The sequence below is a fragment of the Streptomyces monomycini genome, assembly GCF_022271435.1.
In the GTDB taxonomy this organism is placed as follows: Bacteria; Actinomycetota; Actinomycetes; order Streptomycetales; family Streptomycetaceae; genus Streptomyces; species Streptomyces monomycini.
In genome coordinates this window covers 57672-113783 of sequence record NZ_JAFIQY010000018.1, presented here as the reverse complement: position 1 = coordinate 113783, position 56112 = coordinate 57672, and the positions used below count along the sequence as shown (strand labels likewise).

The window sequence follows — 56112 nt, the reverse complement described above, 5'->3', positions numbered from 1 at the left end:
GGCTCCGACCTTGAGCAGTGGGAGTACGAGGTCACCAGTGGCGGCCGAGTGCGCTACTTGGTCAGCGCGGAGACTTCCACGGTGATCCTCGTGTATGCCTCGCCGCGGCATCCGAAGGACACCGAGTGAACCTGAGCCGCTTCTTGGACGGGGCCCGCGAGCAGGCCCCGTCCCTGTACCTCGGCGGACCGCCTTCCACGCGCTTCGTCAGACCGCCAGCCGCTTGAGGCGGGTAACCGCTTCTTCCAGCACACCCTTCCGCTTGCAGAAGGCGAAACGGACGTACGGGGCGCCCTGGTCCTGGTGGTCGTAGAAGACGGCGTTGGGGATGGCGACGACGCCGGCGCGTTCCGGGAGGGCGCGGCAGAAGGCGAAGCCGTCCTTCTCGCCGAGGGGGCGGATGTCGGTGGTGACGAAGTACGTGCCGGACGGGCGGAAGACGCGGAAACCGGCGGCGGCTAGGCCGTCGGCCAGCAGGTCGCGCTTGGCCCGCAGGTCGTCGCGCAGGCCGGTGTAGTAGCTGTCGGGCAGGGCGAGTGCCTCGGCGACCGCGTACTGGAACGGGCCGGCGGAGACGTACGTGAGGAACTGCTTGGCGGAGCGGACGGCGCCGATCAGCTCCGGGCTCGCGGTGACCCAGCCGACCTTCCAGCCGGTGAAGGAGAAGGTCTTGCCGGCCGAGCCGATGGTGACGGTGCGCTCGCGCATGCCGGGGAAGGACGCCAGCGGGAGGTGCTCGCCCTCGAAGACGAGGTGCTCGTACACCTCGTCGGTGATCACGAGGAGGTCGCGTTCGCAGGCGAGGCGGGCGATCTCGGTCAGTTCGGCGCGGTCGAGGACGGTTCCGGTGGGGTTGTGGGGGGTGTTGAGGAGGATGAGGCGGGTGCGGTCGGTGACGGCGTCCCGCAGTTCGTCCAGGTCGAGGCCGTACGTGCCGTCCTCGGCGGACGGGCGCAGCGTCACCGGGACGCGGGTGCCGCCCGCCATCGCGATGCACGCGGCGTAGGAGTCGTAGTACGGCTCCAGCGCGATCACCTCGTCACCGGGCTCCAGGAGGGCGAGCAGCGAGGCGGCGATGGCCTCGGTGGCCCCGGCGGTGACCAGGACCTCGGTGTCGGGGTTGTACGCGACGCCGAGGTGGCCGTAGAAGCGGTGCTGGTGCGCGGCGACGGCGGTCCGCAGTTCGGGGACGCCGGGGCCGGGCGGGTACTGGTTGCCGCGACCGTCGCGCAGTGCGCGGACCGCCGCCTCCCTGACCTCCTCCGGGCCGTCGGTGTCGGGGAATCCCTGCCCCAGGTTGATCGATCCGGTGCGTAGGGCGAGCGCGGACATCTCGGCGAAGATCGTCGTACCGAACTCGGCGAGGCGGCGGTTGAGCAGCGGTCGTGACATGTCCGCCATCCTCCGCCGAACCTCTGGACTTCCTCAACTGTGCTTTGCGGTCCGGGCGGCCCGGGCATGAGCCCCGCACCGACAGCACGGTGCGGGACCGGACGGCCCGAAAGAGGACGCCGGAACCGGAGTGGATCAGCGCGGACCGGAGAGGGATCGAAGGACACGGACGACACGTACGACGGCGCTTCGGCCGGGCCGGGGAACACGGCGGCGGACGGAGCGGGTGCCTCGCTTCGGGGGACGGAAAGGAGTGTGGGGCAACGATGGGTTTTGTGGTCTTCCTCGTGATCTGTGTGGTGGTCGCGGCCCTGGTGGTCACGGCGGCGCAGAGCCGCGACGGCGGCGGCCGCCGCAGCCTCGGCAAGCGCGGCCGGGACGGCACCGGCTGGTGGGTGGCCGGCGACCCGGGCGTGGGCGGCGGGCATCACCACGGGCAGTCCTGCGGCGGGCCGATGTCGTGCGGCAGTGGTGGGCACCACTCGTCGTCGTCCTGCGGGGGTGGCGGCGGCTGCGGCGGGGGCAGTTCCTGAGGGGCGGCGGCCACCGTCGAGGCGCGCCGGCGGCAGCTTTCGCAGTGCGGTCGCAGACGGGTCCCGGGGCAGTCGCCGAGGTGTTGCTGCCCCGTACACATGCAGGGGGCCCATGCCGGTCCGCATATGCGCCCAGCAGGGTCAACGGCCGCTGGGGAGTGGGTTGTTGAACAACTGAACTGAGTGGCCCTCTGAGGGATGGAAACCCGGCGAAGATGGGTAAAAACGCTGTGGGCCCCGCTCGTTTCATGATTCCCTCTCCCTAGAGAATCCCACTTCTCGGACCCCACGTGGGCACGAGCCGGCAGACAGTCGTAACCCTGATCCCGTCTCCGGGGCAGGCCGGCCCACCATCCACTGCGTGCTTGCGGAGCCGACCCATGCTCACGACCCTGAAAACGCCCTACACCGATACCCGCGCATCCGACCTGGCCTGGGCACTGGGCAGGGAGCCGCTGCCGGCCCTCGCCGTGCTGGACCTGCAACTCGCCGATGCGCGCGTGCAGTTGAGGCTGCTCGGCGCCTCGCACCAAGTCCTCCTGGAGGAGGAACGCGGCACCTGCTCCGAGACCGTCGCCTGCATACCCGGCAGCAGCACCCCGCTCCCGCTGGGCGTGGCGAAACGCATCGGCGACTGGGAGTACGAATTCGCTGCCCACGTCGAGACGCTCTCCCAGGGCTCGTTCGCCGGGCGCGCCCAGGAGTTGCTCGCCCTGGTCGCCGAGCACCCCCTCGGCCTTGCCGGAACGTTCCCGGGCTCGCCGCACGCGTTCACCGCGATGCTGGCCCAGCGCGAGGAGGGCCAGGTGCGCTGGCGCACCTGGCACGCCTACCCGCAGGAGGGGCGGCTGGTCGCGACGCGCACCCGGGTCGGGGTCCGGGTGGCGGCGGCCATCTGAGCGGCGTTACCCGCGGGTGCTTTTACCGGCTCGCGGGGCGGACCGGGCGTCCGCCGCGCTCCAAGTCGCCCGTGTGGGACGCTCACTACGCTCGTGTGGGTGACATAGGGACATCATCGCGTCACGTAGCGTTGCCCGACATGATCGACCCGCCTGATCCAGTCCACCGCGGTTCCCCCGAGCCGCCCGAGGCGGGGAGTCCGGCATGGCTGCCCGTCCCCGCCGGCCTCGGCCGGCTGCTCGTCCTGGCCACCGTCTTCGTCTGCGCCGCCTGCGGCCTGGTCTACGAACTCGAACTGGTCGCCCTCGCCTCCTACCTGACCGGCGACTCGGTCACCCAGGCATCCGTCGTGCTGTCCGTCATGGTCTTCGCGATGGGCATCGGATCGCTGCTCGCCAAACGGCTGCGCTGCCGGGCGGCCGTCGGCTTCGGCGCGCTGGAGGCGGTCCTCGCACTCGTCGGCGGTTTCTCGGCGATGGCGCTCTACGCCTGCTACGCCTGGTTCGGCCAGTCCCGCTCCGTCCTGGTCGCCTTCTCGCTGGCCATGGGCATGCTCATCGGCGCCGAGGTGCCGCTGCTGATGACGCTCATCCAGCGGGTCCGCCGCCAGGACGCGGGGGGCGCCGTGGCGGACCTGTTCGCCGCCGACTACGTGGGCGCCCTGGTCGGCGGCCTCGCCTTCCCCTTCCTGCTGCTGCCGGGGCTGGGCCAGGTCTCCGGCGCCCTGATCACCGGTTCGGTCAACGCGGTGGCCGGCGGCGGGCTGGTGCTCTGGCTCTTCCGCAGCGATCTGTCCGTACGGGCCCGCTGGGCCCTGATCGCCGCGAACGTGCTGGTGCTGGCCCTGCTCGCCGCCGGGGCGGCGCTGGTCGCCCCCTTCGAACGGGCCGCGCGGGACGCGGTGTACGGGTCGGCGGCGCGGGTCGCGGTCCGCACCGGCATCCAGGAGATCGTGATCACGGGCGGTACGGGACCGGCCGCCACGGGCCGGACCGGGGCCGCGGACGGACACCTGGACCGGGCCGGCCGCGGCGGGGCGCCCGGGCCCGTACCGGGTCCGGGCGGGAACGGTGCCGGACCCGGCGGGCCGCTCGGGCTCTACCTGGACGGCCGCCTACGGGCCGGCGCGGACGACGCTCGCCCGTACCACGAAGGGCTGGTGCACCCGGCCATGGCGGGCGGGCCGCACCGCCGGGTCCTGGTGCTCGGCGGCGGCGACGGCCTCGCCGCCCGCGAGGTCCTGCGCCACCCCGGCGTCACGGCCGTGACCGTCGTCGAACTCGATCCGGGCCTGGCGCGGCTGGCCCGTACGGACCCGGGCCTGTCCGCGCTCAACGGGCACGCGCTGGACGACCCGCGGGTACGTGTGGTCGCGGGCGACGTGTTCGAGTGGCTGCGGCGGGGCGGCGCGGCGGCCGGGAACGGCGGCCCGTACGACGTCGTGATCGCCGATCTGCCCGACCCGGGGAGCACGGCCAGCACCAAGCTCTACTCGCAGGAGTTCTACGGTCTCGCCTCCCGCACGCTGGCCAGGGGCGGCCGGCTGGCGGTGCACGCCGGCGAGCCCGCGTCCCGGCCCCGGACGTTCTGGACGGTCGACGCGACCGTACGGGCCGCGGGCCTGAGCACCGTCCCGTACCGGCTCCCCGGCCGGACCGTGCCCCGGACCCCGTCCCGCGCCGACGCGGCGGAACGCTCCTGCGGAACGGGCCGGTCCACGGACCGGCTCACCGGCCACCCTGCCGACCATCCCGTCGGCCGGCTCACCGGCCACCGCTCCGCCTGCGGCTGGGGTTTCCTCCTCGCGGCCCACCGCGCCCCCCGCCTGACCCTCTCCCCGGCCACCCCCGCCCTGCGCTCCCTGACGCCCGCCGCCCTCCAGGCCGCCGCCCGCTCCCTCGCCCCCACCCGCGTCCCCGGCCTCCCGCCGTCAACGCTGATGCATCCACGGCACCTGGACTGACCCGGCCCGGCCGCCCCCGGCCCACCGGCGATCCACCGGCCCGACGCCCGCGGCGATCCGCTCCCCTCGCTCCCCCATTCGGCCGGGGGAGAAAAAGGTGCCGGACCGGGCACGAGTGCCGGGAGGGCTGGGTAGGCTCCCATGCCATGGAGCACGAGGTGTACGTTCCGTTTCCCGTCGAGACCGTGCGGCAGGCGCTGGCCGAGCCGGAGCGCGTGGCGCGCTGCATCCCCGGATGCCAACTCGACGCCGACGCGGACCCCGGCACCCCCGGCGGGCGGCTGCGGCTGCGCATCGGGAGTTCCACCATCACCTACCGCGGCACCCTCACCGTCACCCTGCGCGGCGCCGACACGGTCCTGGTCGAGGCGAGCGGCATGGAGTCGCGCGGAGACGGCTCCGCCGAGCTGTCCCTCACCGTGCGGCTCGCCGCCGGGCCCGACGACTCCGCCACCACGGTCCTGAGCTGCGCCGGTACGGTCACCAGCACCGGCCGCCTCGCGGAAGCCACCGGCCAGGCGGCCGAGTCCGCCGGACGCCGGGTCCTGGACCGCTTCGCCGCCAACCTCGCGGCCGACCTCACCGACAACCCGCCGGACACCCAGGACAGCGGTGCCCCGGCCACGCCCCCCGCCACCGCGGCCCTCTTCGACACCGAGGTCCCGCCGCCGTCGCTCGACCCGCTCACGGAAGCCGACGACCAGGACGGCACACCGCCCGCCGAGGCCGCGCACGCCCGCCGCACGATGATCGGGCGCAGCGCCGAGGAGGTCGACCACGCACCGCCGCGCGGCCGGTACGCGCCGGTCCCCGCCCCCCAGTCGGCGACCACCTCCGCCACCCTGCGCTGGGCGGCACCGGCCGCGGCCCTCGCCCTCGCGTCGGCCGTCGTGGTGGGGCGGGTACTGCGCCGCCGCCGCTGAGGGGCGGCGCGCGTTCGCCGTACCGCGTCGCCTCCCCGCCTCCCCGTTAGGGTCGGACCGTGAGCGACAACGACACGCGAGACATCGCGCAGGGACAGGTACGGCTGGCGGCCGGCGACACCGAACTGACCGTGGACCCGGCCAACGGCTGCCGGCTCGCGAGCCTGCGCATCGGCGGTACGGAACTGCTGCGGCAGGGCGCCAAGTACGGCTCCTTCCCGATGGTGCCGTGGTGCGGCCGCATCGAGAACGGGCGCTTCCGCAACGGCGGCGAACTGCACCAGATGCCGGTCAACTCCCCGCCGCACGCGATCCACGGCACCGGCCGCAACGTCGCCTGGACGACGGCCCGCACAAACGCCACCAGCGCCGCCTTCACCTACGAGCTGCTCGACCCGGACGCCGCCCCCTGGCCGTACCCGGGCCGCGTCACCCAGCTGGTCGAGCTGGCCGAGGACGGCGGCTCGCTCACCCTGACCATGGGCGTCGAGGCGAGCGCCGACTCCTTCCCCGCCCAGGCCGGCTGGCACCCGTGGTTCCTGCGCAGCCTGGACGGCGCCGGCGAGGACGTACGGATCGACTTCACCGCCGCGTGGCAGGAGGAGCGGGGCGACGACCACCTGCCCACCGGACGGCGCATCGACCCGGAGCCCGGCCCCTGGGACGACTGCTTCGGCATGCCAGACGGCGTGGACGTCACCCTCACCTGGCCGGGCCGGCTGGAGCTGAAGGTCACCAGCGGCGCCGAGTGGGTGGTGGTCTACGACGAGCAGGAAGCGGCGGTCTGTGTGGAGCCGCAGTCCGGCCCGCCCAACGGCCTCAATACGCTGCCGCGCCTGGTCACGCCCATCGACCCGCTGGAGATCTCGACCACCTGGACCTGGCGCGCCCTGTCCTGACCCACCCGCCGACCGGCGTCCGGCCGGGCCCCGGCACACGCTCTAAGCTCGTGCGCATGACTGACGACGTACGCGGCGATCTGCTGCAGCAGATCAAGGACAAGGCCGTGGTGCACGGCAAGGTGACGCTCTCCTCCGGCAAGGAGGCCGATTACTACATCGACCTGCGCCGGATCACCCTCGACGGAGCGGCCGCGCCCCTCGTCGGGCAGCTGATGCTGGACATCACCGCCGACCTGGACTACGACGCGGTCGGCGGGCTCACGCTCGGCGCCGACCCGGTCGCGGCCTCGATGCTGCACGCCGCCGCGGCGCGCGGCCGTCGGCTGGACGCGTTCGTCGTCCGCAAGGCGCAGAAGACCCACGGGATGCAGCGGCGGATCGAGGGCCCGGACATCAAGGGCCGCCGGGTCCTGGTCGTCGAGGACACCTCCACCACCGGCGGCTCGCCGCTGACCGCCGTCGAGGCGGCGCGCGAGGCGGGGGCGGAGGTGGTCGCGGTCGCCACGATCGTGGACCGCGGGGCGGAGTCGGCCATCGCCGGCGCGGGCCTGCCGTACATCACCGGCTACCGCCTCGGCGACCTCGGCCTCGGCTGAGCCTTTGCCGGTTCCTCGGCGCTGACCAGCGCTTATCGCAAACGGGTGGGTGGTTTCACGTGAAACCGGCCACCCCTTTGCGTGCCGGTGGCGTGTACGGGATGTGGAGCAAACCGCCGAGTCTGGGAAGATGAGCTACGGCGATGTCGTCGCCCCCTGGTCAGGGCCAAGAACGCACACCCGCACATCACAAGGAGCGGACAGATGCCCATCGCAACTCCCGAGGTCTACAACGAGATGCTGGACCGGGCGAAGGCAGGCAAGTTCGCCTACCCGGCCATCAACGTGACCTCGACGCAGACTCTGCACGCAGCGCTGCGTGGTTTCGCCGAGGCCGAGAGCGACGGCATCGTCCAGATTTCCACCGGTGGTGCGGAGTTCCTGGGCGGCCAGCACAACAAGGACATGGTGACCGGCGCCGTCGCGCTGGCGGAGTTCGCGCACATCGTCGCCGAGAAGTACGACATCAACGTCGCGCTGCACACCGACCACTGCCCCAAGGACAAGCTGGACGGCTACGTCCGTCCGCTGCTGGCCGTCTCCGAGCAGCGGGTGGCCAAGGGCCAGAACCCCCTGTTCCAGTCCCACATGTGGGACGGCTCGGCCGAGACCCTGGCCGACAACCTGTCCGTGGCCCAGGAGCTGCTGGCCCAGGCCGCCGCCGCGAAGATCATCCTTGAGGTCGAGATCACCCCGACCGGTGGCGAGGAGGACGGCGTCACCCACGAGATCAACGACGAGCTGTACACCACCGTCGACGACGCGCTGCGGACCGCCGAGGCGCTGGGCCTGGGCGAGAAGGGCCGCTACCTGCTCGCCGCCTCGTTCGGCAACGTGCACGGCGTCTACAAGCCGGGCAACGTCGTGCTCCGCCCCGAGCTCCTGAAGGACCTCCAGGAGGGCGTGGGCGCCAAGTACGGCAAGCAGTCGCCCTTCGACTTCGTCTTCCACGGCGGCTCCGGCTCCACGGCCGAGGAGATCGCCACGGCACTGGAGAACGGCGTCGTGAAGATGAACCTGGACACGGACACGCAGTACGCGTTCACGCGTCCGATCGCGGACCACATGTTCCGCAACTACGACGGCGTCCTGAAGGTCGACGGCGACGTCGGCAACAAGAAGACCTACGACCCGCGCAGCTGGGGCAAGCTCGCCGAGGCCGGCATGGCCAAGCGCATCACCGAGGCCTGCGCCAACCTCCGCTCCACCGGCACCAAGATCAAGTAACCCTCCCGGGTTCCCAAGGCCCCGAGCCCGCCTCCCCGGCGGCCCGGGGCCTTCGTGCGCTGCGCACGTTGTGCGCGATGGTCCGGTGATCGGGGCGCGCGTCTTGCGCAATAGGTCCGGTGGGTGGGGGCTCGGGGGCACTCCGGGGTCACTCCTCAGCATCCTTTAGCTGCGGTGAATCCCAGGCGTTGGCCAGCGTGCGGACTGCCTGCGGGGAGACCCCTGCGTACCCCCGAGCCCTGGCCGTCGGGCGACTATCCCGTGCGATCGGGCTGGGGTTTTCACAAGCCAAGCCCGACGCGAGCCCCTGGCGTACGGCCAGGCCAGCACAGCCGCCTTTCCGCCCTCCACCCCGTGCGCCTCTCCACCAGGTGGGCGGGCGCCCGGGTGATCGAAAAACTCCCCCCACCGACCTCGGCTCGCCAATCCGGCCGGAGGGGGCGGGTAGGGGGCCATCCCCGCAGGCAGCCGGGAGCCCTCGTTCACAACCAACCCTGGGCGACGTACACGGTGCTGAGGAGTTGGCCCCCTGCGCGCCCCCGCCACCACAACGCAAGCAATGCGAGCCAAACGTCAACCCAACACCCCCGCGCGAAGCGCGAAAGGCCCCCCAGGCCCCCCACCACGGGGCGAGCCGACAAACCGGCCCAGCCCCCTGAGGTACGTAACCGACCGGCCCCTCCGGGAAGATGGGAGCATGGCCATTCATCAGAATCTCCTCGGGGGCCCGCCCCCCACCGAACTCCCCGACGACCCCGAACCCCGCGAGCTCCTCGCCTCCGGTGCCGCGCCGACGGACGTCGCGGCGAAGTACCCGACCTCCTCGCTGGCCTGGGCGCAGCTCGCAGACGACGCGTTCCAGGCGGGCCGTACGGTCGAGTCGTACGCGTACGCCCGTACGGGTTACCACCGCGGCCTGGACGCGCTGCGCCGGGCCGGCTGGAAGGGGCACGGCCCGGTGCCGTTCGAGCACGAGCCGAACCGCGGGTTCCTGCGGGCCCTGCACGCTCTCGCCCGTGCCGCGCAGGCGATCGGCGAGCAGGAGGAGTACGAGCGGTGCTCGACGTTCCTGCGGGACTCGTCGCCGACCGCGGCCGACACCCTTTCGTAGGGCGCTGAGCTGCGTTTCCGGCTGACCGCCGGGGTGGAATCCGGGCCGGCCGCGCAAGCGCGGCCGGCCCTTCGCACGCCGTGGGCAGCCTCTTGCGCGCCCTTCGTGGAGCACGGATGATGCCAGTGGGCCGGAAGATTCCGCGCCTGAGGGGACCGGGGCTCCGTTTGCCGACGGGAAGGAGCGGACCGCTACCCGGAAGCCAGCAGCATCGAGGAGTTCCTCATGTCGCAGCAGTCCGCCCCGCAGTGTCAGCCGGAGACCGATGAGGTCCGGCGGCCCGACCTGAGCATCGGCAGTGCGGGGACGACGCCGTACGAGGATTACGTCCATGCGGACGTGCTCACCCACCTCCAGCATCCGCTGTCCGACGACCCGGGCGAGATGGCTTTCCTGGTGACGACCCAGGTGATGGAGCTGTGGTTCACGGTCGTCGTCCACGAGTGGCACACCGCGGCACAGGCGTTGCGCCGGGACGACCTGCCGGTGGCGATGGAGGCGCTGGAGCGTTCGACGCACCAGTTGGAGGCGCTGAACGCGGCGTGGAGGCCGTTGGCGCGGCTGACGCCCGCGCAGTTCAACGCGTTCCGGGGCGCGCTGGGGGAGGGCTCGGGGTTCCAGTCCGCGATGTACCGGCGGATGGAGTTCCTGCTGGGTGAGAAGTCGACGTCGATGCTGGTGCCGCACCGGGGCGCGCCGCGTGAGTACGCGGAGCTGGAGAAGGCGCTGCAGGAGCCGAGCCTGTGGGACGAGGTGCTGCGGCTGCTGGCACGCCGGGGGTACGGGATACCCCGTGAGGTGCTGGAGCGTGAGGTCACGGCGCGGTACGAGCCGGACGCGCGGGTCGAGGCGGTGTGGGCCGAGGTGTACGCGGGGCCGCGCGACGGTGAGCTGGTGCGGCTCGGTGAGGCGCTGACGGACGTCGCGGAGCTGGTGTGGCGCTGGCGGAACGATCATTTGGTGGCGACGCGGCGGGCGATGGGAGCCAAGATGGGGACCGGTGGTTCGGCGGGCGTGGCATGGCTGGAGAAGCGGGCGAGCAAGAACGTTTTTCCGGAGCTGTGGACGGCGCGTAGCCATGTCTGACCCGGCGGAGCGCGCCGCGGCGCTGGACGAGCGGGACGCACTGCGCCCGACCAGGGAGAAGTTCGTCCTGGACGACACCGTGTACCTGGACGGGAACTCGCTGGGCGCGCTGCCCGGCCACGTACCCGGCCGCGTCGCCGACGTCATCACCCGGGAGTGGGGCGAGCTGCGCATCCGCTCCTGGGAGGAGTCGGGCTGGTGGACCGCGCCGGAACGCGTCGGCGACCGGATCGCCCCGCTGCTCGGCGCCGCGCCGGGGCAGGTCGTGGCGGGCGACTCGACCAGCGTCAACGTGTTCAAGGCGGTGGTCGGCGCGGTACGGATGGCGGGCGCGGGCCGCGACGAGATCCTCGCCGACGAGGCGTCCTTCCCGACCGACGGCTACATCGCGGAGTCCGCGGCACGGATGACGGGCTGCACCCTGCGGGCCCTGCCGGCCGCGCGGATCCCCGGCGAGGCCGGGCCCCGGACCGCGCTCGCGCTGGTCAACCACGTCGACTACCGCACCGGGCGGCTCAACGACCTGCCCGGCATCACCGCCGCCCTGCACGAGGCCGGGGCCCTGGCGGTCTGGGATTTGTGCCACAGCGCGGGCGCGCTGCCGGTCCGGCTGGACGCCCACGGTGTCGATCTCGCGGTGGGCTGCACGTACAAGTACCTGAACGGCGGACCGGGCGCGCCCGCGTACCTGTATGTGCGCGAAGAGCTCCAGGCCCGCTTCGACTCGCCGCTGCCCGGCTGGAACTCGCACGCCGTGCCCTTCGGCATGGATCCCGCGTACGCCCCGGCCGACGGCATCGTCCGCGGCCGCGTCGGCACGCCCGACATCCTGTCCATGCTCGCCCTGGAGGCGGCCCTGGACGTCTGGGACGGCGTGTCCGTCGAGGCCGTACGGGCCAAGAGCCTCGCGCTCGGCGACTTCTTCCTGGAGTGCGTGGACGCGTACGTCCCCGAGGGCCGGGTGCGCTGCGTCACCCCGCGCGAACACCCGCAGCGGGGCAGCCAGATCGCGCTGGCCTGCGCGGACGCGGGCAAGGTGATGACGGAGCTGATCCGGCGCGGGGTGGTCGGCGACTTCCGCCACCCGGACGTGCTGCGCTTCGGCTTCACGCCGCTCTACACGTCCTTCGCGGACGTGGCGCGGGCCGCGCGGGTGCTGGGCGAGGTCGTGGGGTGAACGTTCCGGGCGCCGCGGACGAGGAGGCGGCCCTGCTCGGCCTCGCGCCCGTGGCGCCCGACGCGACGCTGGCGTACGGACCGCACCCGGACCAGGTGATCGACCTGTACGGGCAGCGGAACGCGGGGCCGGTGGTGCTGCTGTTGCACGGCGGCTTCTGGCGCGCGGCGTACGACCGTACGCATCTGTCGCCGCTCGCCGCGGAGCTGGCCCGGCACGGACTGCCGGTCGCGCTGGCCGAATACCGCCGCGCGGGCGCGGGCGGGGGCTGGCCGGCCACGTACCAGGACGTGGTGGCCGCGACGGCCGCGCCGGAGCGGCCCGTGGTGGCCGTGGGCCATTCCGCGGGCGGGCACCTCGCGCTGCTCCTCGCGGCAGCGCACCCGCACCGGCGCACCACGGACGCGCCGCGGCGGATCATCGCCGTGGCACCCGTCGCCGACCTCGCGCACGCCCACGAGGTGGGGCTCAGCGACGGCGCCGTGGCCGGCTTCCTGGGTGCCGGGCCCGGATGGGCGGACCGGCTCGCCGCGGCGGACCCGGTACGGCGGCTGCCGAACACGGCCCCCGTGACGATCCTGCACGGCACCGCCGACACCGACGTGCCCGTCGGACTCTCCCGCCGCTACGTACGGGCCGCCGAGGCCGCCGGAGGCACCGCGCCGCTGCTGCGGGAGCTGGCCGGAACCGGCCACTACGCGCCCGTCACCCCCGGCACCACCGCCTTCCGCGTCCTCCTCGACACCCTGCGTAGTACTTGAGGAGGACGGCTCCAGATCCGCTCAGGAGGGGACGACCGGGGGCCGCGCGCTGCTTACCGTGGTAAGCGTGAACCAGACGACCCACACGCAGCGCGACGACCTGCGCTCGGAAGCCCGACTCGTCCGCGGCGCGCTGAACCGGCTGCACCAGGACCTGGTCGTGGACGCCTTCGCCTTCCGCCCGATGCTGCCCCTGGACGACGCCCGCCTGTCCGGGTGGTCGTGGGTCCCCCAGCGGCTGCGCCGCCATGTGCGCTGGGCCCCGCACGTCGTGCTCACGGCCGTCGCGGCCATGGTGTTCCTCGGGACCACCAGCGTGATGGCCCGCGACAGCGCGCTGAGCTTCCTCATCACGACGGTCTTCGCCTTCCTGCTCGCCGCGCCGATCGTGCTGACCCTCTTCCGGCCGGCCGGTGCGTTCTGGCTGTCGGGCGGAGCGGTCGGCTTCGCGATGCTGGCCTACGCCGTCACCGGAACGGGGTCCTCCGGGTACGAGATCGGCCTCATGACCCACACCGCGGTGATGGTCCTGGTCGTGCTCCGTACCCGGCCCCGGCTGGCCGCCGAGATGTGGCTGGTCACCATGGCCGCGGCCGGGGTGCTGGTGCTGCTCGTGCCCCGGACGATCTCGCACATGGCACCGTTCGCGGTGCTGGCGGTGCTCGTACTGACCCCCGCCGCCGCCATCCGCGCCTGGCGCGAGGAGCGGCGGAACGTGGTCGAGACGCAGACCGCCACCGCCGAGGAGCGCTCGCGGCGCACCCTGCTGGAGGAGCGCGCCCTGATCGCCCGCGAGCTGCACGACGTGGTCGCGCACCACATGTCGGTCATCGCCATCCAGGCCGAGGCCGCCCCGTACCGCGTCAAGGACACCCCGCCCGAGCTGGCCACCTCCTTCTCGACCATCCGGGAGAACGCGGTGGCGGCGCTGACCGAGCTGCGCCGCATCCTCGGTGTCGTCCGGTCCGAGGACCCGGACGCCTTCGCCGACGCCGACCCCGAGGCGCCGCAGCCGACCCTGGCCAGCCTCGACTCGCTGCTGGCGAGCGTGCGCGGCGCGGGCCTGGAGGTCGAGGCCGTGATCACCGGCTCGCCGCGGCCGCTGCCGCAGGGCGTCGAGCTGTCCGCGTACCGCATCGTCCAGGAGGCGCTGAGCAACGCCCTGCGGCACGCGCCGGGCGCGGAGGCACGGGTGGAGATCTCGTACGTGCTCGGCGGGCTGGGACTGCGTATCGTCAACGGCAAGGCGAGCCGCCTGGCCAAACCGTCACCGGGGGCCGGGCACGGCGTCCTGGGAATGCGGGAACGGGTGCAGATGCTGGGCGGGGAGATGACGGCGGACCACACCGAAGAGGGCGGGTTCGAGGTCGCGGCCTTCATCCCGGTGTCGGCGGCGCAGAGCGCGGCGGAGGGGAAGACGGCGTGATCCGGGTAATGATCGTGGACGACCAGGTGATGGTCCGTGAGGGCTTCTCGGTGCTGCTGGGCGCGATGCCGGACATCGAGGTCGTCGGCGAGGCCGTGGACGGCCGGCAGGCGGTGGCCAAGGTCGCCGAGCTGCGGCCGGACGTGGTGCTGATGGACATCCGGATGCCGGAGATGAACGGGCTGGAGGCGACCCGCGAGATCGTCGCCGCCGACGCGGACGCCAAGGTGCTGGTGCTGACCACCTTCGACCTCGACGAGTACGTCTACCAGGCGCTGCGGGCCGGGGCGAGCGGCTTCCTGCTCAAGGACGCCTCGGCGGGCCAGCTCGCGGAGGGCGTACGGATCGTGGCGAACGGCGAGGCACTGCTCGCGCCGGCCGTCACCAAGCGGCTGATCTCGGAGTTCTCCAAGCTCGACACGCCGCGGGCGCCCACCCAGGAGCGCGTCGGCGACCTCACCGAGCGGGAGACCGAGGTCCTGGTGCTGGTGGCCCAGGGGCTGTCCAACGGTGAGATCGCCGAGCATCTGGTCGTGGCCGAGTCGACGGTCAAGACGCACGTCAGCCGGATCCTGGTGAAGCTGGGACTGCGCGACCGCACCCAGGCGGCGGTCTTCGCGTACGAGGCCCGGCTGGTCACGCCGGGCGGGTGAGGCGCGGCGGGCCGGGCCGGCGGGTCACAGTCGTGCGATGTCGGACTTGGCCCGCAGCAGGGTGTCGCGGGTGATCACCACGATTTTCTCGTAGTCGGCGCGGCTCGCGTCGTCGGGCAGCTTTCCGTCCAGGTCGGCGGTCATGTCGGTCCCGATGACGGCGAAGCGGCCGTCGCTCAGTTCGAAGAGGTCGGGGCAGCTGCCGTTGCCCATGCTGCCGCGCTCCTGAGGGGTGGCGCCCAGCCGTCGGGAGATGTCGAGTGTCGTCATCGGGCCGGAATACCCCGGCGGTACGCGGCAGCGCGAGCCGAATTGCGGGAATGTCCCTTTTCGGCGCAGGTCGATACACCTGTGAGCGCTTTACGGCTCGGTGTGTTGACCTTCGATCAAACGCAGGTTCGGGGAATGCGGTGCCTGTGCGTTCGACTGGGTCAGCGCCTCGTCGACGAGAGCGGCGAAGCGGTGTTCGTGGGAAGCCGGATCCATTTCGGCGCGCATGGAGCGCGCCGATTCCCAGTACCCGCGGAAGGCCGGCGTCCGGACGATGTAGCGCAGATGACCCAGCGCCTCGCGGTCGTCGGTCATCTCCAGCTTGTGCGCGAGCATGGAGTGACAGTAGATCAAATTGGCGTACAGGTACTGCCGGTTCTCCTTGGGCGACAGTTCCGGCGCGAAGGCGGGCCAGACCTCGGCCAGTTCGGGGTCGCCGATGCTCATCTTGAGCAGGTCCATGTGCAGGTGCCGCAGGTCGGCCTCGGCGCTGCGGTGCAGCTCCCTCGCCGACCGGCGCATCTCGTCCCGCTGCAGTTCCAGTTCGGCCCGTTGCAGGCGCATTTCCGCGCGCTGCAGTTCCAGTTCCTCACGTTGCAGCGAGGTCTCGTCCCGCTGCAGACGCAGCGTCCTCGCCATGTAGAACAGCACCAGTACGGCAGTGGAAGAAGCCGCGGCGCCATAGGCCTGGCCCGCATTCCCACTGCCCGGAGTACGCAGTCCGGGCACCATCGTCATGATCAGGCTGAACAGCACACAGGCTGCTCCGGCCGTCAGGACGACCCCCAGATTCCGCATCACCCAAAGCGCCCTGCGTGGTCTCATCCGATTCACGGACACCTCCGCCCGCCCCTGGGCCCTGTCGTCGAATTCCCGCCCTTCGGGCGAACGACGGGAGTGTGACGACAGGACCTAGACGTAGTAATGCGGCGCGCCGGCCCATTTCGCGCCGTCATCGCCGCCCGCGGGAGTTGTGCCCAGCCGGAAACGCGGACAACCGCGCACCGCGGCGTGGCCCGCGGCACACCGGCGCGGAATGTCCCACTCTTGCTCCACTGGTCGTTCCGGGGCGCTCGTGGAGCAGCGGTGGCGGCAGGAGGTCTCTACCAGTTGGAGCGGGTGGGGAGTGCGGGCGCCGGACCGGCGTACGCCCCCGGGCGGACATCGCTCCCGCCGTATGACGCACCGGCGGCGTACGGGAAAGTGCGGCGCCGGAGTCCGCCACGGACCCGGCGCCGCAGGCCGCGGGGCGGTCCCCGCCGACGGGCCCTCAGCCGATGTCGCGGCGGCGCAGCGCGGTCAGGCCCGCCGCCACGAACACCGCTGTCAGGGCGAGCAGCCACAGGAAGGGCGCCGCGGTGGCCTCGCCGCCCGGCAGCTTCGGCAGGTGGCTGAAGGGCGAGAGGTTCATCGCCCACTGGGGGAGCTGGGCCGCCGGGCCCACCCAGCCGATGCCGAGGCAGCCGCCGACCACGGCCCAGGTGGCGGCGGCCGCCTTGGGCAGGGCGCCGACGAGCAGCACCGCGAGGCCGGTGAGGGCCCAGACCGCGGGCGTCTGGGCCAGTGCCGCGCCCACCGCGGGACCGAGTCGGCCACCGATGTCGCCGACGGTCAGGCCGTACGTGAGGCCGAGGCCCAGGCCGCCCAGGAGGAGGATGAGGGCCGTCCCCAGGAAGGCGATGGCCAGGTGTCCGGCCGCCCAGCGCAGGCGTCCCACGGCGCCGGCCAGGACCGGTTCGGCGCGGTCGCCGGTCTCCTCGCCGCGCAGCCGGAGCACCGCGCCCGCCGCGTAGAGGGCCGCGACCATGCCGAGCATCCCGGTCAGCGCGGCGACGAACGCGTCGGTCAGGCCCTGGTGCCCGCCCATCCGCTCGAAGATCTCGCGGGTCTGCTCGTTGTCGCCGACCAGGTCGGACGCGCCGTCGGTGATGCCGCCGAAGACGGCGCCGGCGAGGAGGAAACCGGCCGACCAGCCGAACAAGGTGGTCCGTTGCAGGCGCCAGGCCAGTCCGGTGGGGCCGCTCAGGGAGGCGGGCGCGCGGGCCGGTCCCGGGCGGGCGGGCAGGAAGCTCATGCCGAGGTCGCGGCGGGCGGTGAGGGCGTACGCGGCGGTGACCGTGCCGGCCGTGGCGGCGAGGAAGAGCAGCAGCACCCACCAGCGCTCGCCGGCGAACGCGCGCAGGTTCTCGGCCCAGCCGGCGGGGGAGGCCCAGGTGAGCGGGGAGGAGGCGTCCTCGGTCGCGGTGTCGCCCGCGGCCCGCAGGACGAACGCCGCGCCCAGTACGGCACCGGCCAGGCCCTTGGCGGCCCGCGCGCTCTCGGTGAGCTGCGCGGTGATCGCGGCCACCCCGGCGAAGACCAGCCCGGTGCCGCCGACGGCGAGGCCGAGGGCCAGCGCCCCGGCCGCCGGGTGTCCGGAGGCGGCCAGCCCGGCGGTGATGAGCAGGGCGAGCGCGGCGTCGGCGACGAGCGCGGCGAGCAGGGCCGCGGTGAGCGGGGCGCGCCGGCCGACCATGGCGGCGGAGAGGAGTTCCTGGCGGCCCGTCTCCTCCTCCTCGCGGGTGTGGCGTACGACGATCAGCAGGCTCATCACGCCGGCCAGCAGGGCGGCGATCCCGCCGATGCGCCAGGCGGTCAGGCCGCCCAGGGAGTCGCTGAACACCGGCCCGTAGAGGGCGCGCAGTGAGCCGTTGCCGGTCATCGACGCCGCCACCTCCGCGCGCTTGGCGGCGGTGTCGTAGAGCTTTTCCAGGGTGCTGCCCATGCTGACGACGGTCAGTCCGAGCACCACCACCCAGGCCGGGATCATCAGCCGGTCGCGGCGCAGTGCCAGGCGCAACAGGGTGCCGGTGCCGGCCAGGTCGCGGGAGCCGCCGGTACGGGCGGTGGCGGGGAGCGTCACGGCGGTCATCGCAGCGTCGCCTTCCCGGAAGCGGAAGCAGCGGCGGCGGTGGAGGCCGCGCCCTGGGCGGCGTGGCCGCCGTCCTGGTAGTGGCGCAGGAACAGCTCCTCCAACGTCGGCGGCGTGCTGGTCAGGCTGCGCACCCCGGACGCGCTGAGCGAGCGCAGCACCGCGTCCAGCTTGTCGGTGTCCACCTGAAGCCGGACCCGGTGGCCCTGGACGTCCAGGTCGTGCACGCCGGGGAGGCCGGAGAGTCCGTCCGGGGCGCCGGCCAGTTCGGCGGCCACGCTCGTACGGGTCAGGTGGCGCAGGTCGGCGAGGGAGCCGGACTCGACGGTACGGCCGTTGCGGATGATGCTGACGCGGTCGCACAGCGCCTCGACCTCGGACAGTACGTGGCTGGAGAGCAGCACCGTACGGCCGCGGTCGCGTTCCTCCTCGACGCAGTCCTGGAAGACCTCCTCCATCAGCGGGTCCAGCCCGGAGGTCGGCTCGTCCAGGATGAGCAGGTCCACGTCGGAGGCGAACGCGGCGACCAGGGCGACCTTCTGGCGGTTGCCCTTGGAGTACGTGCGGCCCTTCTTGGTGGGGTCCAGCTCGAAGCGCTCCAGGAGGCTGTCGCGGCGGGCCGTGTCGAGGCCGCCGCGCAGCCGCCCGTAGAGGTCGATGACCTCGCCGCCGGAGAGGTTGCGCCAGAGCGTGACGTCGCCGGGGACGTACGCGATCCGGCGGTGCAGGGAGACGGCGTCGTGCCACGGGTCCCGGCCCATCAGCCGCGCGGCACCCCCGTCGGCGCGCAGCAGTCCGAGCAGGACGCGGAGGGTGGTGGACTTGCCCGCCCCGTTGGGGCCGAGGAAGCCGTGCACCTCACCGGTCTCGACGTCGAGGTCGAGGCCGTCCAACGCGTGGGTCCGGCCGAAGGCCTTGCGGAGGCCGGACACCGAGATTGCCTTCGTCATGGTTTTGAACGTACGCTTCTTTCACAAACTTGTGAAGTTAAGAAACCGTATAAAGTCGACGGTGGTGAAGCGTCCGGCCGGGGGAGCGCGGGAGAGGATCAGAGGGTGAGCGAGCAGGCAGAGCAGGGGCAGGCCGGGGGCGCCGGGCGCGACGAGGAGGCGGTCTCCCGGTTCGTGGAGCGCTTCGCCTCGGAGCTGACCGAGGCGGGCATGCAGCGGATGGCCTCCCGGGTCTTCGCGGCGCTGCTCTCCTCCGACTCCGGCGCCCTCACCTCCGCCGAACTCTCCGAACAGCTGCAGATCAGCCCCGCCGCCGTCTCCGGCGCGATCCGCTACCTGGTGCAGGTCAACATGGTCCGCCGGGAGCGCGAGCCGGGCACCCGCCGGGACCGCTACCGGCTCCTGAACGATCTCTGGTACGAAACGCTGGGCAACCGCGACAACGTGCTGACGCGCTGGGAGGACGTCCTGCGGGAGGGCGCGAAGTCGCTCGGGCCGGACACCCCGGCCGGTGCCAGGGTCGCCGAGACCGTGGCCTTCTTCGAGTTCATGCAGGACGAGCTGACCAGGATGCTGGAGCGCTGGCGCGAGTACCGGGACAAGGAGCTGCGCGGCGGAAGCGGAAGCGGAAGCCGAAACGGAAGCGGAAGCCGAAACGGAAGCTGAGGCCGGCCGCCCGGCGCCGCCGCGTCAGTCGTGCGGCAGCGTCAGCCGCCACGCGTCCGGATGCACCGTCCACGTACGGGTCCGGACCGGGCCGCCGACGACCACGTCCGCCCGGTAGCGGAAGTCCGCGCCCGAGACGGTCACCGCCCGCGCGCGGGCCCGTACCGGCGGCTCGGCCTCCTGCCAGTGCACCACGACCTCGGCCAGCCCGCTGCCGTCGTCGCCGTCACCGGGCGTCACCGAGACCCACCGCACCGGCCGGTCCAGGTCGGCCAGCACCACGCCGTCCGCCTCGACCCGCAGCCGGTGGCCCGCCGTACCGGAACGCCGCCCGCCGGGCGGGGCCGAGGGGCCCGGCAGGCCCGGGAGACCGGGCGAGACCGAGGTGACGGACGGGTCCGAAGGGCCGGGTGGTGCGGCCGGCCGCGACAGCGCCGTACGGGCCCTGCGGGCCGTGCGGACGAGCCGGTCCCACCACGCCGCCGCGCGCGGGCCCGGCAGAGGCAGCGCTTCCGTGCCGTCGCGCCGGCCCGGGAGACACCGCCCCGGACGTCCGCCGAGCCCTTCCCACCGCCGCCGGCTCCGCCTGCCGGGCGGCTCCGGCTCCGTACCGGACGGGATGTCCAGGCCGCCCAGCACGATGCCGTCGCTGTCGTCCGTGAGCAGGTGCAGGCTGTGTTCCGTACCGTCCAGGACCGCCCGGGCGGCGGCGACGGTGTCCGTCGGCACGCCCAGCGCGCGCGCCAGCGCCACCGCCCCCGGCGCGCCCACCGGCACCACCGCCAGCGCCACCCCCGCCAGATCGCGCTCCTTGTGCAGCAGCGCCACGGCGCGCAGCAGCGCGCGGTCGTCGCCGATCACCACGGGGCGGCGATGGCCACGGCGGGCGAGCGCCCGCGCGTACTCCTCGGGGCCGTCGGGGAAACAGATTTTCGCGGCCGCGCCCGCGCACAGGACGTCCTTGGCGATCCGTACGGATTCCCCGTCCGTACTGCGGGCGGCCGGGTCGATGACCACGAGCAGGGGGTGCCCCCGGACCCCGTCCGGGAGAGAGTGCCCAGAAGGCTGCGCCGACACCTCGGTCCTTCCTCAGGTAGCATCTCGGTGCAAGAGCCCCTTGCGCTATTGCGCCAGGGGCTTCGTCTATTCCGGGGCACCGGTTCGACGGCTTCAGTGATGTCGTACGCGTACACCTGCACGCATACGGCCTCACGCACGTTGGACATGCCCCGCCCGGAAGGGGTGTACGCCTGTGCCCGCACTTGTGCTGCTCGGTGCTCAGTGGGGTGATGAGGGCAAGGGAAAGGCCACCGATCTGCTCGGTGGGTCCGTCGACTATGTGGTGCGTTACCAGGGCGGCAACAACGCCGGTCACACGGTTGTCGTAGGCGACCAGAAATACGCGCTGCACCTTCTCCCTTCCGGAATCCTCTCGCCGGGGTGCACCCCGGTCATCGGCAACGGTGTCGTCGTCGACCCGGCGGTCCTGCTCTCCGAGCTGAGCGGACTCAACGAGCGCGGCGTCGACACGTCCAAGCTGCTGATCAGCGGTAACGCGCACCTGATCACGCCGTACAACATCACGGTCGACAAGGTCACGGAACGTTTCCTCGGCAAGCGGAAGATCGGCACGACGGGCCGCGGCATCGGCCCGACCTACGCCGACAAGATCAACCGCACCGGCATCCGCGTGCAGGACCTCTTCGACGAGTCGATCCTGCACCAGAAGGTCGAGGCGGCCCTCGACTTCAAGAACCAGGTGCTGGCCAAGCTCTACAACCACCGCGCGGTGGTCGCCGAGCAGGTCGTCGAGGAGATGCTCAGCTACGCGGACCAGATCAAGGGTTACGTGGCCGACACCACCCTCCTGCTGAACAACGCGATCGACGACGGCAAGGTCGTCCTCTTCGAGGGCGGCCAGGGCACGCTGCTCGACGTGGACCACGGGACCTACCCGTTCGTGACCTCCTCCAACCCGACCGCGGGCGGCGCCTGCACCGGCGCGGGGGTCGGCCCCACGAAGATCAGCCGGGTCATCGGCATCCTCAAGGCCTACACGACCCGGGTCGGCGCGGGCCCGTTCCCGACCGAGCTGTTCGACGCGGACGGCGAGGCGCTGCGCACCATCGGCGGCGAGCGCGGTGTGACCACCGGCCGGGACCGGCGCTGCGGCTGGTTCGACGCGGTCATCGCCCGGTACGCGACCCGCGTCAACGGCCTGACCGACTTCTTCCTCACCAAGCTGGACGTGCTCACCGGCTGGGAGCAGATCCCGGTCTGCGTCGCGTACGAGATCGACGGCAAGCGCGTCGAGGAGCTGCCCTACTCGCAGACCGACTTCCACCACGCGAAGCCGATCTACGAGACGCTGCCGGGCTGGTCCGAGGACATCACCAAGGCCAAGACCTTCGCCGAGCTGCCGAAGAACGCGCAGGCGTACGTCAAGGCGCTGGAGGAGATGTCCGGCGCGCCGATCTCCGCGATCGGCGTGGGCCCGGGCCGGGACGAGACGATCCAGATCAACTCGTTCCTGGACTGACGTCCGTGTCCGGACCGACCGGTCCGGGGCCCGCGCGGCGACAGCTGTGCGGGAGCCGCGGCTCCGCTCCCCGAGGGAGCAAGGCCGCGGCTTTCGCGTTGTCGCGGGCGGCGGGCCGTCGACGGGAGCTACTGCCGGTCCTGGGCGCCGCCGACGATGGAGGCCCGCTGCTGCCTGAGCCGGTAGTTCTCGTCGAGCAGCCGGTGGTTCTCCTCGATCAGTGCCCGGCTCCGGAGCACCAGCTCGCGGGACGAGGCACGGGTGTCCCCCAGTTGCCGGGCCAGGGCTTCGTGCCAGGGGTCCACTGTCACGTCATACACATGCCCGATTCCGGTACCGCCATGTCCCGCGGGGGCCGGCATCAGTCCTTCTTCGTGTACGTGAAGGTCGGCTTGCCGTCGTCGAAGACCCGGCGGAGCTTGCCGTCGGACTGCAGACGCAGGGTGCTGGGGGCGCCCGGGCTGCAGCTGGTCGCCGGGCCCGCCACGACGGTGGTCGGGCCGAGGCGCGGCGGCGGTCCGCCGTTCATGAGGATGGCCTTGAACTCGCAGCGGAACTTGGCGCCGCGCACCTCCATGGCCAGGACGGTGTCGCCGACCGCGCCCTGGGTGACGGTGAAGCGGTAGGTGTCGCTGCCGCCCTTGCCGCGCTTGGTCTCCCAGGTGCCCAGGAACTGCTGCGGGATGACGCCGGGCTCCTTGCCCGCCGCCTTGCCGACCTTGCCGTCCGCCGCGGTCACGGTGCCGCCGTCGGCCTTCGCGGCGCTCCCGTCGTCCCCGTCGGGGCTGAACCAGACGTAGGCGATGCCGATGCCGGCGGTGGCGAGGCCGAGACCGACGGCGGCGGCCAGGCCGAGGGTGCGGGCACGGGGGCGGCCGGTGGAGCGGGGGGTTCCGGCGGGGCGGCCGCGGCCGGTGGTGCCGGAACGGTTGCTGTGACTGCTGTGACTGCTGTGACTGTTGGGGCTCGGGCCGTTGCCGGGGCCGGTGCGGCCTGCGGGGCTCTTGCGGCGGCGGCCGTGGGTGGTGGCCCCGGAGGACGGGGCCATGGTGGCGTCCCGGGCGGCCGGCGCGGGCGTCGGGGCGCCGGCCGCCGCGTAGGGCGGCTGGGGCGCGGAGCCGGGAGCCAGCGGAGGCAGCGGCGCCGAGGCGGGCCCCGGGGCGGGCGTGGGGGGCTGCTCCCAGGACGGTTCCGCGGGCTTGTCCCAGGACGGGGCCCCGGGCTCCTCCCACGCGCCGTTCGGGTTCTCCGCGTCGAGCAGTTCGACGGCGTGCCTCCCCAGCTCGGCGATGAGCGCGCCCGGCAGCCACGGCTCCTGGCCGTCGTCCTCGGCCCCGGTGTAAGCGATGAGCTGGTCCGGCGTCGGGCGCTGCGCCGGGTCCTTGGCGAGACAGGCCGCGACCAGGCTGTGCAGCCCGTACGGCAGCCCGGTCAGGTCCGGGTCCTCCTGGGCGATGCGGTACATCAGCGCGTGCACACCGCTGTCGGACGTACCGAAGGGCAGCCGTCCGGTGGCCGCGAACATCAGCACCGAGCCGAGGCAGAAGACGTCGCTGGCGGGCGTGACGGGTCTGCCGCGCACCTGCTCGGGCGACATGAAGCCGGGCGAGCCGACCGCCTGGTTGGTACGGGTGAGGCCGCCGCCGACGGTCACCGCCTCCAGCGCCCGCGCGATGCCGAAGTCGATGACCTTGGGGCCGTCGATGGTGAGCAGGATGTTGGACGGCTTGAGGTCGCGGTGGACGATGCCGGCGGCGTGGATGCTGCGCAGCGCGCCCGCCAGGCCGCCGGCGAGGATGCGTACGGAGCGTTCGGGCAGCGGCGTACGGCCCTCGGTGATCACCTGCCGGAGCGAAGGGCCCGCGATGTAGCCGGTGGCGACCCAGGGCGTCGCGGCCTCGGTGTCGGCGTCCAGCACGGGCGCGGTCCACTCGCCGCCGACGCGCCGCGCGGCCTGCACCTCCTGCCGGAACCGGGCCCGGAAGTCGTCCTGGCCGGACAGTTCGGTCTTGACCAGCTTGACGGCGACCGTGCGGCCGCGGTCGGAACGGGCGAGGTAGACGCGGCCCATGCCGCCCTCGCCCAGCCGCCCCAGCAGCCGGTACGCCCCGATCCGCGGCGGGTCCTGGGGGCCGAGCTGCCCGAGGCGGCCGCGCTCTGCGCGCTCATTCACGTTCCGCTTGCCCTTTCACCTTGTTCGCCCTGTGCTCCCGGACGTGCCCTGCGGGGACGGTGCCGCAGGCGCGAACGTATCGGACGACGCCGCCGGTCCGGTTTCGGTTCCCCGGTGTCCGTACGGGGCCCCGGTGTCCGTACAGGCCGTGGTCGGGCCATGGTCGGGCCGGGGAGGTGCGGCCGGTGTGCGGTGTGGCCGGGCCGGGCGCGGACTTCGGAACGGTCGTCAGGACGCGGGCGCGAGCCCACACTTCGGTGCACTCAGTAGCCGAGGTTATCGAGCGCGCGCGACAGCGTCTCCACCGCCTCCACGGCCGCGCGGAAGTCCGGTGTGCCGCCGAGGTGTTCGGCCAGTTCGGCGGCGAACACGGCGTGTTCCGGAGTGATACGGCGCAAAGCGGACAGACCGTCATCGGTCGGTGCGAGCAACTTGGCCCGGCGGTGGGCCGGGTTGGGCCGGTACTCGGCCAGCCCCTCCGCCACCACCAGGTCCGCGACCCGCTGCACGCTCTGCCGGGTGAGGCCCAGCACCCGTGCGATTCCGGCCACGGGCAGCGGTCCGCCCGCCACCGCGCCGAGCACCTGCCGGCGGGCGGTGGTCAGCCCGGCCGGACGCGCCAGCCGCTCCGACACGGCGAGCAGCTGGCCGTTGAGCCGGGAGACGCCGAGGGCGGTCCGGGTGAGGAGATCGGGGGCGTGCGGGGGCGCTTGCATAACAGCAGCCTGTCGATGTGACAGGAGGCTGTCAATGAGGGGGCGCGGCGTCGGCCGTCCGGGTGGGCGGCGCGCGTTAACCCGTGGAGTGGGGTGGAGTTAACCCGTCCGTTCCTAGCGTCTGACGCGTACCGATCAGCGACCGGCCGATCAGCGACCGGCCGATCAGCGACCGGCCGATCAGCGACCGACCGATCACGGCTGACCGAATCACGACCGACCGATCAGCGACCGACAGGAGACACGCCATGGAGACGCTGGGGCAGCTCGCCGCCCACCTCGTGCTCGACCTCGCCGCGGTGAGCGTGCTGACGTTCGCCATCTACTACCCGCGCCACCGGCGCCGCGACCTGGTGCCCGCCTACCTCGCGCTGAACGTCGCGCTGTTCGCGGTCGTCTCGGCGCTGGCCCAGGTCGGCGAGGGCGGCACGGCCCTCGGATTCGGCCTGTTCGGAGTGCTCTCGATCATCCGGCTGCGGTCCGACTCGATCCAGCACGAGGAGGTCGCGTACTACTTCACCACCCTGGTCCTCGGCCTGCTGTGCGGCCTGCCGCACCTGGGCTTCGCCATCGCCGCGACGCTCGCCACCCTGCTGCTCCTGGTCATGTACGGCGCCGACCACCCGCGGCTGATGGCCCGCACCTGCCGGACCGTGGTCACCCTCGACGCCGTCCACACCGACCAGCGGGCGCTCTGCGACGACCTGGCGCGCCGGCTCGGCGGCGAGCCCCGCACCTGGACGGTCAAGGAGATCGATTTTGTCCGGGACCTGATGGTGGTGGACGTCCGCTTCCGTCTGCCGGAACCTTTCGGCAGGCCCGCTCGTACGACCTCACAGCGCACCGGCCGCAACCGGCCCCGCACGATCACCCGTTCCCCCGCGCACCCGCAGCCCCGTCCCCTTTCCGAGGAGACCGTGTGATTCCCGCCGTACGGGCGATCGCCCGCGCCGCCATGGCGGCGCGCCCGATAACCCTCTCCGAGCTCCAGGCCCGCGCGGAGCTGATGGCCCGCATCGACCGCAGCTACCTCGTACCGGTCGAGATCTTCGCGGACTTCGCGGCCCGGCTGACCGACCCGCGGCGCCCCGGCGGCCCGTTCCGGGCGCTGTGCATCAACGGCCGCCGCTGGTTCGGCTACCACTCCGTCTACTACGACACCCCCGGCCTCCAGACCTTCCACGACCACCGGCAGGGCCGCCGCCACCGCTACAAGATCCGCGAGCGGCTGTACGAGGACTCCGGGGAACGGCAGTTCGAGATCAAGCTCAAGGGGCGGCGCGGCGAGACACTCAAGCGGCGGCAGCCGCTGCTGCCCGGGGAAGCGACGCTCGGGCGCGGCCCGCGCGGCTTCCTGGCCTCCGTCCTGCACGGCACGTACGGCATCGGCGCCCCTGAAGAACTGGTGCCGTCGCTGGTCACCGACTACCGGCGCGCCACCTTCGTCGCCGACGAGCAGCGCATCACCTGCGACGCGGACCTGGTCTGCCGGGACGCGGGCACCGGCCGCAGCGTACGGGCCGACGGCGGACTGGTCCTGGTCGAGACGAAGACCTCGGTCACCGGCCACCTGACGGAGGCGGACCGGCTGCTGCACACCTACGGGCTGCGCGCCGCCGAGTTCACCAAGTACTGCGGGGCGATGGCGGCGCTGCGGCCCGGGCTGACGGCCAATCAGTGGCGGCGGGCGGTGCGGGAGGCGTTTCCGCGGGCTGCGGCTTAGGCCCTGTCGTCACATTCCCGCCTGCCGCGCGCCGCCTGGCACGCACTCCCCCAGCTACCGCTGGGAGGGACCCCCACGCGGCGTTGCCGAAACGCCCGCGTAGCTCCTCCCCCAAGGCCTGAAAGGCCAGGGGGTGCCCCCATCGAGGGCGCTCCGGCGCCTTGCGATCGGCTCGGCTTCCGAAGGACAAACGAAAGAGCCGAGACGGAGCGCAGCGAAGTGCACCAGACGCCGCGCGGCCGTCCTTCGGGCGAACGACGGGAACGTGACGACAGGACCTATGGGCAGGCCGCACGTCTCAGGCGCGGCGGTCCGTGGCCGCCGGGCCGAAGCGGGCTGTGACGCGGGCACCGCCCCCGGACGCCGCGCCGCACTCCAGCGAGCCGCCCGACTCCTCCGCCGACCGGCGCACGATGTCCAGGCCCAGTCCCGTCGATCCGCCGCCGCTGCGGCCGCGCTCCGGGACGTGCCCGGCGGGGAAGCCGGGCCCGTCGTCCTCGACGGTGAGCAGGCATCCGCCGGAGTCCTCACGGGCGACCGTGACGCGCAGCCCCGCGCCGTCCGGGGTGTGGTCGAAGACGTTGCCGATCAGGGCGTCCACGGCTGCGGCCAGTCCGGCCGCGTCGGCCCGTACGACGGCCGGACCGGCAGGGGCCTCGAAGGCCAGCTCGCGGCCCTGGTCCTCGGCCAGCGGGCGCCAGAAGTCGGCGCGTTCGCGGGCGACGGCGGACAGGTCGGCGCGCGGGGGGTGCCGGGTGCCTGCTGCCGGCGCCGTACCCGGGCCCGCCGTAACCGCATCCGTCCGGACGGGGCCTGACGCGCCCCGCCGGGCCGCCGCCCCCGGACCCGCCGCGCCGCGCCGGGCCGCCGCGCGCAGCGGTTCGCGCGCCGTACGGATGATGTCGTCGACGCTGCGCTCCAGCGCCGCCACGTCCGCCGCGATCCGCTCCGCCTCCGCCGGGTCGCGCAGCCCCTCCGCGTTCAGGCGCAGCGCGGCGACCGGGGTGCGCAGCCGGTGCGCGAGGTCGGCCGCGTCCTCCCGTTCGGCGGTCAGGAAGCCGTCGATACGGTCCGCCAGGTGGTTCACCTCGCGCGCCACCGCACGCAGCTCGGGCGGCCCGGACGGCTCGGCGCGGGCCGCCAGGTCGCCCGCGGCCAGCCGGTCGGCGACCCGGGACAGCCGGCGCGCCGAGCCGACCAGGCGGGCACCGAGCCGGTCGGCGACCAGCAGCCCCAGCAGGACCAGGGCCACGCCGATCCCGGCGAGCTCCAGCGAGGAGGCCAGCGTGCCCGCGTACAGCTGGCTCTCCGACAGCGCGACGAGGACGACGGCGGTGCCGTCCGCCACGCCCTGCACCGGCACCAGGACGGTTCGGCCCCCGGAGGGCGGCTCGTACGTGAACGCCCGCCCGTACCGGGCCAGCCGTACCGCGTCGGTGACGGGCGTGGCGGGCCCGAGCACGGCGCCGTCGGCGAGCACGACCGAAGTACGGGGGAGCCCCGGGCCGTTGGCGGAGTCGACGATGCCCGCGGCGGCCCGGCGCGCGTCCGGCGCCCCGTTCGACGGCCCGCCGGACCCCGCGCCCCGCCTCCCGGCCAGCGCCTGGCCGACCCCGGTGGCCAGCGAGTGGGCGCGCGAGGTGGCGTCGGCGGTGGCCCGGTCGGCGGCGTGGCTGCGGGTGAGCAGGGCGAGCGGGACCAGCAGGGCGGCGAGGACGAGCGCGGTGGTCGCGGCGGTCAGGAGGAGCAGGCTGCGGCGCATGGCTACGGCTTGCGGGAACGGGTGGGGCCGCTGGTGTGGCCGGGGCCGTCAGGAGCGGGGGCCGGGCCGTCCGCCGTCTCCGGAGCCGCCAGCTTCACGCCCACCGTACGGACCGTGTGCAGGTAGCGCGGCCGCTGTGCCGTCTCGCCCAGTTTCCGCCGCAGCCACGACAGGTGGACGTCCACCGTCTTGTCCGCGCCGCCCAGCGGCTGCTGCCACACCTCCGCCAGCAGTTCCCGCCGGGAGATCACCTGCCCCGCGCGGCGCGCCAGATAGGCGAGCAGGTCGAACTCGCGCGGGGTCAGGTCCAGGGGCTCGCCGTCCAGGGCCACTTCGCGCGCGGCCGCGTCCACGCGCAGGCCGCCGACCCGGAGCGCGGGTTCCGGTTCCGCGGTGCCGAGGCGGCGCAGCACCGCCTTGATGCGGGCGTCCAACTGGGCAGCCCCGAAGGGCTTGACGATGTAGTCGTCGGCACCGTCACCGAGGACCGCGACCATGTCCGGCTCCTCGTCGCGAGCGGTGGCCACGATCACCGGTACGTCACTGACGGCCCGCAGCATCCGGAGCACCTGCGCGCCGTCCACGTCCGGCAGACCGAGGTCCAGGACGACGAGGTCCGGGCGGTCCGTGACGGCGGCGTCCAGGCCGGACATGCCGGTCGCCGCGGTGGCCACGGCATGGCCGCGGTCGCGCAGCGCGCGCAGCAGAGCGCCGCGCAGCTGGGGGTCGTCCTCGACGACGAGGAGGTGGGACATGCCCGTCACCGTAACCAGGCACCCCGGCCCGGCGGGAGACGCCGCGGGCGACGGCACGCTCCGGGCCAGGGGTTTGTCCGCGTCTTAACCGGACGTTAGGAAAGGGTGCGGGAAGGTGCGGCAAGGTGCGGGGGACGGTGACGCGGGCCGTACGGGCGCCGGAGCCGTAGGGCGGACCGGCAGGAACGGCAGGACCGGCAGGATCGGCAGGATCGGCAGAAGGGACGGCGCGATGGCGTGGCGCAGTGTGGCGGCGACGGCGGCCTGGGTGTGCGCGGTGGCCGCGGCGGGTGGTCTCGGTGCCTGGTCGCTGGCGAGCGCCGACACCGGCGGCCGCAACGCGCGGGCCGTACCGCTGGACGACGGGGGCGTACGGGACAAGCTCGCCGCGGCCCGCGCCGCCTCGCCGGAGCCCGGGCCGGGGTCGGGGCCGGGGCCGGGGGTGCCCTCGGGGTCCGCCGGGACCGGCCCGTCGGCCGGATCGCCCTCGGGCGCGCCGTCCGGATCGCCGTCCGGTTCCGGGCCCGCCTCCGCGTCCCCCTCCCGGCCCGGGGGCGGCGGAACGATCCGCCTGGCCGGGGGCAGCGCCACTGCCGAGTGCCGTACGGACGGCCGGGTCTACCTGACGGTCTGGAGCCCGGCCACCGGTTACCGCGCGGACGACGTACGGCGCGGGCCGGCCGCCACCGCCGCGATCGAGTTCGAGCCGCTCGACGACCACTCCGGCGACGACCACTCCTACACGCTCCGCTGCGCCGCGGACGGCCGCCCGCAGGCCGCACCGGCCCCGGACGACGACGATGACGACTGAGCGCCGCCCGGAGCCGCCCGCCCTGGAGCTTCCTACAGCCCCACCGACAGACTGTCCGCGCCCGTGCCGAGCGCCATACACAGTGTCGGTACCTCGCGCCGCGCGGCGGTCCCTAGGCTGAAGGCGTCCGCCGTACCGTGCCCCTTGGCGGGCCCGAGCGATCCGAGGTAGTGCCCGTGACCACGACGCAACCCGACCCGGCAGCCGGCGCGGCGGTGCACGCCGCCGACCGCGCGCACGTCTTCCACTCCTGGTCCGCGCAGGGCCTGATCGACCCGCTGCCGGTGGCCGGCGCCGAGGGCTCGTACTTCTGGGACTACGACGGCAACCGCTACCTCGACTTCTCCTCCCAGCTGGTCAACACCAACATCGGCCACCAGCACCCGAAGGTCGTCGCCGCGATCCAGGAGCAGGCCGGCAAGCTGTGCACCCTCGCGCCGGGCTTCGCGGTGGACGTCCGTTCCGAGGCCGCCCGGCTGGTCGCCGAGCGCACCCCCGGCGACCTCGACAAGATCTTCTTCACCAACGGCGGCGCCGAGGCCGTGGAGAACGCGGTCCGGATGGCCCGGCTGCACACCGGCCGGACCAAGGTGCTGTCCGCCTACCGCTCGTACCACGGCGCCACCGCCGCCGCGATCAACCTGACCGGCGACCCGCGCCGCTGGCCGTCCGACACCGCGTCGGCCGGTGTCGTGCACTTCTGGGGCCCGTTCCTGTACCGCTCGCCCTTCCACGCGGAGAACGAGGCCCAGGAGTGCGAGCGCGCCCTCGCGCACTTGGAGGACACGATCGCCTTCGAGGGGCCGCAGACGGTCGCCGCGATCATCCTGGAGACCGTCCCCGGCACCGCCGGGATCATGGTCCCCCCGCCCGGCTACCTGGCCGGCGTCCGCGAGATCTGCGACCGGTACGGCATCGTCTTCGTCCTGGACGAGGTGATGGCGGGCTTCGGCCGTACGGGCCACTGGTTCGCCGCCGACCACTTCGGTGTCACGCCGGACCTGCTGACCTTCGCCAAGGGCGTGAACTCCGGCTACGTACCGCTGGGCGGTGTCGCCATCTCGGCCGAGATCGCCGCCACCTTCGACCGGCGCCCCTACCCGGGCGGCCTGACCTACTCCGGCCACCCGCTGGCCTGCGCCTCCGCCGTCGCCACGATCAACGCGATGGCCGAGGAGAAGATCGTGGAGAACGCGGCGGAGATCGGCGAGCGGGTCATCGGGCCCGAGCTGCGCGCCGTCGCGGAGCGCCACCCCTCGGTCGGCGAGGTGCGCGGCCTGGGCGTCTTCTGGGCGCTGGAGCTGGTCAAGGACAAGGAGACGCGCGAGCCGCTCGTCCCGTACAACGCGTCGGGAGAGGCCAACGCCCCGATGGCCGAGTTCGCGGCGGCCTGCAAGCGCGGCGGCCTGTGGCCCTTCGTGAACATGAACCGTACGCACGTCGTGCCGCCCTGCACCGTGACGGAGGCCGAGGCGAAGGAGGGCCTTGCGGCTTTGGACGCGGCGCTGTCGGTGGCGGACGCGCACACGAGCTGAGACGGGTACGGGCACGGGTTCGCGCCCGTACCGGGGGCCGGGTACGGGCGCGCGGCCGGGGCTCCGGCCCCCGGCCGTCCCGTGCCACTCCCGCGCCACCGTCGCCCCGCCCGTCCCCCCTCGCCTATCGTGAGGGCGAGGGCCGCTCTCCTTACGCGGTCTACGGACCATGCGGTCGCACGGGCCCCCGGGGCCACGAGGCCGCCGAAGGAGACGGACACGATGCCCGCCGGCCCAGGCAGCGGAGTCATACGGCGCAACACCCTGCGCCAGCAGATCGCCGACGCGCTGCGCGACGAGGTGCTGGCCGGACGGCTGCCCTGCGGAGACCAGTTCACGGTCAAGGAGATCGCCGAACAGTACGGGGTCTCCGCGACGCCCGTCCGCGAGGCGCTGCTCGACCTGTGCGCCCAGGGGCTCCTCGACGTCGAGCAGCACCGCGGTTTCCGGGTGCACGCCTTCACCGCCGCCGACTACCGGGCCATGATCGAGGCCCGCACCCTGATCGTCGAGGGCATCTTCCGTACCCGCGCCGAGCGGGCGCTGAACACCGTGTCGCCCGCGGTGATGATGTCCATCAGGCGCCGTGCCGAGGAGGCCGAACGGGCCGCCCGGGCGGGCGACATGGACGTACTGATCGGGTACGACCTGCGCTTCTGGCGCGAACTGGGAAGTCTGGTGGGAAACCCGTACATCAGTGATTTCCTGGACCGGGTACGGGTCCAGAGCTGGGTCTTCGCCGTGCCGCTGCTGCGGCGCGAGCCGGACCTGCGCGGCCGGCTGTGGCACGGCCACCGCGATCTGGTCGGCGCCGTCGTCCGGCGCGACCTGACCGAGGCACAACGGCTGGTACGCGAGTACAACGAGCACTCCCTCGCCCTCGTCGGTGGCCCCGGGTAGCACTACGCTGTCCCGACCGCCCCCCACCCGACTGGAAGCGAGTCTCGTCTCGTGGCATGTGACCTGTGGCTGGTCCCCCTTGTCGATGTGCTGTGCCACAGCCCCGACAACCCCTTCTCCGAAGAGATCGCCGCCTACGACCAGGCCCTCACGGAAGCGGGGCTGCCGCCGGTCCCCGTCTTCAGCTACATGCCCGGCCTGTCCGGGGACGTCGCCCCGGTGGCGGGCTTCGACTACGACGCGCTGCACTTCCTGCGGCGCGCGTACCTGCTGAAGATCTGCGGCCTCGAAGTGACGCCGGTGGACGAACTGGGCGGCGACTACGAGCAGTTGCTGGAGATGTTCGAGACCACGGCCCAGCAGTCGCACCTGGTCTGGCACTACGACCACGCCGGGGCGTACGTCCCGGTCGACTTCCCGCACCCGCTGGCCACCGACGAACTCCTGGAGGGCGGCGGGCCGCTGGGCTCCGCGCACGGCCTGCTGCGCGACCTCGAACTGGTCGCGCCGGCCATCGGTATCGATCCGGCCAATCCGCCGGCCGCCCCGCAGGCCCCGTCGCGCCCCACCACGCTGGAGGAACGGGTGGAGGGACTGCCGCCGGACGACAGTCCGTTCGCGCGGGAGCGGCACGTCTGGCTGGGGCTGCACGCGGCGGCGACCCGCAGCCTGGGCCAAGGGTCGATGATCGTCTTCAGCTGACGGTGGCCGGCCACGGCCGGTACGGGGGCGGCCGCCGGCCCGCGCGAGCGGTCGTACGCCTCAGCGCGGCGACTCGGGCGGCCGCTGCCGCGGCATGTTCGGGCGGGTGCCCGGCGGGAGCGTGATCCGGCCAGGTTGCGGACCGCCGGGCTCCGGGCGCTGCCCCCACTGCGCCGTCGCCCGCGCGGCCGGCGGCAGCGGGCCCGGACGGAACTGCGCCATCCAGTCGGCGGTCTCGGCCCGCACCAGCTCCGCGATGTCCTCGTTGAACCGGCGCAGCACGCCCAGGCAGCGCTCCGCCGCCTCACCGGCGGTGCCCTCCGTCGGGCCGAGGACCTCGCGGACGTTCTCCGACGCCCAGTCGAACTGGAGGATCTCCAGCCGCCGTTGCACCGCCTGCGCGGTCGCCACGTCCCGCATCCAGCCCGCGGTCACCCCGAAGAACCGGTCGCCGGCCACGCACACCGCCGCGACCAGCAGCGCCAGATACCCCCACTTCGCGCCCCCGGGCACCACCCCGGTCAGGTCGAGCAGCGGCAGCAGGCCGCCCACCGCCACCCCGGCCGCGGCCCCCAGGCGCAGCGCCCGCGCGCCGCGCCGTTTGGCCACCCGGTCGTGCAGGTACCAAGAAGCGGCCCGCAGGGCGCCCTCCTCGACCCAGTGGTACAGCTCGTCGAGGCGCTCAGCCGGCTCGCCCCAGTCCCCGAGCGGGAAGGTGCGGCTCCCCAGGTCGCCGCGCCCGCCCCCGCGCTCCTCCCGAGGGAGCCCCTCGGGCTGCATCTCCGGCTGACTCACCCGTGCACTCCCTCATGCAGATACGTGCGATGCGCGCGGTACGTACGAGACGGCCGGTGCGCATCCTCCTTCCTACCGCCGAACGGTGGGCCTCGCCCCCAAGATCGCTTTATTTCCGCCCGGAAGTGGTGCGGAATCCGGTATAGGACCATGCCCGCTCTCACTCGAAAGAGTTGCCACTGCCCGGTGGCGTACGGTTTCCACGGCTTCCGGCCCCTTTGGTTGCCACCTCCTGGTCCCCGCCTCCTGCCCGGCCCGCCCCGACCACCGCCCGGCCGCCGGGGGCCCGTGGGGGCGCCGCCCCGCGCCCACGCCCGCGCCGACTAGGCTGCTCACGTGAAGGTCCTCGTCATCGGCGGCGGCGCCCGCGAACACGCCCTGTGCCGCTCACTGTCCCTCGACCCCGACGTCACCGCGCTGCACTGCGCCCCCGGCAACGCCGGCATCGCGGAAGTGGCCGAGCTGCACCCCGTCGATGCCCTCGACGGCGCGGCGGTGGCAGACCTGGCACAGCGCCTGGAAGCGGACCTGGTGGTGGTCGGCCCCGAAGCGCCGCTGGTCGCCGGGGTCGCCGACGCCGTCCGCGAGCGCGGTGTCCCGGTCTTCGGGCCGTCCGCGCAGGCGGCCGTGCTGGAGGGCTCCAAGGCGTTCGCCAAGGACGTGATGGCCGCCGCCGGGGTGCCCACCGCCCGCAGCTACCTGTGCACCACCCCCGCCGAGATCGACGCCGCGCTGGACGCGTTCGGCGCTCCGTACGTGGTCAAGGACGACGGTCTGGCGGCCGGCAAGGGCGTCGTGGTCACCGAGGACGTCGAGACCGCGCGTGCCCACGCACTGGCCTGTGTGGGGGCACCTCCCGCGCCGTCCAGGCAGCGGGGGAGTGTGGTCATCGAGGAGTTCCTGGACGGCCCCGAGGTCTCCCTGTTCGCCGTCACCGACGGCGAGACCGTCGTGCCGCTCCAGCCCGCCCAGGACTTCAAGCGCGCCCACGATGCCGACGAGGGCCCGAACACCGGTGGCATGGGCGCCTACAGCCCGCTGCCCTGGGCCGACCCCAAGCTGGTCGACGAGGTGCTCCAGAGCGTCCTCCAGCCCACCGTCGACGAACTGCGCCGCCGCGGCACGCCCTTCTCCGGGCTGCTGTACGCGGGACTGGCGATCACCTCGCGCGGCGTGCGCGTCATCGAGTTCAACGCGCGCTTCGGCGACCCGGAGACCCAGGTCGTGCTGGCCCGCCTCCGTACCCCGCTGTCCGGGCTGCTGCACGCCGCCGCGACCGGCACGCTCGCCGCGCTGCCGCCGCTGCGCTGGAGCGACGACGCGGCGGTGACGGTCGTGGTGGCCTCGCACAACTACCCCGGTACGCCGCGCACGGGCGACCCGATCGGCGGTCTGACGGAGGTCGCGGAGCAGGACGCGCCCGGCGCGTACGTCCTGCACGCGGGCACGAAGAAGGACGCCGCCACGGGCGAGGTCGTCAGCGCGGGCGGCCGGGTGCTGTCCGTGACGGCCACCGGCACCGACCTGGCCGCGGCCCGGGAGCGCGCCTACCGGGCGCTCGGCCGGCTCACGCTGGACGGGTCGCACCACCGTACGGACATCGCGGCGCGGGCGGCGGGGGAGAGCTGAGGGCCCGTCCCGGCGCTGTCGCGGCCCGGATCGGCCCGCTTCCCGGGTCGGGCCGGGCCGCTTTCGGATCGCTTTCGGGCCGGGCCGGGTCGCTTCCCGGGTCGGGCCGGGCGGTGTCCGGTGGGGTGCGGGCCGTGTCCGGCCGGGCCCGCGTGGCGTCCGCTGCACGCCGTTCCGGGCGTACCGGACGATTTTGGCCGGGAAATGGCTCCCGGCTTTACCCAAAGCCATTCCATCGAGTGACCGCACCGCCATCCGGCTGACGGGGAGGGGAGCCCCAACTAGGGTTCCCCGCAAGCGTCGTGTGGCGCCCGTGCCGCCCGGCGGCGCGGCTGTCACGGCGGCGTCCGGCAAGTGGCTCACCGGCATTGCGATGTCAGTGGCCGGTGCCACAGTGGTGAAGAGTGAGCGACGCAGCCGGAAGCCGTCCGCGGCCCCGGCACCGTCGCCCCGCTCTCGTCTCGACCCGTGTTCTCTCCGTCCCGTTGATCAGGGCAGCAGGGGGTGTACAGGCTGGTGGCAGGTCCGGAAGCAGGAGCAGAGGCGGCGCGCGCCCGCGCGCTCGCGGTGCTGCGGATCCGCGGCGCGGCGCTGGGCGTGGCCCTGGTGCCCGCGGCGGTGGCCGTGGTGCTGCTCGTCGGCGGCCTCACCGGCCGCATCGGCCGCGCCGACCCGGTCACGAGTTCCGGCGGCTGGGACACGGCGCGCTGGGCCGTGACCGGCCTCGCGCTGGTCGTGCTGCTGCTGGCGGCGCTGGTCACGGCCGTCGTCGTCCGGGCGCGGCCCGCGCTGAGCCCGTCGGTACCGATAGCCGAGTCCTCGGCCCCCGACCTGTACCGCCTCGTACGGGACCTGGCCGACCGCCTGGAGGTGCCCGCGCCGTCCGCGATAGCCCTGACGCCCGACTGCGACAGCTGGCTGGAGGACCGTACGCACCGTGCGCACGCCCCGCCCCGCGGCACGGCGGCGCGCGACGGCCGGGGCGCGGGAGCGCGCGGCGGCGCGCGTGCGGTGCAGGCGCCGGTCCTGGTGATCGGTTCGCCGTTCATGTGGTGGATGCGGGTCGCCGAGCTGCGGGCCCTGCTGGCGCCCGTCGTGGCCGGCACCGGCCCCTCCGCCAACCCGGACATAGCCGCGGCCCGCCGCTTCGTACGGGGCCTGGACGCCGCGGTGGCGGTCTCCGCGAACGCCAGGAGCCCGCTGACCGCACCGGCGCCGGCGTTCGTCGGCTGGGTCGCGCGGCTGCTGCTGCGGGCCTGCCGCGAGCACGCCCTGGAGATGGAGCGGTGCGTGGCCGCCGCCGCTTCCGAGCGTGCCCAGAGCGTCGACTACGGCCTGCGGATCGTCGCCCAGGAGCAGGTCGGGCTGGCGTACGCGGGCTGGGACCGGCTGCTGACCCGGGTCGCCCTGCCCGCCTGGCGGATGGGCCGCTGGCCCTCCCGGCTGGACGCCGGGGTGGTCTCCGCCCTCACCGAACTCTCCCGCCGCGACCGGCTGGCCGAAGGTTTCGCCTCCCGCCTGGGCGAGCGCCCGGCGTGCGACCTCCTGGAGGAGCCCGGCGCCGTGGACCGCGCCGCCTCCCTCCTCGCCGCCCGCCTCTTCCACGGCGGCCCGGCCGAGCCCGGGCCCGACTGGTCGCCGGTCGGCTGGCAGCAGTATCCGGAGGAGGTCGTGGACCGCAAGTGGCGCCAGGAGGCCGCCCGCCTGCACCGCGTCCTGGACGCCCTCCCGCCGGCCCCGGGCGAGGGCGCGCAGCCGTCGCGCCCCCCGGCGGCGCCGGAGCGGCCCGCCCGGCCCGAGTGCCGCATACCCCACCCGGCTCCGCAGTCTCCGGGCGCGCAGTCCCCGGACGCGCTGAGCCAGGCGCCGCGATCCCCCGGTCCGGGGGAGCCGCCGGCCCCGCTGTCGTCAGGTCCGCTGTCGTCAGCACCGCAGTCATCAGGGCCGCAGCCCCCGGTGCCGGGCGAGCGGTCCGCCGATCCCGGGCCGGAGAGTTCCGGTCCGACGCTGATACGGGTCATCGAACGCCTGATGGCGGACGAGGGCGCGGGCGACCTCGTGGCCGCCCGGCTCGGCGCCGAGCTGGCGCGGGAGGAGCGCGCGGAGGCGGAGCGTCAGGCGGCCCGCGCGCCGGCGGCCGACGGCCCGGACGCGGGCGCGGACGCTCCGGGTGCGCCGGGCATCCCCGGCATCCCTGGTGTCACCTGGGGTGACGGCCTCGCCGACGGGCTGCCGCTGTTCCCGATGCAGCCCCCGCGCACGGGCCGTGAGCTGCTCGCCGACCATGTGACCGCGATGGTGTGCTGTGCCGCCGTGGACACCGCCGGCGCCGCCCCCGGCCTGGACTGGCTCGACGGCCCGGTGCTGCTCGTGGACGGCGTGCGCCGTTCGGACCTGGGGCACCCGGTGCACCGGCTCGTCGACGACGGTGACGCGGGCCCGCTGGGCGACTGGCTCGGCGAGGTCGGCGTGCGGCCGGAGAAGCCGGTCCGGCTCGTGTGAGGGGCGCCAAGGGCGCGCAGGGAGCGTACGGGGGCGCATTCGGGGGCATGAAGGAGCCGAGTGCGCCTGTTGTCGGCACCTGCCGGGCATCACCCGCACGACCGGGCTGAATGTTCCCCTCCAGTTCGCCGTTCATGGCCGGAACCCTTGCGAATTCACGACGAAGGGTGACGGAGCAAGTGCGTAATGTGATGTGCTGGGGTCGGCCCCAGTCGTTCAATCGAGCACGACATCTGAGTGCCGCGGCGGCCTGCTCAGTCGGCGGGGGGACGCAGGGAGGGGAGTACGAATGGGGACGGAGCAGATCCGGCGCTGGGAGTCGGGTGCGCTTGCGCACGCGGTCACGGATCCCTTCGGACAGGGCCCGCTGCCCTGGCTGCGCGGCAGCGAGAACTACTTCGACTCCGGTCAGGTGGTCCCCTGGTACGTCGACCCGGCGGTCGCCCCCGGCGAGAAGCGCCTGCCCTCGCCCCGCTCCAGCGCCGGACCCCGTACGGCCGACGACGTCCGGCAGCAGATCAAGGGCTTCGTGAGCACCGGCGCGGTCGCCCCCGGCGAAGCCATCGACTTCCGCGTCTCGGTCGACCCGCCCCAGCCCTTCAGCATCGACATCTACCGCATCGGCCACTACGCGGGCACCGGCGCCGCCAAGATCACGACCAGCCCCCGGCTGGCCGGCATCGTGCAGCCCGCGCCGCTCACCGCCGACCGCACGGTCTCCTGCCACCACTGGTGGCTGTCCTGGCGCCTCCAGGTCCCCACGTACTGGAAGCTGGGCGCCTACGTCGCCGTCCTGACCACCGCCGACGGCCACCGCAGCCACGTCCCGTTCACGGTCCGCGACGCCCACCCCGCCGACCTCCTGCTGCTCCTGCCCGACATCACCTGGCAGGCCTACAACCTCTACCCGGAGGACGGCCGTACGGGCGCCAGCCTGTACCACGCCTGGGACGCGGACGGCTCGCTCCTCGGCGAACCGGACGCCGCCACCACCGTCTCCTTCGACCGCCCGTACGCGGGCGCCGGCCTGCCCCTGCACGTCGGCCACGCCTACGACTTCATCCGCTGGGCCGAGCGCTACGGCTACGACCTCGCCTACGCCGACGCCCGCGACCTGCACGCCGGGCTGGTCGACCCGTCCCGCTACCGCGGCCTGGTCTTCCCCGGCCACGACGAGTACTGGTCCCAGCCGATGCGCCGGACCGCCGAACTGGCCCGCGACAGCGGCACCTCGCTGGTCTTCCTGTCCGCCAACACCATGTACTGGCAGGTCGAACTGGCCCCCTCGCCCGCCGGACCGGACTCGCTGCTCAGCTGCCGGAAACGGCAGGGCCCCGGGCGGCCCGCCCTCTGGCGCGAGGCCGGGGACCCGGAACAGCAGCTGATGGGCATCCAGTACGCGGGCCGGGTGCCCGAGCCCGCGCCGCTGGTCGTGCGCAACGCCGACCACTGGATGTGGGAGGCGACCGGCGCCCACGAGGGCGACGAGCTGCCGGGTCTCGTCGCCGGCGAGGCGGACCGATACTTCCCGCGCACGCCACTGCCCGAGCACAGCCACCGCATCCTGCTGGCGCACTCCCCGTACGAGGACAGCGAGGGCGCCCGCCGCCATCAGGAGACGTCGCTGTACCGGGCCCTCAGCGGCGCCCTGGTCTTCGCGTCCGGCACCTTCGCCTGGTCACCGGCGCTGGACCGCCCGGGGCACGTGGACGAACGCGTGCAGCGCGCGACGGCCAACCTGCTCGACCGCATCTGCAAGCGGGACTGAGGCGAGGGTCTTCAGGGGGCCGCCGCTACCTCGCCGCGAACGCCCCCAGCTCCCGTGCCAGCGCCACCGTCAGCGCCCGGAAGATGCGTACCTCCGGGTTGGGGTCGCCCGCCCGCGTCGCCAGCACGCTGTGCGCGCACGGCGCGTCCAGCACCGGCACGTACACCGTCCCCGGCCACGGGTAGTAGCGGGCGAAGGACTTCAGCCCGGAGCCCGCCCCGCGGCCCGCCGCGACACTCGTCAGCACGTCGTGCGGGGTCAGCGCGCAGTCCGGGGCGCGGCGCTCGCCCTCGTCGAAGTACAGGTAGTCGGTGAACGGCCGCGGCGTGTGCCGGGGCAGCCGCAGGTACGGCAGGTCGATGATGTCCGCGACCCGGACCCCCGTCGCCGCCGCGTCCGCGAGCTGCGAGGCCGCCGGGACGGCGACGATCCGCTGCTCGGTGGTCAACACGTCCACCTCGATGCCCTCGGCCTGGATCGCGGGCCGTACGAACGCCACGTCCACCCGGTCCTCGCGCAGCGCGCTGCAGTGCTCCGTGAAGGTCAACTGGACGAGCTTGAGCGGGACTTCCGGGCGGGCCCGGCGGAAGGCGTTGACGGACGCCGGGGTGACCTCGGCCGAACCGTGGCCCATCACCCCCACCCGCAGCCCGCGCGCCGCCAGCGACGACGCCGCCGAGGCGTGCTGCGCCGCCTCGGTCACGTCCTCCACGGCGGCGTTCGCGGCGGCCAGCAGGGTACGGGCGTGGGAGGCCAGGCGGCGGCCGGCGGCGGTCGGCTGCACGGGGCCGTTGCCGCGGTCCAGCAACCGGGTGCCCAGTTCGCGCTCCAGCTGCTGCACGTGCTGGGTGACCGCGGCCGGCGAGAGGAAGAGCCGCGACGCGGCCCGCCCGAAGTGGCTTTCCTCGACCACCGCCAAGAAGGAAGACAGGCGTCGCAGGTCCATGAGTGCCACGATAAAACGATCCGGCGTCCGGTCGCGGGGGCCGTTCACGATTCCTGAACGGAGGCGGCGCCCAGGGCCTCCGGCCTCGTACAACGGCTCTCATGAGCACGCCCGCCGCCGAGCCCCGTACCGACCCGCATACCGGTCCCCGTACCGATGCCCGTACCGACCCACGCACCGGTCCCCGTACCGGTCCACGCACCGGCCCCCGTACGGATTCCCGTACCGGTCCCCGTGCGGATTCCCGTACCGGTCCCCGTGCGGATTCCCGTACCGGTCCACGCACCGGTCCCCGTACGGATTCCCGTACCGACCCCCACCGCCGCCACTGGCTGCGTGCCGGCTGGATGATGACCGCCTCCGGCTGGAGTGCCAACCAGTTCTCCGCCCTCCTCGGCGCCTACCGCGACGACCTGGGCCTGACCACGGCCACCACCACCGCCCTCTTCGCGGTGTACGTCCTCGGCCTGATCCCCGGGCTGCTGCTGGGCGGCCCGCTCGCCGACCGGCGCGGCCGCCGCCCCGTCGTCTACACCGCGCTCGCCACCGCCGCCGTGGCCACCTGCCTGCTGATGGCGGGCCCGGCCGCCGCCTGGCTGCTGTGGCCGGGCCGCTTCCTGACCGGCCTCGGCGCGGGCGCCCTGCTCACCGCGGGCAGCGTGTGGATCAAGGAATTCTCGTCCGCCCCGTACGACCCGGCCACCGCGCCCGGCACGGCGGCCCGCCGCTCCGGGCTCTTCCTCTCCGCGGGCTTCGCCTCCGGCGGGCTGGCCGCCGCGCTGATCGCCCAGTGGGCACCGCACCCGATGGTCACGGCGTACGTCCCGCACCTGGTGCTCTCGGCGGCGGCCGCGGTGGCGGCCGCCCGGGCGCCGGAGACGGGCCGGGCCGGGCTCGCGCACCGTCCGGACGCCGGGGAGACGCACTCCGCCGCCGGCGAGCCCCGGTCCGTGGTCCATGGGCCGTCCGCCGCCCCCTTCCGGCGGCTGGTCGCCCCGGTGGCCCCCTGGGTGTTCGCCGCGCCCACCATCGCCTTCGTGACCCTCCCCGGCCTCGTCGGCGACCGCCTGGACGGCTGGCAGACCGTGTACGCGGGCGTCGCCACCGCCGTGACCCCGGGCGCCGGGCTCCTCGTGACGCCCCTCGCCCGCCGGCTCGCCGCCCGGCACCGCCTCGCCACCGCCGCCGCCGGACTGGCGGCCGTCGCCCTCGGCCTGCTCGTCGCCGCCGGCGCCGTCGCGGCCGGGCAGCCCGCCGTGGCGCTGATCGCCGCGGTGGTGCTCGGCGCCGGATACGGGCTGTGCGTGGCGTACGGGCTGACCGAGGTCGCCGCCCTGGCGCCGCCGCACCGGCTGGCCCGCCTCACCGCCCGCTTCTGGACCCTCGCCTACCTGGGCTTCTTCGCCCCGTACGTGATCACCCTGGTCAGCGCGGCGGTGCCGCCGGCCGTCATCCTCACGGCCGCGGCGGTGCTGGCCCTGCTGACGCTGGGCGCGGTCGGCCGCGCGGCCCGCCGGGACGGGGTGTGACCCGCACCCGATCCGCTCCCGACCGCTCCCGGACGCTCCCGACCGCTCCGATCCGCTCCCGGACGCCCCCGACCCGCACCCGACCGCTCCCGATCTCGCCCCCGACCAGCACCTGAGCCGGCCCCCACCCGACCCTGCGCCGCCGTTCCCGCTCCGCATACGGGAGAATCGGACCGAGGGGCCTGGATCAACCTACGCGGAGGCAGCGTGTCCGGTTTTGTAGAAAAGCCCGAGGCAGTGGAGGTACCGGGGCTCACCCATCTCCACACCGGCAAGGTGCGGGACCTCTACCAGAACGCCGACGGCGACCTGGTCATGGTCGCCAGCGACCGCATCTCCGCCTACGACTGGGTACTGCCCACCGAGATCCCCGACAAGGGGCGGGTGCTGACCCAGCTCTCGCTGTGGTGGTTCGACCAGCTCGCCGACCTGGTCCCCCACCACGTGCTCTCCACGGACCTGCCCCCCGGCGCCCCGGCGGACTGGGCCGGCCGCACGACGGTCTGCACGTCCCTGGCGATGGTCCCCGTCGAGTGCGTCGCCCGCGGCTACCTCACCGGCTCCGGCCTCGCCGAGTACCAGCAGACCCGTACGGTGTGCGGGCTGGCGCTGCCGGAGGGGCTGGCCGACGGCTCGGAACTGCCCGGGCCGATCTTCACCCCCGCCACCAAGGCCGCGGTCGGCGAGCACGACGAGAACGTCCCGTACGAGGAGGTCGCCCGCCAGGTCGGCGCCGAGGTCGCCGCCCAGCTCCGGCAGACCACCCTCGCCGTGTACGGCCGCGCCCGCGACATCGCCCGCGAACGCGGCATCGTCCTGGCGGACACCAAGTTCGAGTTCGGCTTCGACGGGGAGCGGCGGCTGACGCTGGCGGACGAGGTCCTCACGCCGGACTCGTCGCGCTTCTGGCCCGCGGACGTGTGGCAGCCGGGCCGGGCCCAGCCGTCCTTCGACAAGCAGTTCGTCCGCGACTGGCTCACCTCGCCCGCCTCCGGCTGGGACCGCAAGAGCGAGCAGCCGCCTCCGCCGCTGCCGCAGGAGACGGTCGAGCGCACCCGCGCCAAGTACATCGAGGCGTACGAGCGTCTCACCGGGCTGCCCTGGTCGTGACGGCGGGGACGGGGTGACGCCGGTCTCCGGCCGGGGGACCGGCGTCACTCCTCGCGCCTACGCGAAGGGCCCCGTACGCAAAAGGCCCCGTACGCAAAAGGCCCCGGTCATGATGACCGGGGCCTTTTCCCTGAGCGGACGACGAGGCTCGAACTCGCGACCTCAACCTTGGCAAGGTTGCGCTCTACCAACTGAGCTACGTCCGCCTGCCCCGCGCTCAGCGGCGCGGTGCGGGCTCCACTATAGCCAACCTCGGGCGCGCGCGATGCGCGCCGCCGCGTGCCGGTTCTCCGCGCACAGTTTCGCGGCGGCCGAGGAGAGGTAGTTGCGCACCGTTCCCGGCGACAGTGCGGCCCGCTCCGCGATCTCCGCGATGGGCGCGCCGTTCTCCGCGTACTCCAGCACCTCCGCCTCCCGTACGGTCAGCGGCGAGTCCCCGGCGCTGATCGCGTCGGCTGCCAACTCCGGGTCGACGTAACGGTTTCCGGCGTGCACCGAGCGGATGATCTCGGCCAGTCGCTGGGCCGAGACGGTCTTGGGGACGAAGCCCCTGACGCCCGCCTCCAGGGCCCGCTTCAGATGTCCGGGACGCCCGTGGCTGGTCACGATCATGGTCCGGCAGCCGGGCAGCCGGGTGCGCAGCGATGTGGCCACCGCCACACCGTCCAACCCCGGCATCTGAAGATCCAGTACGGCGATGTCGGGACGCTGGGCCAGCGCCATCGCCAGGGCCTCCGGACCCGAAGCGGCCTCCGCCACCACCTGGAGATCGTCTTCCAGCGCCAGCAGCGCCGCCAGCGCGCCCCGGATCAGATGCTCGTCGTCGGCGAGCAGCACTCTTAGCGGCGCCGGGGCTCCGGCCGCTTCCGGAGCCTTCGCCGGGTCCGCAGCCGTATCCCCATACGGGCCCGCGGCCGCGCGTGTGTCCGCGCCAGTGGTCACGCCTGCGCCCGTGCCCGTGGTCATGTCCGCGCCCGTCTCCGTGCCCGGCCCCCGGCCGCCCGCGCCTCCCGGCACCCTCGCGGGCATCCGCCCCGGCTCCTCCACCATGATCTCCGCTTCTCTCCCGGCGCTCCGCGCCCGCCACGTGCCGCAGCCGTCCGGCCGCACGCCTTGTCCTTACCCGATGCCCGGCGTCCCGGCCGGCCGGCCGTCCGCGGGCGCCTCCGGCCCGTACCCCAGCAGCTCATCCTTCTCCAGCGGCACGTGGGCCCGCAGCCAGAATCGCCCGCCCGGCCGGGGGCCGACGGTCAGGGTGCCGCCGAGGGCGGTGAGCCGTTCCCGCAGTCCGGCTATGCCGCTCCCGCCGCCGCGGCGCACGGCGTCCGCCACCACACCGTCGTTCTCCATCGTGAACACCACCGCAGGTCCGGTCCGTACCGTCGTGGCCGCCCGCCCGGTGCCGTCCGGACCGTCACCCGTCACCCGTAGCGTCATCCAGCAGGTGACCGCGTCGGCGTGCCGCAGCACATTGGTGGTGCCCTCCCGTACGACCCAGGCCAGCACCGACTGCACCTGCTGCGGCACCCCGGCGCTGCCCTCCTGGTCGATGAGGCACTCCACCCCGGCCGCCTGGAGCACGGCCCGGGCCCCCGCCAGCTCCACCTCCAGGTCGGCCTCCCGGTAGGCGCGCACCACGTCCCGTACCTCCCGCTGGGAGTCCTGGGCCAGCTGCTGGACCTCCGCCATCTGGCCGGCGGCCTCCGGACGCCCCTTGAGCGCGAGCCGTTCCGCCAGCTCGCTCTTGAGCGCGATCACGGCCAGGTTCCGGCCGACCACGTCGTGCATGTCGCGCGCGAACCGCAGCCGTTCCTCGGTGACGGCCAGCCGGGCCTGGTCACCCTTGGCCTCGTCCAGCTCCCGCATCGCGGCGAGAATCCAGGCCCAGCTGCGGCACGTCAGCGCGGCGAAGCCCGCGGAGAAGGCGAAGACGGGCGGCAGCCCCCCTGCGTACTCCAGCGGGACGCCCACGAGGGCCAGGGCCCCCACGGCGACCACCGAGACCACGACGCACACCAGGGCCTGCCAGCGCTTCTTGACGACCAGGGAGAGCAGGGAGCCGGCGGGCAGGGTGGGGAACAGCATCGCCGTGCAGTAGACCGCCACCCGCAACGGCAGGGTGACGGCGACCGCTGTCAGCAGGCCCACGGACACGGCCGACAGCACCCCGGACACGGCGATCAGCCGCCACGGCGCGGGAGTGCCGTACACATAGTGCGAGAGTCCGCGCCGGACACCGGGTACGTAGATGCCGCACTGCACCAGCCCCAGGACCACGGTCGCCACGAGCAGCGGCGGCACCCGGTGCATCTCGGCCGCCGCGGCGCCCAGGGGCGCCGCGAGCCAGCCGAGGAACAGCAGCCACGGTGTGACGTACAGCGTCCACCGCGCCCACAAGTACACCTGAGCGACCCTGCCGCGCCCCCGCAACTTGCGCAGCTGCCCGTGGATCACCGGCTCCGCACCCCCGTCGTCCCCATCGCCGTACATCGTCAGTGCCGTGGCTCCCAACGGAACCACCGGCGTACAGCAAACACCGCGAGACCGGCCCAGACCAATGCGATGACCAGCCGCTTCACCGTTTCGGTGAGGTCGCCCCCGCCGATCCAGCCGTCCCGGACCAGTCCCATCACCGGGGAGAGCGGCAGCAGCTCCAGGATGTTGGCGATCTTGTCGGGCAGGATGTCCAGCGGCAGGATCATGCCGGAGCCGCCCATCGAGACGAAGACGAACGGCATCGTCGTCAGCTGCGCCGCCTCGGCGCTCTTGGTGATGCCCGTGGAGGCGGCGGCCATCGCCACCGCGATCAGCATGCCCAGGGCCACCCCCAGCACGACCAGGTGCGGGGAGCGGGGCGCGCCCGCGTCCAGCGCCAGGGAGCCGAGGACCGCCAGCAGGACGATCTGAGCCAGCCCGAGGAGGACCGCCGGCAGTGCCGATCCGGCCAGGATCTCCCGGTCCGACAGCTCGCCGCAGCGCAGCCGCTTGAGCACCAGTTCCTCGCGCCGCGTCACCAGCGACCCGGTGACGGACGAATACACCGCGAAGAGCAGGACGAAGCCGATGGTGCCCGGCAGCAGCACCGTGCCGACCGACAGGCCGTTGGCCTGCAACGGCATCTCGGAGACCGCCTGCCGCATGGCGAGGGCCATGATCAGCGGCATCAGCAGCGTCATGAACAGCGCGGCCTTGTTACGGCCCAGGAGGATCAGTTCGGCACGGAACAGAGCCGCCAGCCGTTCCCGTGATCCCCTGCGGGCGGCCGCCTCGGCACCCGTACCGGGCCGTTGCCCGGCGGCCTTGACGTCGGTGACGCTCACTTGTCCTCCAAACCCTTGGCGATCCGCAGGAACGCCTCTTCCAGCGATGCCGAGCGGGCGTCCAGCCCCCGCAGCTCGACGCCCTCGTCGCGCGCCCAGAGCAGCAGGCCGGTCGCGGCCCGCTGCAGGTCGGACGTCTGCAGCCGCAGGGTCCGGCCCGCCGTCTCGTGCCCGTCGACGCCCAGTGCCGCCAGCGGCGGGAGGTCGCCCGGCGTGTAGCCCGGGGGCAGTTCGAAGGAGATCTGCGCGGGGTGGGTGGCCACCACGTCCGCGACCGTGCCGGCCGTCGCGATCCGGCCCTGGTGCATGATCGCGAGACGGTCGGCCAGCTCCTGGGCCTCTTCCAGGTAGTGCGTGGTCAGCACGACCGTCGTGCCGCCCGCCCGCAGCTCGCGGATCAACTCCCAGGTCGTGTGGCGGGCTTCGGTGTCCAGACCGGTGGTCGGCTCGTCCAGGAAGAGCACCTCGGGCCGTCCCAGCGTCGCCGTGGCCAGGTCCAGCCGCCGCCGCTCACCGCCGGAGAGCTGCTTGACCCGTACGTCCTTGCGCTGGGTCATGCCGACGGTGGCCAGCGCCTCGCCGACCGGCCGGGCGCCGGTGGTGGCCCCGGCCCACATCCGTACGGTCTCCTCCACGGTCAACTCCGCGGGGAACCCGCCCTCCTGGAGCATCGCGCCGACCCGCGGCCGGACCTTCGCACGCTCCGTGTACGGGTTGTGGCCCAGCACCCGCACCGTGCCGCCGGTCGGCGCGGCCAGCCCTTCCAGGATTTCGAGGGTGGAGGTCTTGCCCGCCCCGTTCGTCCCCAGCAGGGCGAACAGCTCTCCGCGGTCGACGGAGAAGTCGATGCCCCGCACCGCCTCGAAGGCCGCGGTGGCCTTCTTGCTCTTCCGGCCGCCCCCGGACGGCCCGTAACGCCTGCGCAGACCCGTGACGTCAATCACGCGCTCGCTCGTGTCCCCGATGTCCATGCTTCAAGGCTCCCGTCGGAACCCGGCTGCGGGCAGTGCGGGTTGTCATCACCCCGGATGACAAATGTCAGGAGGGGAGGGAGCGGGGGCCCGTGGGCGGGGGACCGGTTGGGCGGGGAGGCGGCCGGGGCCGGCGCGCGGTCCGGGCCGGGGGCGAACAGAGGTCCACCACCGGGCCGGGTAAAGCAAAAGACCCCGGTCGAGATGACCGGGGTCTTTTTTCTGAGCGGACGACGAGGCTCGAACTCGCGACCTCAACCTTGGCAAGGTTGCGCTCTACCAACTGAGCTACGTCCGCAGGCATCCGACCGGCTTTCACCGGGCGGCGCGACAGCTACTCTACCTGATCCACCGGAGTGGTCGGTACTGTCGGAGCGGGTGACAGGGATTGCACACTGCGCCTCCCCCTTGGAAAGGGGGCGCTCTACTACTGAGCTACACCCGCATGACCACCATCAATCGGTCCGTACGGACTTCTTGATGCTGTCAGAGCGGGTGACAGGGATCGCACACTGCGCCTCCCTCTTGGAAAGAGGGCGCTCTACTACTGAGCTACACCCGCGTGACTCCTCGGGATCCGGCCTTTCGGCCTCGCCCCTCGGCGTGCTCCAGACTCTAGCTGATCAACTGGGGTGCTGCGCAACTCCGCTGCGGGACAGCCGGAACCGGCCGCGGCGGGGTCGTCTTCCGGCCGTCGCCCGGCCGCCGCCCGCCCTCCGTCCGGTCCTTCCGTCCGGTCCTTCCGCCCGTCCTCTCGGCGCGGCCGTCTCCGGGCCGTCTCCGTCCCCACCCGGCGATTCCGTTCCCACCACCCGGCGCTTCCGCCCCCGGCCGCCACCTCCGTCCCCGGCCTCGTCTCCGTCCGGCCGCGGACCGGCGGCCGGACGGAGACGGGTGGGGCGCACGAGAAGGAGGGGGCGGGGGAGAGGGGTGAGGGGAGGGAGGGGGCGGGCCCTCCGGATCAGCTGTTGGCCGCGTCGAAAGCCTCGTAGACCTTCTTCGGGATCCGGCCGCGCGGGGGCACGTCCATGTGGTGGGAACGGGCCCAGGCACGCACGGCGGCGGGGTCCGGGGTCACCGAGGTGTGGTGGTACGCCTTGCCGGACTTCGACCGCTTGCGGCCGGCCTCCACGAACGGGGCGAGGGTGCCGCGCAGTTTCTTCGCATTGGCGGGATTGAGGTCGATCTCGTACCACTTCCCGTCCAAACCGAAGATGACCGTCTCTGCGGCTTCTCCGCCTTCGATGTCATCGGAGAGCGTGACTACTACGCGCTGCGCCACGGATATCGGTCCTTTCGAGCAGCAACCCCGCCTTGACATGGGGGGATGCTGCAGATCCGGCTGATTGGGATCAATGCATTTTCATTTGTACAGCGGCGGGCATTGCATGGTGAAGCCCAGTTAATTTCCTCAGCGTGTCCTTCCGCAATGCGGACCCTAGGTCTTTTCTGAGATTTTCCCCACCACTTACCGCGGCCGACGCCGTACCGTGACCGCACCGTCACGATATCTATGCGCGTAGATTTTCGAACACGGTACTGTGATGGCACCGCCTTACGCACCACACCATCGGGAGTGCCAGTGGCACGCGTCGTAGTCGACGTCATGCTCAAGCCGGAGATCCTCGACCCGCAGGGCCAGGCGGTGCAGCGCGCACTGCCACGCCTGGGATTCGAGGGGATCGGCGACGTCCGTCAGGGCAAGCGTTTCGAACTTGAGGTGGAGGGCCCGGTCGACGACGCCGCCCTCGCCCGTATCCACGAGATGGCCGAGACCTTCCTGGCCAACACCGTCATCGAAGACTTCACCGTCCACGTCGAAGACCAGGCCGGGTCATGACAGCGCGCATCGGGGTCATCACCTTTCCTGGCACGCTCGACGACCGTGACACCCAGCGCGCCGTCCGGCTCGCCGGGGCCGAGGCGGTGCCGCTGTGGCACCGCGACAAGGACCTCAAGCAGGTCGACGCCGTGGTGCTGCCCGGCGGCTTCTCCTACGGCGACTACCTGCGGGCCGGCGCCATCTCCCGCTTCTCGCCGGTCATGGAGACCGTGATCGAACAGGCCAGGGGCGGCCTGCCGGTCCTGGGCATCTGCAACGGCTTCCAGGTCCTGACCGAGACGCACCTGCTGCCCGGCGCCATGCTGCGCAACGACAGCCTGCACTTCGTCTGCCGCGACCAGAAGCTGCGGGTGGAGAACGCGGGCACCGCCTGGACCGCCGACTACACCGCCGGCCAGGAGATCTCCGTACCGCTGAAGAACATCGACGGCCGGTACGTCGCCGACGAGCGCACGCTCGACATGCTGGAGGCCGAGGGCCGGGTCGCCTTCCGCTACCTGACCGAGGGCGACTCCGCCGACGGCTACGGCAACCCCAACGGCTCGCTGCGCGACATCGCCGGCGTCACCAACGAGGCGGGCAACGTCGTCGGCCTCATGCCGCACCCGGAGCACGCCGTCGAGCCGCTGATCGGCACCGGCCGTACGGACGGCCTCGGATTCTTCACCTCGATCCTGAAGAAATTGGTCAACGCATGACGCTCGACACGGTCAAGCACGCAGCCGAGACGCCGGACACCGACCAGCCGTGGGCCGAACTGGGCCTGAAGCAGGACGAGTACGAGCGCGTCCGCGAGATCCTCGGCCGCCGTCCCACCGGCGCCGAACTCGCCATGTACTCCGTCATGTGGTCCGAGCACTGCTCGTACAAGAGCAGCAAGGTCCACCTGAAGCAGTTCGGCCAGAAGGTCCCCGAGAACGACGCGATGCTCGTCGGCATCGGCGAGAACGCGGGCGTCGTCGACGTCGGCCAGGGCTACGCCGTCACCTTCAAGGTCGAGTCGCACAACCACCCGTCCTACGTGGAGCCCTACCAGGGTGCGGCCACCGGCGTCGGCGGCATCGTCCGCGACATCATCGCCATGGGCGCCCGCCCGGTCGCCGTCGTGGACCCGCTGCGCTTCGGTGCCGCCGACCACCCCGACACCAAGCGCGTCCTGCCGGGCGTCGTCGCGGGCATCGGCGGCTACGGCAACTGCCTGGGCCTGCCCAACATCGGCGGCGAGGTCGTCTTCGACGCCTGCTACCAGGGCAACCCGCTGGTCAACGCCGGGGCCATCGGCGTGATGCGGCACGAAGACATCCATCTCGCCAAGGCGTCCGGCGCCGGCAACAAGGTCATCCTCTACGGTGCCCGGACCGGCGGCGACGGCATCGGCGGCGCCTCCATCCTGGCCTCCGAGACCTTCGACGACGCCAAGCCGTCCAAGCGCCCCGCCGTCCAGGTCGGCGACCCCTTCCAGGAGAAGCTGCTCATCGAGTGCACCCTGGAGGCGTTCGCCGAGAAGCTCGTCGTCGGCATCCAGGACCTCGGCGCGGCCGGGCTGTCCTGCGCCACCAGCGAGCTGGCCTCGAACGGCTCCGGCGGCATGCGCGTGGAGCTGGACGACGTACCGCTGCGCGACTCCACGCTCTCGCCCGAGGAAATCCTCATGAGCGAGTCGCAGGAACGCATGTGCGCCGTCGTGGAGCCCGAGAAGGTCGAACGGTTCCTGGCGATCTGCGAGAAGTGGGACGTCACCGCCACCGTCATCGGCGAGGTCACCGACGGCGACCGGCTGGAGATCTACTGGCACGGCGAGAAGATCGTCGACGTCGACCCGAAGACCGTCGCCCACGAGGGCCCGGTCTACGAGCGTCCCTACGCGCGTCCCGCGTGGCAGGACGCCCTCCAGGCCGACGACGCGGGCAAGCTGCCGCGGCCGCGGACCGGCGACGAACTGCGCGAGCAGGTCCTGAAGCTGGTCGCCTCGCCCAACCAGGCGTCCAAGTCCTGGATCACCAGCCAGTACGACCACTTCGTGCAGGGCGGCACCGTGCTGGCCCAGCCGGAGGACGCCGGCATGATCCGGATCGACGAGACGACCGGGCTGGGCGTGGCCATCGCCACCGACGGCAACGGCCGCTACGCCAAGCTCGACCCGTACCACGGCGCGCAGCTGGCGCTGGCCGAGTCCTACCGCAACGTCGCGGCGACCGGCGCCAAGCCGCTGGCGATCTCCGACTGCCTGAACTTCGGCTCGCCCGAGGACCCGGCGGTCATGTGGCAGTTCTCCGAGGCCGTCCGCGGTCTCGCCGACGGCTGCCTGGAGCTCGGTACGCCCGTCACCGGCGGCAACGTCTCGCTCTACAACCAGACCGGCGAGGCCGCCATCCACCCGACCCCCGTGGTCGCGGTGCTCGGCGTCATCGACGACGTCAGCCGTCGCACGCCGATCGCCTTCGCCGACGAGGGCCACCTCCTCTACCTCCTCGGTGACACCAAGGACGAACTGGGCGGCTCCGCCTGGTCCCAGGTCGTCCACGACCACCTCGGCGGCCTGCCGCCGCAGGTGGACCTGGGCCGCGAGAAGCTGCTGGCCGAGATCCTGATCTCGGCCTCCCGCGACGGCATGGTCGACGCGGCGCACGACCTCTCCGACGGCGGCCTGATCCAGGCCCTCGTCGAGTCGTGCCTGCGCGGCGGCAAGGGCGCCCGGATCGTCGTCCCCGACGAGCTGGACCCCTTCGTCCTCCTCTTCTCGGAGTCGGCGGGCCGCGCGATCGTCGCGGTCCCGCGCAGCGAGGAGCTGCGCTTCACCGACATGTGCGGTGCGCGCGGCCTCCCGGCCACCCGCATCGGCGTGGTCGACGGCGACACGATCGACGTCCAGGGCCAGTTCACCCTGCCGCTGAGCGACCTCCGCGCAGCACACGAGGCAACCATCCCGTCCCTGTTCGCCTGACCCACCCGGACGGCGCCCCAACCGGCGCCGTCCGGGCGCACGGTGGCCCACTTGGCGCCGCCCGCCTTCACGGTGGCGGCCCAGTCGGCGCCGTGCGCTTGTGCGGTGGTCCACTTGGCGCCGTTCGTTCGTGCGGTGGCCCGCCTGGCGCAGTCCGTTTGTACGGTGGCGGCCCAGTCGGCGCCGTTCGCTCGTGTGGTGGCCCACTTGGCGCCGTCCGCTTGTGCGGTGGCCCGCCTAGCGCCGTTCGCTCGTACCGTGGCCCGTCCCTTCTGGGGCGGGCCACTGGCGTAGGCCCTGCCGGGGCTGGCCTCTCCCGGGCCAGATCTTCCTCCCTTCCCCCGGCCCCCGCCCCCGCCCCCTCCCCTTGCCCCTGCCCCTCTTGTCCTTCCTCGCCCTCGGGCTCCCCGCCTTCGGGCTCCCCGCCTCCGTCCTACTCGTCCCCCGGTGGCTCCCCTCCCCGAGCCACTCGTCCCACCGGGCTCTCTGCCCCGGCCCGCACCCCCCCAGGGCTCCCTGTCCCCGGCCCTTTCGTCCCCAGGCACCTCGTCCCCGCTCCCTTCGTCCCCGGGCACCTCGTCTCCGCCCCCTTCGTCTCTCCGGGGCACCCTGTTTTCGCGCCGCTCATCCCCCCAGGGCTCCCCGTGCTTGACCGACTCGCCCCCGGGGCACCCTGTCTCCGCGCTACGTGCCCCCCTGGGCTCCCCGCGCCAGACCCACTCGCCTCCCCCCCCGGGGCACCACGTCTCCGCACCACCCGTCCCCTCGGCTCCCCACGCCTGACCCACTCGCCTCCGGGGCCCCACCCCCGCCTCCCTCGCCTCCCGGGGCCCGTACCTCCGTCCTACTCGCCCCCGTACGCCGTCTCCCCCCATCTACCCTGTCTGCCCTGTCGCCCCCGGCCCCCCAGTCGTCTCCCCTCCCCGTATGCGGAGCGCCAGGAGTGCTGCCAGTACCAGTACGGCTGTCGAGCAGAGGAAGACGACGGCTATGGAGGAGCCGAAGGCGTCCACCGCTTGGGTGTGGGCCTCGCCTTTCAGGGCCGGTATGGCGCTGGTGGAGCCGCCGGGGCCGCGGTCGGCGTAGACGCGGGCCAGTACCGTTCCGAAGAAGGCCACGCCCAGTGAGCTGCCCAGGGTCTGGAAGAAGCGGATGCCGGTCGTCGCCACTCCGAGCTGGTGGCGTGGTGCGGCCTGCTGGGCCAGCACGATCAGCTGGCCCAGCGTCTGGCCGAATCCGGCGCCGAGCAGGAGGAGTTCGGCCTGTACGGCCCACAGGGCGGTGTCGGTGCCGTTCGTCGCGAGCAGGAGCGTGGCCACGGCGGCGCAGGCCGCACCGCTGACCACAGAACGCTTCTCCGACCAGCCGTGGGCGCCGAGCCTGCTCGTCACCAGGCCCGAGACGGCGATGCCGAGCGCCACCGGGATCATGAACAGGCTCGCCGAGGCGGGCTCGACGCCGCGCACCAGCTGGAGATAGATCATCACGTAGACCAGCGAGCCCATCAGGGCCACGCCGATCAGGCCCTGGACCGCGAAGGCGGCGCGCAGCGTACGGATACGGAACATCGACAGCGGGAGCAGCGGTTCGGCGGCGGTGGCCTGCCGCCACAGGAACAGCGCGAGCAGTGCCACGGCCCCGCCGGTCAGTCCCAGGATCACCGGGGAGCCCCAGGGGTGCTCCCGGCCGCCCCACTCCGTCACCAGCAGCAGCGCCGTGGAGAACGCGGCCACCAGCGCCGCGCCGAGGAAGTCGATACGGCGCCGCTCGCCGTGGTGGGGGAGTTTGAGGACGAGTGCTGCCGCGACGAGCACGACCAGACCGATCGGCAGGTTGACGTAGAAGATCCAGCGCCAGTCCGCGTGGTCGGCGAGCAGCCCGCCGACCACCGGCCCCAGGGCCATGCCGGCCCCCGCGACCAGCCCGCCCAGTCCGGCTCCCTTGCCCGCGCCGTGCTTCCCCGGGCCTCTGAGCTGGGCGATGACGACCATCGTGACGCTCATCAGCCCGCCGCCGCCCAGCCCTTGCACCGCGCGGAAGGCGATCAGCTGGTCCATGTCCTGCGCGGCCCCGCACAGCGCCGAGCCGAGCAGGAAGGTGGCGACGGCGCCGAGGAAGACCCGCTTCGCGCCGAGGGTGTCGCAGAGCTTGCCGTACAGGGGCAGCGCGGCGCTGGCGGCGAGCGAGAACGCGCTGACCAGCCAGGGGATGCGGTCGATGCCGTGCAGCGGGTCCAGCTCGCGGACGATCGGGACGGTCGCGGCCGAGACGATGTTCTGGTCGAGGACGGCGAGCAGCATCGTGGCGAGGCAGACGACGAAGCCGACCGTGTACCGGCCCGGAGTCATGCCGCCGGGCCCGTCGACGCCGTGTCCGTCAGCGCCGGGTGCGGAGCCGCCGAGCCTGGCGGCGCCAGGTCCGGCGCCGCCGGTGGCGGCGCTGCCCGGCGAGGTCCGCGAAGGGTGCGAAGGAGCGGTGGAAGCGTTCATGGCAGCACCATGCCCGCGAAGCATGGACTGAGTCAATGTTTTGCCCGGTATTATTTTTTGCCCTGGTACAGTGGTGGTATGGCCGAGGAGCTGGGACTGCGCGAGCGCAAGAAACTGCAGACGGAGCGACGGGTCTGGCGGACCGCCGTCGAACTGTTCCTGGAGCGGGGCTTCGAGAAGGTCTCCGTGCAGGAGATCGCCGCCGCCGCCGAGGTCTCCAAGATGACCGTCTTCAACTACTACGGCTCCAAGGAGGACTTGGTCCTCAAGCCGATGGAGCACCACGCCGAGGACGCGGCCCACGCCGTCCACAGCCGTGCGCCGGGGGAGTCCGCGGTCGCGGCCGTCTGCCGGCAGTTCGTCGAGCTGCTGGAGTCGCGGGACCCCTCCGTCGGCCTGTGTGACCAGCAGGAGGTGCTCAGCATCCGCCGCCTGATCGCGGAGACGCCCGGCCTGCTGCTGCGCGCGTACGCCAACCGGATGCACGGCCTCCAGCAGCTCGCCGAGGTGCTGGCGGCGGAGACCGGCGGCGACCGGATGGAGGCCCAGGTCGCCGCGGGCCAGCTGATGGCCGCCCGTAACGCGCTCATCAACGAGAACCACCGCAGGCTGCTGGCCGGCGAGTCCGCCGACGCGGTGTACCCGGACGCGGTGGCCGCCGCCCACCGGGCCTTCGGCCTGGTGGAGCAAGGGCTGGGGGACTACGCGACGCGCCCCGCCGAGTAGCCTCGACGCCATGCCCAGTGCCCGCAAGCCGTCCGGCCGCGCCCGCGCCCGCAGTTACGACTCCGCGAAGACCCGCGCCGCCGTCATCGCCCAGTTCGGACACGTACGGTCCGCCGTGGAGCGCCTGACGCCCGAGCAGTTCGCGCTGTCCACCCGGCTGGGGGACTGGACGGTCCGCGAACTGGTCGCCCACCTGGCCATGGCGGTGGAGCAGGTCCCCGCGGCGCTCGCGCAGCCCGCGCCGCGCGCCCTGGAAGTCACCCTCGCCACCTGGCCGTCCGTGACCCGCGCACTGGCCGCGAAGGTCGACGAGAACGCCCGCGACACGGCGGCCGGCGGCGAACCCGCGGCCCTCCTGGACCGCGCCGCCGCCCGGTACGCCGAAACGGTCCCGATGGCCCCCGACGACCGGCTGCTGGCGGTCCGGATCGGCGCGATGCGCCTGGCCGACTTCCTGGTGGTGCGCTGCGTCGAACT

Annotated in this window: 51 protein-coding genes and 4 tRNA genes (2 of these 55 running past the window's edge); 32 read left to right on the top strand and 23 right to left on the bottom strand. The window is 73.3% G+C overall.

The features are described from left to right. Positions 1–129 carry the 3' portion of a hypothetical protein gene (locus JXZ78_RS21305; RefSeq protein WP_030025025.1) on the top strand. Its footprint begins 222 nt before the window's first position, so 129 of the gene's 351 nt are visible here — the last part of the coding sequence; the start codon falls outside the window, past its left edge; the stop codon is at positions 127–129. Between the two features lie 78 nt (positions 130–207). Here JXZ78_RS21305 and JXZ78_RS21300 read toward each other — a convergent pair whose 3' ends face one another. Beyond that, positions 208–1392, bottom strand: coding sequence for a pyridoxal phosphate-dependent aminotransferase (locus tag JXZ78_RS21300; RefSeq protein WP_033040348.1), 1185 nt, complete (start codon positions 1390–1392; stop codon positions 208–210). A 266-nt stretch (positions 1393–1658) separates the two neighbouring features. On the opposite strand from JXZ78_RS21300, the gene JXZ78_RS21295 reads away from it, so the two are divergent. The 13 genes from JXZ78_RS21295 (at position 1659) to JXZ78_RS21235 (ending at position 14650) form a co-directional block, all read left to right on the top strand. After that, on the top strand, positions 1659–1925 hold the full coding sequence (locus JXZ78_RS21295) for a hypothetical protein (protein ID WP_030025021.1): 267 nt from the start codon (positions 1659–1661) through the stop codon (positions 1923–1925). Positions 1926–2305: 380 nt separating this feature from the next. Next, positions 2306–2824 carry a DUF2617 family protein gene (locus JXZ78_RS21290; protein WP_030025019.1) on the top strand — a complete coding sequence of 173 codons (519 nt, stop codon included), beginning with the start codon at positions 2306–2308 and terminating at the stop codon, positions 2822–2824. Between the two features lie 140 nt (positions 2825–2964). Beyond that, on the top strand, positions 2965–4788 hold the full coding sequence (locus JXZ78_RS21285; protein WP_030025018.1) for a spermidine synthase: 1824 nt from the start codon (positions 2965–2967) through the stop codon (positions 4786–4788). 146 nt (positions 4789–4934) lie between these two features. Next, positions 4935–5711 carry an SRPBCC domain-containing protein gene (locus JXZ78_RS21280; RefSeq protein ID WP_030025016.1) on the top strand — a complete coding sequence of 259 codons (777 nt, stop codon included), beginning with the start codon at positions 4935–4937 and terminating at the stop codon, positions 5709–5711. Between the two features lie 59 nt (positions 5712–5770). Next, complete coding sequence (locus tag JXZ78_RS21275; RefSeq protein ID WP_033040340.1) at positions 5771–6610, top strand: aldose epimerase family protein; 840 nt, start codon at positions 5771–5773, stop codon at positions 6608–6610. 56 nt (positions 6611–6666) lie between these two features. Next, on the top strand, positions 6667–7209 hold the full coding sequence (gene pyrE / locus JXZ78_RS21270) for an orotate phosphoribosyltransferase (protein ID WP_030025012.1): 543 nt from the start codon (positions 6667–6669) through the stop codon (positions 7207–7209). A gap of 204 nt (positions 7210–7413) precedes the next feature. After that, positions 7414–8436, top strand: coding sequence for a class II fructose-bisphosphate aldolase (fbaA, locus tag JXZ78_RS21265; protein ID WP_030025011.1), 1023 nt, complete (start codon positions 7414–7416; stop codon positions 8434–8436). A gap of 697 nt (positions 8437–9133) precedes the next feature. After that, complete coding sequence (locus JXZ78_RS21260; RefSeq protein ID WP_030023205.1) at positions 9134–9547, top strand: DUF3151 domain-containing protein; 414 nt, start codon at positions 9134–9136, stop codon at positions 9545–9547. Between the two features lie 225 nt (positions 9548–9772). Further along, positions 9773–10633, top strand: coding sequence for a tryptophan 2,3-dioxygenase family protein (locus tag JXZ78_RS21255; RefSeq protein WP_030023207.1), 861 nt, complete (start codon positions 9773–9775; stop codon positions 10631–10633). Further along, the gene (gene kynU, locus JXZ78_RS21250) at positions 10626–11810 is read left to right on the top strand and encodes a kynureninase (protein WP_030023209.1); all 1185 of its coding nucleotides are present in this window, start codon (positions 10626–10628) and stop codon (positions 11808–11810) included. Before JXZ78_RS21255 ends, kynU begins: the two co-directional genes overlap by 8 nt. Beyond that, entirely contained in the window at positions 11807–12571 is a 765-nt protein-coding gene (locus tag JXZ78_RS21245; protein ID WP_030023211.1) for an alpha/beta hydrolase family protein, read from the top strand. Before kynU ends, JXZ78_RS21245 begins: the two co-directional genes overlap by 4 nt. A 67-nt stretch (positions 12572–12638) precedes the next feature. After that, entirely contained in the window at positions 12639–13997 is a 1359-nt protein-coding gene (locus JXZ78_RS21240) for a sensor histidine kinase (protein WP_030023213.1), read from the top strand. An 8-nt stretch (positions 13998–14005) separates the two neighbouring features. After that, a complete protein-coding gene (locus JXZ78_RS21235) occupies positions 14006–14650 on the top strand; it encodes a response regulator (RefSeq protein ID WP_030023214.1) in 645 nt (214 codons plus the stop codon). 24 nt (positions 14651–14674) lie between these two features. On the opposite strand, the gene JXZ78_RS21230 is transcribed toward JXZ78_RS21235, so the two are convergent. The 4 genes from JXZ78_RS21230 to JXZ78_RS21215 form a co-directional block, all read right to left on the bottom strand. Next, a complete protein-coding gene (locus JXZ78_RS21230; protein ID WP_030023215.1) occupies positions 14675–14920 on the bottom strand; it encodes a hypothetical protein in 246 nt (81 codons plus the stop codon). A 90-nt stretch (positions 14921–15010) separates the two neighbouring features. Continuing rightward, entirely contained in the window at positions 15011–15676 is a 666-nt protein-coding gene (locus tag JXZ78_RS21225) for a DUF6082 family protein (protein ID WP_030023216.1), read from the bottom strand. Positions 15677–16190: 514 nt separating this feature from the next. After that, positions 16191–17831 (bottom strand): ABC transporter permease, encoded by a 1641-nt coding sequence (locus JXZ78_RS21220; protein ID WP_238783272.1) that lies wholly within the window; start codon positions 17829–17831, stop codon positions 16191–16193. Beyond that, complete coding sequence (locus JXZ78_RS21215; RefSeq protein ID WP_030023220.1) at positions 17828–18781, bottom strand: ABC transporter ATP-binding protein; 954 nt, start codon at positions 18779–18781, stop codon at positions 17828–17830. Before JXZ78_RS21215 ends, JXZ78_RS21220 begins: the two co-directional genes overlap by 4 nt. A gap of 105 nt (positions 18782–18886) precedes the next feature. Here JXZ78_RS21215 and JXZ78_RS21210 point away from each other — a divergent pair, with 105 nt between their 5' ends. Then, complete coding sequence (locus JXZ78_RS21210) at positions 18887–19447, top strand: GbsR/MarR family transcriptional regulator (protein ID WP_030023221.1); 561 nt, start codon at positions 18887–18889, stop codon at positions 19445–19447. Between the two features lie 24 nt (positions 19448–19471). Here JXZ78_RS21210 and JXZ78_RS21205 read toward each other — a convergent pair whose 3' ends face one another. Continuing rightward, positions 19472–20524 carry a hypothetical protein gene (locus JXZ78_RS21205; protein WP_033039306.1) on the bottom strand — a complete coding sequence of 351 codons (1053 nt, stop codon included), beginning with the start codon at positions 20522–20524 and terminating at the stop codon, positions 19472–19474. A gap of 175 nt (positions 20525–20699) precedes the next feature. Between JXZ78_RS21205 and JXZ78_RS21200 the strand changes: the two genes are divergently transcribed. Beyond that, positions 20700–21986: an adenylosuccinate synthase gene (locus JXZ78_RS21200; RefSeq protein WP_030023224.1), complete on the top strand. Its 1287-nt coding sequence runs from the start codon at positions 20700–20702 to the stop codon at positions 21984–21986. A gap of 128 nt (positions 21987–22114) precedes the next feature. On the opposite strand, the gene JXZ78_RS21195 is transcribed toward JXZ78_RS21200, so the two are convergent. The 3 genes from JXZ78_RS21195 to JXZ78_RS21185 form a co-directional block, all read right to left on the bottom strand. After that, the gene (locus JXZ78_RS21195) at positions 22115–22297 is read right to left on the bottom strand and encodes a hypothetical protein (protein WP_238783271.1); all 183 of its coding nucleotides are present in this window, start codon (positions 22295–22297) and stop codon (positions 22115–22117) included. A gap of 50 nt (positions 22298–22347) precedes the next feature. After that, positions 22348–24159 (bottom strand): serine/threonine-protein kinase, encoded by a 1812-nt coding sequence (locus JXZ78_RS21190; protein WP_030023225.1) that lies wholly within the window; start codon positions 24157–24159, stop codon positions 22348–22350. Positions 24160–24422: 263 nt separating this feature from the next. Next, positions 24423–24875 carry a MarR family winged helix-turn-helix transcriptional regulator gene (locus JXZ78_RS21185; protein WP_030023226.1) on the bottom strand — a complete coding sequence of 151 codons (453 nt, stop codon included), beginning with the start codon at positions 24873–24875 and terminating at the stop codon, positions 24423–24425. Between the two features lie 248 nt (positions 24876–25123). On the opposite strand from JXZ78_RS21185, the gene JXZ78_RS21180 reads away from it, so the two are divergent. Continuing rightward, complete coding sequence (locus JXZ78_RS21180) at positions 25124–25798, top strand: DUF4956 domain-containing protein (RefSeq protein WP_033039308.1); 675 nt, start codon at positions 25124–25126, stop codon at positions 25796–25798. Beyond that, positions 25795–26598 (top strand): polyphosphate polymerase domain-containing protein, encoded by an 804-nt coding sequence (locus tag JXZ78_RS21175; RefSeq protein WP_030023229.1) that lies wholly within the window; start codon positions 25795–25797, stop codon positions 26596–26598. Before JXZ78_RS21180 ends, JXZ78_RS21175 begins: the two co-directional genes overlap by 4 nt. Before the next feature lie 298 nt (positions 26599–26896). Here the strand turns inward: JXZ78_RS21175 and JXZ78_RS21170 are convergent, their stop codons facing one another. Next, a complete protein-coding gene (locus JXZ78_RS21170) occupies positions 26897–28360 on the bottom strand; it encodes a sensor histidine kinase (RefSeq protein ID WP_030023230.1) in 1464 nt (487 codons plus the stop codon). A gap of 2 nt (positions 28361–28362) precedes the next feature. Next, positions 28363–29115, bottom strand: coding sequence for a response regulator transcription factor (locus JXZ78_RS21165; RefSeq protein WP_050502875.1), 753 nt, complete (start codon positions 29113–29115; stop codon positions 28363–28365). 232 nt (positions 29116–29347) lie between these two features. On the opposite strand from JXZ78_RS21165, the gene JXZ78_RS21160 reads away from it, so the two are divergent. From JXZ78_RS21160 to JXZ78_RS21145, 4 genes are all read left to right on the top strand, one after another. Then, positions 29348–29926: a hypothetical protein gene (locus JXZ78_RS21160; RefSeq protein ID WP_050502876.1), complete on the top strand. Its 579-nt coding sequence runs from the start codon at positions 29348–29350 to the stop codon at positions 29924–29926. 176 nt (positions 29927–30102) lie between these two features. After that, on the top strand, positions 30103–31461 hold the full coding sequence (locus tag JXZ78_RS21155; protein ID WP_030023234.1) for an aspartate aminotransferase family protein: 1359 nt from the start codon (positions 30103–30105) through the stop codon (positions 31459–31461). A 222-nt stretch (positions 31462–31683) separates the two neighbouring features. After that, positions 31684–32361, top strand: coding sequence for a GntR family transcriptional regulator (locus JXZ78_RS21150; RefSeq protein WP_030023235.1), 678 nt, complete (start codon positions 31684–31686; stop codon positions 32359–32361). Positions 32362–32412: 51 nt separating this feature from the next. Continuing rightward, positions 32413–33063, top strand: a complete 651-nt coding sequence (locus JXZ78_RS21145) for a putative DNA-mimic protein (RefSeq protein ID WP_030023236.1) — start codon at positions 32413–32415, stop codon at positions 33061–33063. A 60-nt stretch (positions 33064–33123) separates the two neighbouring features. Here the strand turns inward: JXZ78_RS21145 and JXZ78_RS21140 are convergent, their stop codons facing one another. Beyond that, positions 33124–33858 carry an SLATT domain-containing protein gene (locus JXZ78_RS21140; RefSeq protein ID WP_030023237.1) on the bottom strand — a complete coding sequence of 245 codons (735 nt, stop codon included), beginning with the start codon at positions 33856–33858 and terminating at the stop codon, positions 33124–33126. A 336-nt stretch (positions 33859–34194) separates the two neighbouring features. Here JXZ78_RS21140 and purD point away from each other — a divergent pair, with 336 nt between their 5' ends. The 3 genes from purD to JXZ78_RS21125 all read left to right on the top strand — a co-directional run bounded on the left by purD (position 34195) and on the right by JXZ78_RS21125 (position 39757). Then, a complete protein-coding gene (purD, locus tag JXZ78_RS21135) occupies positions 34195–35487 on the top strand; it encodes a phosphoribosylamine--glycine ligase (protein ID WP_030023238.1) in 1293 nt (430 codons plus the stop codon). A gap of 516 nt (positions 35488–36003) precedes the next feature. After that, positions 36004–37989 carry a hypothetical protein gene (locus JXZ78_RS21130; RefSeq protein WP_372498433.1) on the top strand — a complete coding sequence of 662 codons (1986 nt, stop codon included), beginning with the start codon at positions 36004–36006 and terminating at the stop codon, positions 37987–37989. Positions 37990–38278: 289 nt separating this feature from the next. Then, a complete protein-coding gene (locus tag JXZ78_RS21125) occupies positions 38279–39757 on the top strand; it encodes a N,N-dimethylformamidase beta subunit family domain-containing protein (RefSeq protein ID WP_030023240.1) in 1479 nt (492 codons plus the stop codon). 25 nt (positions 39758–39782) lie between these two features. Here JXZ78_RS21125 and JXZ78_RS21120 read toward each other — a convergent pair whose 3' ends face one another. Then, positions 39783–40703: a LysR family transcriptional regulator gene (locus JXZ78_RS21120; protein ID WP_030023241.1), complete on the bottom strand. Its 921-nt coding sequence runs from the start codon at positions 40701–40703 to the stop codon at positions 39783–39785. 101 nt (positions 40704–40804) lie between these two features. Between JXZ78_RS21120 and JXZ78_RS21115 the strand changes: the two genes are divergently transcribed. Together JXZ78_RS21115 and JXZ78_RS21110 are read left to right on the top strand one after the other, a co-directional pair. Next, the gene (locus JXZ78_RS21115) at positions 40805–42232 is read left to right on the top strand and encodes an MFS transporter (protein ID WP_238783270.1); all 1428 of its coding nucleotides are present in this window, start codon (positions 40805–40807) and stop codon (positions 42230–42232) included. 207 nt (positions 42233–42439) lie between these two features. After that, positions 42440–43342 carry a phosphoribosylaminoimidazolesuccinocarboxamide synthase gene (locus JXZ78_RS21110; RefSeq protein WP_030023243.1) on the top strand — a complete coding sequence of 301 codons (903 nt, stop codon included), beginning with the start codon at positions 42440–42442 and terminating at the stop codon, positions 43340–43342. 133 nt (positions 43343–43475) lie between these two features. On the opposite strand, the gene JXZ78_RS21105 is transcribed toward JXZ78_RS21110, so the two are convergent. The 9 genes from JXZ78_RS21105 to JXZ78_RS21065 all read right to left on the bottom strand — a co-directional run bounded on the left by JXZ78_RS21105 (position 43476) and on the right by JXZ78_RS21065 (position 48915). Further along, a tRNA-Gly gene (locus JXZ78_RS21105) sits at positions 43476–43548 on the bottom strand. Positions 43549–43582: 34 nt separating this feature from the next. Next, the gene (locus JXZ78_RS21100; RefSeq protein WP_106968890.1) at positions 43583–44308 is read right to left on the bottom strand and encodes a response regulator transcription factor; all 726 of its coding nucleotides are present in this window, start codon (positions 44306–44308) and stop codon (positions 43583–43585) included. A gap of 153 nt (positions 44309–44461) precedes the next feature. Continuing rightward, entirely contained in the window at positions 44462–45853 is a 1392-nt protein-coding gene (locus JXZ78_RS21095; RefSeq protein WP_238783269.1) for a sensor histidine kinase, read from the bottom strand. Then, on the bottom strand, positions 45835–46662 hold the full coding sequence (locus JXZ78_RS21090) for an ABC transporter permease (RefSeq protein ID WP_030023246.1): 828 nt from the start codon (positions 46660–46662) through the stop codon (positions 45835–45837). Before JXZ78_RS21090 ends, JXZ78_RS21095 begins: the two co-directional genes overlap by 19 nt. Beyond that, entirely contained in the window at positions 46659–47633 is a 975-nt protein-coding gene (locus tag JXZ78_RS21085; protein ID WP_030023247.1) for an ABC transporter ATP-binding protein, read from the bottom strand. The genes JXZ78_RS21090 and JXZ78_RS21085 overlap by 4 nt, the downstream gene beginning before the upstream one ends. 225 nt (positions 47634–47858) lie before the next feature. Next, positions 47859–47931, bottom strand: a tRNA-Gly gene (locus JXZ78_RS21080). Between the two features lie 75 nt (positions 47932–48006). Next, positions 48007–48078 (bottom strand) — tRNA-Gly (locus tag JXZ78_RS21075). A gap of 45 nt (positions 48079–48123) precedes the next feature. Then, positions 48124–48195, bottom strand: a tRNA-Gly gene (locus tag JXZ78_RS21070). 399 nt (positions 48196–48594) lie between these two features. Further along, positions 48595–48915: a histone-like nucleoid-structuring protein Lsr2 gene (locus tag JXZ78_RS21065; RefSeq protein WP_030023248.1), complete on the bottom strand. Its 321-nt coding sequence runs from the start codon at positions 48913–48915 to the stop codon at positions 48595–48597. Between the two features lie 300 nt (positions 48916–49215). On the opposite strand from JXZ78_RS21065, the gene purS reads away from it, so the two are divergent. The 3 genes from purS to purL are packed head-to-tail and all read left to right on the top strand — an operon-like array spanning position 49216 to position 52420. Further along, the gene (gene purS / locus JXZ78_RS21060; protein ID WP_030023249.1) at positions 49216–49473 is read left to right on the top strand and encodes a phosphoribosylformylglycinamidine synthase subunit PurS; all 258 of its coding nucleotides are present in this window, start codon (positions 49216–49218) and stop codon (positions 49471–49473) included. Next, on the top strand, positions 49470–50174 hold the full coding sequence (gene purQ, locus JXZ78_RS21055) for a phosphoribosylformylglycinamidine synthase subunit PurQ (protein ID WP_030023250.1): 705 nt from the start codon (positions 49470–49472) through the stop codon (positions 50172–50174). Before purS ends, purQ begins: the two co-directional genes overlap by 4 nt. Next, the gene (purL, locus tag JXZ78_RS21050; protein WP_033039312.1) at positions 50171–52420 is read left to right on the top strand and encodes a phosphoribosylformylglycinamidine synthase subunit PurL; all 2250 of its coding nucleotides are present in this window, start codon (positions 50171–50173) and stop codon (positions 52418–52420) included. Before purQ ends, purL begins: the two co-directional genes overlap by 4 nt. An 875-nt stretch (positions 52421–53295) precedes the next feature. On the opposite strand, the gene JXZ78_RS21045 is transcribed toward purL, so the two are convergent. Beyond that, the gene (locus JXZ78_RS21045) at positions 53296–54768 is read right to left on the bottom strand and encodes an MFS transporter (protein ID WP_030023251.1); all 1473 of its coding nucleotides are present in this window, start codon (positions 54766–54768) and stop codon (positions 53296–53298) included. Positions 54769–54987: 219 nt separating this feature from the next. Between JXZ78_RS21045 and JXZ78_RS21040 the strand changes: the two genes are divergently transcribed. Further along, positions 54988–55635 carry a TetR/AcrR family transcriptional regulator gene (locus tag JXZ78_RS21040; RefSeq protein ID WP_030023252.1) on the top strand — a complete coding sequence of 216 codons (648 nt, stop codon included), beginning with the start codon at positions 54988–54990 and terminating at the stop codon, positions 55633–55635. Positions 55636–55645: 10 nt separating this feature from the next. Next, positions 55646–56112, top strand: the 5' portion of a protein-coding gene (locus JXZ78_RS21035; protein ID WP_030023253.1) for a maleylpyruvate isomerase family mycothiol-dependent enzyme. It continues 340 nt past the right edge of the window; 467 of the gene's 807 nt are visible here — the first part of the coding sequence; its start codon is at positions 55646–55648; its stop codon lies off the right edge, out of view.

Bases quoted from the DNA above. Each gene is read 5' to 3' on its own strand.
- JXZ78_RS21045 (WP_030023251.1), bottom strand. From the start codon at position 54,768: ATGACTCCGGGCCGGTACACGGTCGGCTTCGTCGTCTGCCTCGCCACG.
- JXZ78_RS21160 (WP_050502876.1), top strand. From the start codon at position 29,348: ATGGCGTGGCGCAGTGTGGCGGCGACGGCGGCCTGGGTGTGCGCGGTG.
- JXZ78_RS21125 (WP_030023240.1), top strand. From the start codon at position 38,279: ATGGGGACGGAGCAGATCCGGCGCTGGGAGTCGGGTGCGCTTGCGCAC.
- JXZ78_RS21285 (WP_030025018.1), top strand. From the start codon at position 2,965: ATGATCGACCCGCCTGATCCAGTCCACCGCGGTTCCCCCGAGCCGCCC.
- JXZ78_RS21085 (WP_030023247.1), bottom strand. From the start codon at position 47,633: ATGGACATCGGGGACACGAGCGAGCGCGTGATTGACGTCACGGGTCTG.
- JXZ78_RS21120 (WP_030023241.1), bottom strand. From the start codon at position 40,703: ATGGACCTGCGACGCCTGTCTTCCTTCTTGGCGGTGGTCGAGGAAAGC.
- JXZ78_RS21115 (WP_238783270.1), top strand. From the start codon at position 40,805: ATGAGCACGCCCGCCGCCGAGCCCCGTACCGACCCGCATACCGGTCCC.
- JXZ78_RS21185 (WP_030023226.1), bottom strand. From the start codon at position 24,875: ATGCAAGCGCCCCCGCACGCCCCCGATCTCCTCACCCGGACCGCCCTC.
- JXZ78_RS21295 (WP_030025021.1), top strand. From the start codon at position 1,659: ATGGGTTTTGTGGTCTTCCTCGTGATCTGTGTGGTGGTCGCGGCCCTG.
- JXZ78_RS21290 (WP_030025019.1), top strand. From the start codon at position 2,306: ATGCTCACGACCCTGAAAACGCCCTACACCGATACCCGCGCATCCGAC.
- JXZ78_RS21220 (WP_238783272.1), bottom strand. From the start codon at position 17,831: ATGACCGCCGTGACGCTCCCCGCCACCGCCCGTACCGGCGGCTCCCGC.
- purQ (WP_030023250.1), top strand. From the start codon at position 49,470: ATGACAGCGCGCATCGGGGTCATCACCTTTCCTGGCACGCTCGACGAC.
- JXZ78_RS21235 (WP_030023214.1), top strand. From the start codon at position 14,006: ATGATCGTGGACGACCAGGTGATGGTCCGTGAGGGCTTCTCGGTGCTG.
- purL (WP_033039312.1), top strand. From the start codon at position 50,171: ATGACGCTCGACACGGTCAAGCACGCAGCCGAGACGCCGGACACCGAC.
- JXZ78_RS21150 (WP_030023235.1), top strand. From the start codon at position 31,684: ATGCCCGCCGGCCCAGGCAGCGGAGTCATACGGCGCAACACCCTGCGC.
- JXZ78_RS21170 (WP_030023230.1), bottom strand. From the start codon at position 28,360: ATGCGCCGCAGCCTGCTCCTCCTGACCGCCGCGACCACCGCGCTCGTC.
- JXZ78_RS21230 (WP_030023215.1), bottom strand. From the start codon at position 14,920: ATGACGACACTCGACATCTCCCGACGGCTGGGCGCCACCCCTCAGGAG.
- JXZ78_RS21280 (WP_030025016.1), top strand. From the start codon at position 4,935: ATGGAGCACGAGGTGTACGTTCCGTTTCCCGTCGAGACCGTGCGGCAG.
- JXZ78_RS21040 (WP_030023252.1), top strand. From the start codon at position 54,988: ATGGCCGAGGAGCTGGGACTGCGCGAGCGCAAGAAACTGCAGACGGAG.
- JXZ78_RS21180 (WP_033039308.1), top strand. From the start codon at position 25,124: ATGGAGACGCTGGGGCAGCTCGCCGCCCACCTCGTGCTCGACCTCGCC.
- JXZ78_RS21165 (WP_050502875.1), bottom strand. From the start codon at position 29,115: ATGTCCCACCTCCTCGTCGTCGAGGACGACCCCCAGCTGCGCGGCGCT.
- JXZ78_RS21215 (WP_030023220.1), bottom strand. From the start codon at position 18,781: ATGACGAAGGCAATCTCGGTGTCCGGCCTCCGCAAGGCCTTCGGCCGG.
- JXZ78_RS21260 (WP_030023205.1), top strand. From the start codon at position 9,134: ATGGCCATTCATCAGAATCTCCTCGGGGGCCCGCCCCCCACCGAACTC.
- JXZ78_RS21300 (WP_033040348.1), bottom strand. From the start codon at position 1,392: ATGTCACGACCGCTGCTCAACCGCCGCCTCGCCGAGTTCGGTACGACG.
- fbaA (WP_030025011.1), top strand. From the start codon at position 7,414: ATGCCCATCGCAACTCCCGAGGTCTACAACGAGATGCTGGACCGGGCG.
- pyrE (WP_030025012.1), top strand. From the start codon at position 6,667: ATGACTGACGACGTACGCGGCGATCTGCTGCAGCAGATCAAGGACAAG.
- kynU (WP_030023209.1), top strand. From the start codon at position 10,626: ATGTCTGACCCGGCGGAGCGCGCCGCGGCGCTGGACGAGCGGGACGCA.
- JXZ78_RS21100 (WP_106968890.1), bottom strand. From the start codon at position 44,308: ATGACCACGGGCACGGGCGCAGGCGTGACCACTGGCGCGGACACACGC.
- JXZ78_RS21255 (WP_030023207.1), top strand. From the start codon at position 9,773: ATGTCGCAGCAGTCCGCCCCGCAGTGTCAGCCGGAGACCGATGAGGTC.